Annotated in this window: 50 protein-coding genes (1 of these 50 running past the window's edge); 12 read left to right on the top strand and 38 right to left on the bottom strand. The window is 61.7% G+C overall.

What is annotated here, in order from left to right; translation table 11 throughout:
• Nucleotides 1-322: the beginning of an SDR family NAD(P)-dependent oxidoreductase gene (locus tag OHD62_RS21630; RefSeq protein WP_263786939.1), read on the bottom strand. 461 nt of this gene lie to the left of the window's left edge; only the first 322 of its 783 coding nucleotides appear in the window; its start codon is at nt 320-322; the stop codon falls past the left edge of the window.
• A 427-nt stretch (nt 323-749) separates the two neighbouring features.
• Here OHD62_RS21630 and OHD62_RS21625 point away from each other — a divergent pair, with 427 nt between their 5' ends.
• The 3 genes from OHD62_RS21625 to OHD62_RS21615 are packed head-to-tail and all read left to right on the top strand — an operon-like array spanning nt 750 to nt 4,274.
• Nucleotides 750-1,679 carry a sugar ABC transporter substrate-binding protein gene (locus OHD62_RS21625; RefSeq protein ID WP_263786937.1) on the top strand — a complete coding sequence of 310 codons (930 nt, stop codon included), beginning with the start codon at nt 750-752 and terminating at the stop codon, nt 1,677-1,679.
• 37 nt (nt 1,680-1,716) lie between these two features.
• On the top strand, nt 1,717-3,264 hold the full coding sequence (locus OHD62_RS21620; protein WP_263786935.1) for a sugar ABC transporter ATP-binding protein: 1,548 nt from the start codon (nt 1,717-1,719) through the stop codon (nt 3,262-3,264).
• Nucleotides 3,261-4,274 carry an ABC transporter permease gene (locus tag OHD62_RS21615; RefSeq protein ID WP_263786934.1) on the top strand — a complete coding sequence of 338 codons (1,014 nt, stop codon included), beginning with the start codon at nt 3,261-3,263 and terminating at the stop codon, nt 4,272-4,274. Before OHD62_RS21620 ends, OHD62_RS21615 begins: the two co-directional genes overlap by 4 nt.
• A 113-nt stretch (nt 4,275-4,387) precedes the next feature.
• Here the strand turns inward: OHD62_RS21615 and OHD62_RS21610 are convergent, their stop codons facing one another.
• Nucleotides 4,388-5,440, bottom strand: coding sequence for a LysR family transcriptional regulator (locus OHD62_RS21610; protein WP_263786932.1), 1,053 nt, complete (start codon nt 5,438-5,440; stop codon nt 4,388-4,390).
• An 89-nt stretch (nt 5,441-5,529) separates the two neighbouring features.
• Between OHD62_RS21610 and OHD62_RS21605 the strand changes: the two genes are divergently transcribed.
• The 4 genes from OHD62_RS21605 to OHD62_RS21590 are packed head-to-tail and all read left to right on the top strand — an operon-like array spanning nt 5,530 to nt 9,037.
• Nucleotides 5,530-6,423 carry an NAD(P)-dependent oxidoreductase gene (locus tag OHD62_RS21605; protein WP_263786930.1) on the top strand — a complete coding sequence of 298 codons (894 nt, stop codon included), beginning with the start codon at nt 5,530-5,532 and terminating at the stop codon, nt 6,421-6,423.
• A 26-nt stretch (nt 6,424-6,449) separates the two neighbouring features.
• Nucleotides 6,450-7,871 carry an MmgE/PrpD family protein gene (locus tag OHD62_RS21600; RefSeq protein ID WP_263786929.1) on the top strand — a complete coding sequence of 474 codons (1,422 nt, stop codon included), beginning with the start codon at nt 6,450-6,452 and terminating at the stop codon, nt 7,869-7,871.
• 26 nt (nt 7,872-7,897) lie between these two features.
• The gene (locus tag OHD62_RS21595) at nt 7,898-8,284 is read left to right on the top strand and encodes a carboxymuconolactone decarboxylase family protein (protein ID WP_263786927.1); all 387 of its coding nucleotides are present in this window, start codon (nt 7,898-7,900) and stop codon (nt 8,282-8,284) included.
• Between the two features lie 15 nt (nt 8,285-8,299).
• Entirely contained in the window at nt 8,300-9,037 is a 738-nt protein-coding gene (locus tag OHD62_RS21590) for an SDR family oxidoreductase (protein WP_263786925.1), read from the top strand.
• A gap of 63 nt (nt 9,038-9,100) precedes the next feature.
• Here OHD62_RS21590 and OHD62_RS21585 read toward each other — a convergent pair whose 3' ends face one another.
• Genes OHD62_RS21585 through OHD62_RS21565 form a run of 5 tightly spaced genes read right to left on the bottom strand, consistent with a single transcriptional unit; the run spans nt 9,101 to nt 15,869 of the window.
• A complete protein-coding gene (locus OHD62_RS21585; protein WP_263786923.1) occupies nt 9,101-10,594 on the bottom strand; it encodes a sugar ABC transporter ATP-binding protein in 1,494 nt (497 codons plus the stop codon).
• Nucleotides 10,591-11,706: a strictosidine synthase gene (locus tag OHD62_RS21580; RefSeq protein WP_263786921.1), complete on the bottom strand. Its 1,116-nt coding sequence runs from the start codon at nt 11,704-11,706 to the stop codon at nt 10,591-10,593. The genes OHD62_RS21585 and OHD62_RS21580 overlap by 4 nt, the downstream gene beginning before the upstream one ends.
• The gene (locus OHD62_RS21575; RefSeq protein ID WP_263786920.1) at nt 11,703-13,823 is read right to left on the bottom strand and encodes an ABC transporter permease; all 2,121 of its coding nucleotides are present in this window, start codon (nt 13,821-13,823) and stop codon (nt 11,703-11,705) included. Before OHD62_RS21575 ends, OHD62_RS21580 begins: the two co-directional genes overlap by 4 nt.
• A gap of 28 nt (nt 13,824-13,851) precedes the next feature.
• A complete protein-coding gene (locus OHD62_RS21570; RefSeq protein ID WP_263786917.1) occupies nt 13,852-14,856 on the bottom strand; it encodes a sugar ABC transporter substrate-binding protein in 1,005 nt (334 codons plus the stop codon).
• Nucleotides 14,857-14,891: 35 nt separating this feature from the next.
• Nucleotides 14,892-15,869, bottom strand: a complete 978-nt coding sequence (locus OHD62_RS21565; RefSeq protein ID WP_263786916.1) for an ABC transporter permease — start codon at nt 15,867-15,869, stop codon at nt 14,892-14,894.
• 304 nt (nt 15,870-16,173) lie between these two features.
• Between OHD62_RS21565 and OHD62_RS21560 the strand changes: the two genes are divergently transcribed.
• On the top strand, nt 16,174-17,394 hold the full coding sequence (locus tag OHD62_RS21560) for a PQQ-dependent sugar dehydrogenase (protein WP_412177408.1): 1,221 nt from the start codon (nt 16,174-16,176) through the stop codon (nt 17,392-17,394).
• 325 nt (nt 17,395-17,719) lie between these two features.
• Here the strand turns inward: OHD62_RS21560 and OHD62_RS21555 are convergent, their stop codons facing one another.
• The 18 genes from OHD62_RS21555 to OHD62_RS21470 form a co-directional block, all read right to left on the bottom strand.
• Nucleotides 17,720-18,532: a hypothetical protein gene (locus tag OHD62_RS21555; protein WP_263786912.1), complete on the bottom strand. Its 813-nt coding sequence runs from the start codon at nt 18,530-18,532 to the stop codon at nt 17,720-17,722.
• A 304-nt stretch (nt 18,533-18,836) separates the two neighbouring features.
• Nucleotides 18,837-19,343, bottom strand: a complete 507-nt coding sequence (locus tag OHD62_RS21550; RefSeq protein WP_263786910.1) for a hypothetical protein — start codon at nt 19,341-19,343, stop codon at nt 18,837-18,839.
• A 585-nt stretch (nt 19,344-19,928) separates the two neighbouring features.
• Nucleotides 19,929-20,255, bottom strand: coding sequence for a hypothetical protein (locus OHD62_RS21545; RefSeq protein WP_263786909.1), 327 nt, complete (start codon nt 20,253-20,255; stop codon nt 19,929-19,931).
• 104 nt (nt 20,256-20,359) lie between these two features.
• Nucleotides 20,360-24,754 carry a BTAD domain-containing putative transcriptional regulator gene (locus OHD62_RS21540; RefSeq protein ID WP_263786906.1) on the bottom strand — a complete coding sequence of 1,465 codons (4,395 nt, stop codon included), beginning with the start codon at nt 24,752-24,754 and terminating at the stop codon, nt 20,360-20,362.
• Between the two features lie 181 nt (nt 24,755-24,935).
• Nucleotides 24,936-26,783, bottom strand: a complete 1,848-nt coding sequence (locus OHD62_RS21535) for an ABC transporter ATP-binding protein (protein WP_263786905.1) — start codon at nt 26,781-26,783, stop codon at nt 24,936-24,938.
• A complete protein-coding gene (locus tag OHD62_RS21530) occupies nt 26,780-27,622 on the bottom strand; it encodes an ABC transporter permease (RefSeq protein ID WP_263786903.1) in 843 nt (280 codons plus the stop codon). The genes OHD62_RS21535 and OHD62_RS21530 overlap by 4 nt, the downstream gene beginning before the upstream one ends.
• Nucleotides 27,619-28,584 carry an ABC transporter permease gene (locus OHD62_RS21525; RefSeq protein ID WP_263786901.1) on the bottom strand — a complete coding sequence of 322 codons (966 nt, stop codon included), beginning with the start codon at nt 28,582-28,584 and terminating at the stop codon, nt 27,619-27,621. The genes OHD62_RS21530 and OHD62_RS21525 overlap by 4 nt, the downstream gene beginning before the upstream one ends.
• Nucleotides 28,581-30,512, bottom strand: coding sequence for an alpha/beta hydrolase family protein (locus OHD62_RS21520; RefSeq protein ID WP_263786899.1), 1,932 nt, complete (start codon nt 30,510-30,512; stop codon nt 28,581-28,583). Before OHD62_RS21520 ends, OHD62_RS21525 begins: the two co-directional genes overlap by 4 nt.
• Before the next feature lie 106 nt (nt 30,513-30,618).
• Entirely contained in the window at nt 30,619-32,220 is a 1,602-nt protein-coding gene (locus tag OHD62_RS21515; RefSeq protein WP_263786897.1) for an ABC transporter substrate-binding protein, read from the bottom strand.
• Nucleotides 32,221-32,761: 541 nt separating this feature from the next.
• Nucleotides 32,762-34,606: a mechanosensitive ion channel family protein gene (locus OHD62_RS21510; protein ID WP_263786896.1), complete on the bottom strand. Its 1,845-nt coding sequence runs from the start codon at nt 34,604-34,606 to the stop codon at nt 32,762-32,764.
• Nucleotides 34,570-34,773 carry a hypothetical protein gene (locus tag OHD62_RS21505; protein ID WP_263786894.1) on the bottom strand — a complete coding sequence of 68 codons (204 nt, stop codon included), beginning with the start codon at nt 34,771-34,773 and terminating at the stop codon, nt 34,570-34,572. The genes OHD62_RS21510 and OHD62_RS21505 overlap by 37 nt, the downstream gene beginning before the upstream one ends.
• 158 nt (nt 34,774-34,931) lie before the next feature.
• On the bottom strand, nt 34,932-35,942 hold the full coding sequence (locus OHD62_RS21500; RefSeq protein ID WP_263788502.1) for a DUF4105 domain-containing protein: 1,011 nt from the start codon (nt 35,940-35,942) through the stop codon (nt 34,932-34,934).
• A gap of 153 nt (nt 35,943-36,095) precedes the next feature.
• Complete coding sequence (locus OHD62_RS21495) at nt 36,096-37,343, bottom strand: alpha/beta hydrolase (RefSeq protein WP_412177418.1); 1,248 nt, start codon at nt 37,341-37,343, stop codon at nt 36,096-36,098.
• A 279-nt stretch (nt 37,344-37,622) separates the two neighbouring features.
• Nucleotides 37,623-37,886, bottom strand: a complete 264-nt coding sequence (locus OHD62_RS21490; protein ID WP_263786892.1) for a hypothetical protein — start codon at nt 37,884-37,886, stop codon at nt 37,623-37,625.
• 261 nt (nt 37,887-38,147) lie between these two features.
• Nucleotides 38,148-39,104: a DUF2950 domain-containing protein gene (locus OHD62_RS21485; RefSeq protein ID WP_412177407.1), complete on the bottom strand. Its 957-nt coding sequence runs from the start codon at nt 39,102-39,104 to the stop codon at nt 38,148-38,150.
• Between the two features lie 24 nt (nt 39,105-39,128).
• Nucleotides 39,129-40,469 (bottom strand): DUF3300 domain-containing protein, encoded by a 1,341-nt coding sequence (locus tag OHD62_RS21480; RefSeq protein WP_263788496.1) that lies wholly within the window; start codon nt 40,467-40,469, stop codon nt 39,129-39,131.
• Between the two features lie 390 nt (nt 40,470-40,859).
• Nucleotides 40,860-41,894 carry a DUF2955 domain-containing protein gene (locus OHD62_RS21475; RefSeq protein WP_263786890.1) on the bottom strand — a complete coding sequence of 345 codons (1,035 nt, stop codon included), beginning with the start codon at nt 41,892-41,894 and terminating at the stop codon, nt 40,860-40,862.
• Nucleotides 41,884-43,008, bottom strand: a complete 1,125-nt coding sequence (locus OHD62_RS21470; protein WP_412177406.1) for an HlyD family secretion protein — start codon at nt 43,006-43,008, stop codon at nt 41,884-41,886. The genes OHD62_RS21475 and OHD62_RS21470 overlap by 11 nt, the downstream gene beginning before the upstream one ends.
• Before the next feature lie 277 nt (nt 43,009-43,285).
• On the opposite strand from OHD62_RS21470, the gene OHD62_RS21465 reads away from it, so the two are divergent.
• Together OHD62_RS21465 and OHD62_RS21460 are read left to right on the top strand one after the other, a co-directional pair.
• Nucleotides 43,286-43,933, top strand: a complete 648-nt coding sequence (locus tag OHD62_RS21465; RefSeq protein ID WP_263786889.1) for a MarC family protein — start codon at nt 43,286-43,288, stop codon at nt 43,931-43,933.
• A gap of 21 nt (nt 43,934-43,954) precedes the next feature.
• Nucleotides 43,955-45,244: a hypothetical protein gene (locus OHD62_RS21460; protein WP_263786887.1), complete on the top strand. Its 1,290-nt coding sequence runs from the start codon at nt 43,955-43,957 to the stop codon at nt 45,242-45,244.
• Nucleotides 45,245-45,461: 217 nt separating this feature from the next.
• Here OHD62_RS21460 and OHD62_RS21455 read toward each other — a convergent pair whose 3' ends face one another.
• Both OHD62_RS21455 and OHD62_RS21450 read right to left on the bottom strand, forming a co-directional pair.
• The gene (locus OHD62_RS21455) at nt 45,462-46,250 is read right to left on the bottom strand and encodes an SDR family oxidoreductase (RefSeq protein ID WP_263786885.1); all 789 of its coding nucleotides are present in this window, start codon (nt 46,248-46,250) and stop codon (nt 45,462-45,464) included.
• Nucleotides 46,247-46,576, bottom strand: a complete 330-nt coding sequence (locus tag OHD62_RS21450; protein WP_263786883.1) for a nuclear transport factor 2 family protein — start codon at nt 46,574-46,576, stop codon at nt 46,247-46,249. The genes OHD62_RS21455 and OHD62_RS21450 overlap by 4 nt, the downstream gene beginning before the upstream one ends.
• A 129-nt stretch (nt 46,577-46,705) precedes the next feature.
• Here OHD62_RS21450 and OHD62_RS21445 point away from each other — a divergent pair, with 129 nt between their 5' ends.
• Together OHD62_RS21445 and OHD62_RS21440 are read left to right on the top strand one after the other, a co-directional pair.
• On the top strand, nt 46,706-47,662 hold the full coding sequence (locus OHD62_RS21445; RefSeq protein ID WP_263786881.1) for a LysR family transcriptional regulator: 957 nt from the start codon (nt 46,706-46,708) through the stop codon (nt 47,660-47,662).
• Between the two features lie 159 nt (nt 47,663-47,821).
• Nucleotides 47,822-48,583, top strand: coding sequence for an IS5 family transposase (locus OHD62_RS21440; protein ID WP_263786879.1), 762 nt, complete (start codon nt 47,822-47,824; stop codon nt 48,581-48,583).
• A gap of 80 nt (nt 48,584-48,663) precedes the next feature.
• Here OHD62_RS21440 and OHD62_RS21435 read toward each other — a convergent pair whose 3' ends face one another.
• The 11 genes from OHD62_RS21435 to OHD62_RS21385 form a co-directional block, all read right to left on the bottom strand.
• A complete protein-coding gene (locus OHD62_RS21435; protein WP_263786877.1) occupies nt 48,664-48,888 on the bottom strand; it encodes a potassium channel family protein in 225 nt (74 codons plus the stop codon).
• On the bottom strand, nt 48,863-49,081 hold the full coding sequence (locus tag OHD62_RS21430; RefSeq protein ID WP_263786874.1) for a hypothetical protein: 219 nt from the start codon (nt 49,079-49,081) through the stop codon (nt 48,863-48,865). Before OHD62_RS21430 ends, OHD62_RS21435 begins: the two co-directional genes overlap by 26 nt.
• A gap of 133 nt (nt 49,082-49,214) precedes the next feature.
• Nucleotides 49,215-49,874, bottom strand: a complete 660-nt coding sequence (locus OHD62_RS21425; protein WP_263786872.1) for a L,D-transpeptidase — start codon at nt 49,872-49,874, stop codon at nt 49,215-49,217.
• A gap of 68 nt (nt 49,875-49,942) precedes the next feature.
• Nucleotides 49,943-50,911, bottom strand: coding sequence for a glycine betaine ABC transporter substrate-binding protein (locus tag OHD62_RS21420; protein WP_263786871.1), 969 nt, complete (start codon nt 50,909-50,911; stop codon nt 49,943-49,945).
• Between the two features lie 380 nt (nt 50,912-51,291).
• The gene (locus OHD62_RS21415) at nt 51,292-51,786 is read right to left on the bottom strand and encodes a BA14K family protein (RefSeq protein WP_263786869.1); all 495 of its coding nucleotides are present in this window, start codon (nt 51,784-51,786) and stop codon (nt 51,292-51,294) included.
• Between the two features lie 243 nt (nt 51,787-52,029).
• On the bottom strand, nt 52,030-52,449 hold the full coding sequence (locus OHD62_RS21410) for a hypothetical protein (protein ID WP_263786866.1): 420 nt from the start codon (nt 52,447-52,449) through the stop codon (nt 52,030-52,032).
• A 57-nt stretch (nt 52,450-52,506) separates the two neighbouring features.
• Nucleotides 52,507-53,478: a formylglycine-generating enzyme family protein gene (locus OHD62_RS21405; RefSeq protein ID WP_412177405.1), complete on the bottom strand. Its 972-nt coding sequence runs from the start codon at nt 53,476-53,478 to the stop codon at nt 52,507-52,509.
• Nucleotides 53,479-53,522: 44 nt separating this feature from the next.
• Entirely contained in the window at nt 53,523-54,530 is a 1,008-nt protein-coding gene (locus OHD62_RS21400; protein WP_263786864.1) for an HAD family hydrolase, read from the bottom strand.
• 56 nt (nt 54,531-54,586) lie between these two features.
• Nucleotides 54,587-55,180 (bottom strand): hypothetical protein, encoded by a 594-nt coding sequence (locus OHD62_RS21395; protein WP_263786863.1) that lies wholly within the window; start codon nt 55,178-55,180, stop codon nt 54,587-54,589.
• A gap of 72 nt (nt 55,181-55,252) precedes the next feature.
• Nucleotides 55,253-56,860 (bottom strand): arylsulfatase, encoded by a 1,608-nt coding sequence (locus tag OHD62_RS21390; RefSeq protein WP_263788490.1) that lies wholly within the window; start codon nt 56,858-56,860, stop codon nt 55,253-55,255.
• A gap of 141 nt (nt 56,861-57,001) precedes the next feature.
• The gene (locus OHD62_RS21385) at nt 57,002-57,670 is read right to left on the bottom strand and encodes a DUF2092 domain-containing protein (RefSeq protein ID WP_412177404.1); all 669 of its coding nucleotides are present in this window, start codon (nt 57,668-57,670) and stop codon (nt 57,002-57,004) included.
• Nucleotide 57,671 lies beyond the last annotated feature (1 nt).

The raw sequence follows: 57,671 nt of genomic DNA, 5'->3' as shown, positions 1-57,671 counted from the left end.
CGTCGAGTTCGTGCACGGGCGCCGTCTTGCCGGGCACGCCCGCATTGTTGAACGCGACGTCGATCCTGCCGAAGCGATCGAAAGCTTTCTGGTGCAGCGCGGCCATCGCCTTGCTGTCGCGCACATCGGTCTCCATGAACTCGATCTCGACGCCCAGCGGCTTCACCTCCTCCTTGAGGCTGTTGCCGGCATCAGCGCCGATGCCGGCGACAAAAAGATTTGCCCCCGCCTGAGCGAAGGCCAGCGCCGTGGCGCGGCCAATGCCGGTCGTTCCACCGATCAAGATGACGTTCTTGCCGGAAAAATCATATTTCACTTGCATGGTTGGTCCTCCCTATGGCCCGCGGCCTCAAGACATTCGCGACAAAAATCACTCGCGCCGTGGCTATCCATAGCCTTGACGTGATACCGCTAACAAGAGGAAATAGGGCAAGATGCGCGCAAGATAGCGGCGCTTGTTCGATTTTAGGCCAAAAACGAATTCTTCGGACAAGGCAAGCCGCCTATTGCCGCCCTTCAGAATGTAATTTATGATACCGGTATCAAATATGACTGGTCCGAACGACTAAGTGAACGGCACAACCTGATCTGCGGGGGCCAAACGGACTTGGAGAGGCACACCGCTTCGAGGCTTGGCCGGAGGAGCAGGTCTTTGGACGCGAGGAGCAAACGAAGACCGCTGAAATCTCGTGAAAGGAAGGCGCCGGCCCCATCGTGGGGACGGTCGACAGGGAGAGAGGATTTTAAAAATGTACAAACTGCTGCTTGCCGCATTGACGGCCGGCGCCATGATGGTTGCCACCGTCGTTCAGGCGAAGACGCTTGGCGTCGTTGCACTTCTGGCCAATGATGCCCTCAATATAGCCGTCATTGGCGGCGCGACCGAAGCCGCCAAGGCTGCGGGCTGGGATGTCAAGGTAACTGATACCCAGGCGAGCGCCGACCAGGCCAACGCCGCAATGAATTCTTTCGCCGCGCAACACGTCGACGCGATCTTCGTGCTTGCCTTTGCCAGCAGCTCCATTGGCTCCGGTCTTGCCGCGGCGCGCGACGCGGGCATTCCCGTCGCCACCTGGGGCGGCGAGATCGTTCCCGGCATCGTGGTGACGACGAGCGGTCGCCAGGTCGGCGACGACTCGGTGAAGTTCCTGATCGACAAGGTTGGCGAAAAGGCCGACGTTCTGGCGATGACTTTCCACCCTGGGAAGCTCTGCATCGATCGCGGCATCGCCTTCGACGAAGGCGTCAAGGGCAAGTCCGACGTCAAGGTGGATTACAGCGAAGTGACGGCGCCCGGACAGGTCCAGTTCGGCAACGCCACCGCCGCGGCCTGGCTCACCGCCCATCCCGCCGGCGGCGACAAGCCGCTTGCGATCTGGGCCTGCTGGGACGAGCCGATGCAGGGAGCCGTCGCTGCAATGCGCCAGGCCGGCCGCACCGACGTCACCACGGTCTCGATCAACGGCAGCCCGCAAGCACTGCAACTGGTCAAGGAAGGCGATCTGACGGCCACCGTCTGGCAGCCGGCCTACCAGGAAGGCAAGGAGGTCTTCCAGGCCATCCTCGACTCGATCAAGGCCGGCGCCTCCTGGCAGCCGAAGGACATCCAGATCCCCGGGATCGTGGTCACCAAGGACAATGTCGACAAGTTCATGGCCGAACATCCCAATGGAATGTGAGACCGATCTGAAACGCCTGGCGGAGCGGCGGCGCTAGATGCCGCCCGCCGCTTCGGCTGGGCCGTGGATGCGCATTCGCGGCCTGACCAAATCCTTCGCCGGAGAACTCGCTCTCGACCACGCCGATCTCGACATCGAGCGCGGCAAGGTGCATGGCCTGGTCGGCGCCAACGGCGCCGGCAAGTCCACCTTGATCCGCTGTCTTGCCGGGGTAACGGTGGCTGACGAGGGCAGCGTAACCATCGCCGGCGAAGACCTGCAAAAAGGATCGCCGAGAGCTTCGGAACAGGCCGGGCTTGCCTTCATACACCAGGAATTGAATCTGATCCCGCATTTCAACGCGCTGCAGAACATGCTGCTCGGCGCACCCAAGGTCACCCGTTTCGGAATAATCGACTGGCAGCGTTCCGGCGTCGCCGCCCGCGCCGCTGCCGAGCGTGTCGGCATCCGCTTTCCTCTCGAGACGAAGGTCTCCGAACTCTCGGTGGCCCAGCGCTGGCTCGTCATGATCAGCAAGGCGCTCGTGGGCGAAGCCAGCATGATCGCGATGGACGAGCCGACGGCCTCGCTCTCGGGTCCGGAGAGCGAGCAGCTCTTCGCCATCATCCGCGATCTCTCCGCCCAGGGCGTCGCCATACTCTACGTCTCGCATCGGCTCGAAGAGGTGCTCCAGCTCTGCGATAGGATCACGGTGTTGCGCGACGGCCGCATCGTCGATGGCGCCGAGCGCGGAGCGCTCAACAAGAAGGGCCTGGTCAGAGCCATCATCGGCCATGACATGCGCCCGCCGGACGCGCGCGCCCGCTTCGCCACCGACCGCAGCCGGCAGCCGATCTTCTCCGTCCGCGACATCGCCTGGAAGAGCGCGGTGAAGGGCGTGAGTTTCGATCTCTACAAGGGCGAGGTTCTGGCGCTCGGCGGCCTTGTCGGCGCGGGACGGACCGAACTTGCCCATCTCGTGGCCGGGGTTGCCCGGCCGGATGCCGGCCATTTCGAGCTCGACGGCAAACGGCTCGATATCGCCAACGAGGCTGAGGCGGTCCGGGCCGGGATAGCACTGGTGCCGGAGGAACGCCGCTCGCAAGGCGTGATGCTGCAGCAGTCGGTGGGCTTCAACATCAACATATCCACCTTGAAGAAGCTGCGCGCCATTCCGGGGCTCCCGTTCGTTTCCGACACCAAGGCCCGGCGGCAGGCGGAGGGCCTCGTGGCCCAGTTGGGCATCAAGACGCCCAGCGTCGAGGCCAGGATCGGCGGTCTCTCAGGCGGCAACCAGCAAAAGGCACTGATCGCCCGCTGGCTCAACGCCGGAACCAGGCTCCTCATTCTCGACGAGCCGTCGCGAGGTGTCGATGTCGGCGCGCGTGAAGAGATCCATGACGCGATCCGGGCGCTCGCCCGATCCGGCGTCGGCATCCTGGTGATCTCGTCGGATGTCGAGGAACTCACGCTGCTGGCGGATCGTGTCCTCGTCATGCGCGAAGGCCGCGTCACCGGCGAACTGACCGGCGCCGATATCGCCGAAGCGCGGATCATCGAACTCAGCTACCACGATCCCAATGACGAAGAAGGAGACATCGCATGATGGCCCAGGTCGGAACCGCGGCGAAGGATGCGCCACAGCTCCGCAAGTCCTCGTGGAAGCGGACCGCGCTGATCTGGCTCTCCCGCTACGGCACGATCGTCGGGCTCTTGCTGATGGTGATCTTCTTCTCGGCGAACGCGCCAGGAATCTTCCTGTCCCGCGCCAATTTCCTCAACATCCTCAGCCAGGCATCCCTGACCGCGATCATCGCCTCCGGGCTGACCTATACGCTCGTTGTCGGCGAGTTCGACCTCAGCATCGGCTATGTGGCGAGCTTCGTCGGCCTGATCGTCACCGGATTGATGGCTTACCAGGGTTTTCCGATCTGGCTCAGCATTGTCTGCGCCCTGCTGCTCGGCGCCGCGATCGGCGCCTTGAACGGCGTGCTGGTGACCAAGGTGAGGATCAATGCCGTCATCTCCACGCTGGGCATCGGCACCATGCTGACGGGGATAGGCTTCACTTACAGTTCTTTCCCCATCGCCACCGGAATCCCGCGTGCCTTCACCGACATTTCGCTCGGCCGCCTCGTCTTTGGCCTGCCCAATCCGGTGATCATCATGGTGATCGTGCTGATTGCGCTCTGGGTCATCCTGAACAAGACCGACATCGGCCAGAAGATGCAGGCTGTCGGCGGCAATCTGGAGGCGGCGAGGCTCTCGGGCATCCGGGTGGACCGCATCAAGATCTTTGCCTTTGCCACTGCCGGCTTCTGCGCCGCATTGACGGGAACGCTGCTGTCCTCCCTGCTCGGCAGCGGCACGCTGGCAGCGGCCGACGGCTATCTCCTGGACGCCTTCGCCGCCGTCTTCCTGGGTTCCGCCACGCTCAAGGAAGGTGAATTCCACATAACCGGGACGCTGGTCGGCGTGCTCATCCTCGCGGTCGGCTTCAACGGGCTCAGCATCTTCGGCGCGCCCACCCATTTTCAGCCGATCTTCAAGGGCGGGATCCTCGTGCTCGCGGTTGGGATGTCGGCGCTTGCCCGGCGTTATGCCGCCTCGGTGTGACCGAGGAGCCGGCACCAAACCCTTCGAGGATGCAGCTAGCTGCTGGCTGAGATATCTGTTGAGTATCGACATGCATGACGGGCGATCGATAACCAGGAGGGCGCAGCCCGCTCCTAAGGCTTCGGGTCCCAGAGTCCCATTTTGCGCAAGGCGCGCACCTCCTCCCTTATGAGGGTCGTCAGCGCCCGGATGACCGTGGTGGTTGGCCGCTGAGTAGACGTCGCGAGCAGCAGCTCTCTTTCTATCGACGGGTTCTGGATACGCCAGTACTTGATCCTGCCTTCCGCTACCAGATTGTGGCAACTCGAATAGGACAGGATCGTATACCCCATACCGGCCTCGACGAGGCGCAACGTCGAAGGCATCGCCTCGACCTCGACCTCGATCCTGGGTTCGATGCCAGCCGAGCCGAAGATCTGATCGAGCAACACTCGCAGTCCGTGCGGTCGCGCGGGAAGGATCATGGGGATTCGTGAAACGACCTCGGCATCGACCGGTCCGGGGCCGAGCTGGCTGGGGTCGTTCTTCGCGCCGAGCAGAAAGAGTTCGTCGCGCAGGATCGGTTCCGCCAGCAGATTGTTCATGCGAGGCGCGTTGTAGAGCACCGCGACATCGATCTTTCCCATCACGAGCCATTCGAGAAGGTGGCCGCTGAAACCCTCGACGACGCGCATGCTCACCTGCGGGAACTGCTCGTGGAAATGCTGGACAAGCGGCGAGGTAAGGACGACGCCGACCGATGGCGGCATTCCGAGAGCAATCGTTCCACGCGGATTCGATCGCAAGGCCCCGAGCTCCGTTGAGGCTCGCGAGGCCTGTTCCAGGATTGCCGACGCGTAGTCCCGCAGAAGCTTGCCTGCTTCGGTCAGGACGATGCCGCGGCCATTCCGATAGAGAAGCGCGATCCCGACGCTCTCCTCCAGCGCCTTGATCTGCCTGCTGAGCACCGGCTGGCTGACCGACAGCGCAACGGCGGCCCGCGAGAAGCTGCCGAATTCCGCCACTGCCGTGAACAGCTGGAGCTGCCGTAAGTCAAACATGAACATTGCCTCGTCGCAAAATGCGGAACAGAGAATTTCCGTTGGCATGCAACGAATGCCGGAGTTTGGGGTACATCGAAGCCGTTGACAAGCGCGCGTCGGGCCCGCGGCAAAGCTGTTATGCACGTCGCGAGCCTTATCGCGCGGGCAGCAATTGGCCTAATCTCACCCAGTCCAAAACTGCCCGAATTCAATAGATTTGAGAGGAAAAGTCGTTGCAGCGTCAAACGCTTGGGTTCATCGGCCTCGGCCGCATGGGCGCGCCGATGGTGTGCCGCCTGATCGAGGCCGGCCACCATCTGGTCGTCTACGATACGCGGCCGGACGCGGCGAAGGAGCTGCCCGCAGAATACACGAAATTTGTCGCATCTCCCAAGGCGGTCGCCGATGAAGCCGACATCGTATTCTGCAGCCTGCCGACGCCTCCCGTCGTCAAGGAGGTCGTGCTGGGTGCGAATGGAATCGCGACCGGCGCGAAGGTCAGGATCATTGTCGATGTGTCCACCACCGGACCAAGCATGGCAAAGACCATCTCGGAGGCTCTGACCAGCAAAGGCATTGCTTGGGTGGACGCACCGATATCGGGTGGGATCGCAGGCGCGCGCAACGGCACGCTGGCCGTGATGGTCTCCTGCCCCAAGCAGATCTACGAGGAAATCGAACCTGTCCTGGCCAATTTCGGTCGCAGGTTTTATTGCGGAGAAACGCCGGGAAGCGCTCAGGTTGCAAAGCTCGGAAACAACATGATCGCCGCCGGCGTCATTTTGCTGTCGGCAGAGGCGCTCGCAATGGGCGTCAAGGCCGGCTTGGATCCCACGGTGATGTGCGACATCATCAACGCTTCGAGCGGGCGAAACAGCGCGACGCAGGACAAGTTCCCCCGCGCCGTCCTGCCGGGAACCTTCGATTTCGGCTTCTCCACTGCCTTGTCCTACAAGGACGTGCGCATGTGTGTTGATGAAAGCGAGAATTTGGGCGTGCCCATGGTTGGCGGCTCGCTGGTGCGGCAGATGCTGGCCGCCACCAACGCCCGCTTCGGGCCGGATTCGGATTTCACCTCGATGGTCCGCATCATCGAGGAATGGGCCGGCGTGGAGATACGCGCCTAGGGTCGGCCTTTGTGGGAGAGCAGTCTATGACCACGCGCTCGATGGAACTGGCAGATGCCTTGGCGAACCTTCCTGCGTCGGTTTTCAGTCCGGCCGTCGCCACCAAGGCCAAGCTGTGCCTGCTCGATTTTCTCGGCTGCGCATTTGAGGCTTCAGCATTGGAGCCCAGCCGACAGGCGGTCGCCGCCGTGGCGGCAGCGCCTGGCGGCCATATGATTGGCGAAAGCGCAACGGCAACACCAGCGGACGCCGCTTTCGTCAATGCCGTGAAGGGCCACGGCCTCGTCAGGGAAGACATGCATGCCGCATCGGTGTGCCATCACGGCGTGGTCGTCTGGCCGCTGCTTCTTGCTTTGGCCGAGACAGAGACTGTTTCCGGCATGGGCCTGATCCGGTCGGCGGTGGTCGCCTATGAGGTCGGCGGACGTCTTGGAAGGATGCTGATCGATCCGGCGATGTCGTCACTGTTCCGACCAACAGGACTGGTCGCTCCTGTCGGGTCAGCATGCGGCGGCGCCTGGATGCTGAAGCTCGACCGACAGCAAGTGGCCGCGGCGATTGCCTTGGCGGCGAACACCGCGTCCGGGCTGAACCAATGGCCGCACAGCGGCGGTTCCGACATGTTCTTCCATCCCGGCTTTGCCGCGCGCAATGCCTGGATGGCGGTTCGACTGGCCGAGGCCGGAGCCTTTGGCAGTCCTGACATACTTGAAGGCCGGTCGGGATACTTTGCGGCGCTGGCGCGGCGGCCGATGCCCGGACCGATCGAACTCTTCCCCGATGGAGAGGCGGATATTCTCAACGTCTATCACAAGGCGGCACCTGCCTGTAATTTCGCCCAGACAGCCTGCCAGACGGCATTGAAGCTTGTCGAAATGATTGGCTCGGATGCCGCGCCGGTCGAGCGCATCCGCATAAGCGTGCCCGCCGCGGCTGCCGCATATCCGGGTTGCGACCGAACAGGACCGTTCGACAGAACCCTGCAGGCGAAAATGAGCATTCCCTTTGGTGTGGGGGCCGTGTTTGCACATGGCCGGCTGGCCGAGGACATCTACAGCGATCTCGCTCATGCCGAAACGCTGCGCCTGATCGGCGCCAGCGAACTGGTTGCCAGCCCGGATCTGACCGCGCTGTTCCCCGGCCAGCAGGGCGCGGCGATCGATGTGACGCTCGGCGACGGCCGCCAGCTCTCGATGGGCCTGCCCGATGTCGTGCCTGCCACCGAGGCGGAGGTGCGTGAGCGCTTCCGATCGGCGGCCGCGGCCATCCTTGGCGTTGCCGCGGCCGAAGCCATCGAAGAATTCGTCGACAGGCTGGACAGCAAGAAGGATGCCGGCCGGCTCCTGTCGCTTTGCGCGGCAAAGGGAGCGGCCAAAAGGCAAGCGACGCGAACGCCCCAACAAGGGGCCGGCAAAGCTACGCGTCCATTGTCCAGTCAAGTTTCGTAAGATCCCAAAGCAGGAGCAAATTTCATATGTCCAAAGATGTCTTCGAGCGTGGCCTGGCGATCCGCAAGGATGTGCTGGGCAAGGAGTTTGTCGAAAAATCGTTCGCTGCGGCAGACGACTTCAACCGCCCCATGCAGGAGCTGGTGACGGAGTATTGCTGGGGCGCGGTCTGGGGCCGCGAAGACCTGCCGCGCAAGACGCGCTCGATGCTGAATCTCGCCATGCTCAGTTGCCTCAACAGGCCCCACGAGCTCAAGATGCATATCAAAGGCGCTTTGCGGAATGGCGTCAGCCGCGAGGAGATCCGCGAAATTTTCCTGCAGGTGGCGATCTATGCCGGCGTGCCTGCTGGCGTGGATTCCTTCCGCATCGGACGCGAAGCTTTCGCCGAACTCGATGCCGCCAAGGCCTGATCGGGACGACCCGACATGACGGATCGGCAAAGGATCGCCTTCGTCACTGGTGCCGCGAGCGGCATCGGGCGCGCGGTTTGCGTGAGCCTGCATGACAAGGGCTGCCGCATCGTGCTGGCGGATCGCCAGGAGGACCACCTCACCGCTCTGGCTGGCGATCTCGGCGCCAAAGTCTTTCCGCTCCCGCTGGATATCACCGACGGCGCCGCCGTCGCCAACTGCCTCGACCGCCTGCCGCCGGAATTCCGCGACATCGATATACTGGTGAACAATGCCGGTCACGACATCGGCGGGCGCACCCGATTCGACATCGGATCGGCCGACGACTGGTCGGCGATCATCGACACCAATTTGATCGGCCTCATGCGCGTGACGCGGGCGATCCTGCCTGGAATGATCGCACGCGGCCGCGGCGACATCGTCAACATGAGCTCCATCAGTGCGCTGCGCCTGGTGCCGGACCAGGCGCCCTATTCCGCCAGCAAGGCCGGCGTGCACATGCTGAGCGATATCATCCGCGGCGAACTGGCGGAGACACCCATACGCGTGATCGAGATCCTGCCGGGGCTTACCCGCACCAACATCGTCACGTCCCGCCACCGCGGCGACGAGGAGGCATCCAGAAAATACTTCGAGAAGTTCGGCATGGCGCTCGACCCCGAGGACATCGCCCGCTGCGTCTCATTCGCGCTGGATCAGCCGCCCCACGTCCAGATCGCGCAGATGTTCGTCCTGCCGACGAACAGGTGGTAGCCGGGGCGGTCCGTTTTCGCCACGATTTCCGGTTCCGTCCTTGCCGCTCCAACCACGGCAGGCTCAGTGGACCGCCGCATACATGATCCCGCTTTCGGTCGCCTCGGCGATGTCCATCTCCTCGACGATCCGTCCCTGCCTCGCAACGAGAATCCGGTCCGACAGCGACATGATTTCAGGCAGGTAGGACGAGATCACCACCACGGCCATGCCGCTGTCGGCAAGCTCGTTGATGAAGTTGTGAATCTCCACGATGGTGCCGACGTCGACCCCGCGTGTCGGTTCGTCGAGGATGACCAGCTTGGGCTTCTGGATCAGCGCCTTGGACAGAACCACCTTCTGCTGGTTGCCGCCCGAGAGTTCGATGACGCGGGCATCGGCATCGATCGCCTTGACCCCCAGCCGCTTCGTCCATTCGGTGGCGAGTTGCCGCCCTTGCCGCGGCGCGACCAGTGTCAGCGGATTATTACCCTTGGCGAGTTGTCCAAGCTGGATGTTGCCGGCGATCGTCATGGTTTCGAAAAAGCCTTCGATCTTGCGATCCTCGGTGACATAGACGATGCCGTCGCGCATAGCCGGTCGCGGCGTGCGATAGCGAACGGGCCTGTCTTCGAAGCGCACCGTGCCGCCATGGAAGTAATCGCGCTTCAGCACGCCGGCGACGATCTTCATCGTCTCGGTGCGTCCCGCGCCGACAAGGCCGAACATCCCCGTCACCTGTCCGGCAAACACGGAGAACGATGTGTTGCGCACCGTATTGCCCATCGACAGGTTTTCGACGCTGAGGATCTTTCTGCCCATGGGGCGCGCAACACGCGTCTGGCCGGAATAGAGCTCGCCCGACAGGCTGCGGCCGACCATCGCCTGCACGATCCTGTCGCGATCGAACTTGCTCGTTTCGTCGGTCACGACCACTTTGGCGTCGCGCATCACCGTGATGCGATCCGACAGTTGCAACGCCTCTTCGAGCGCATGACTGATGAAGATGATTGCAATGCCCTCCTCCTTCAGGCGGCGGGCAAGGTTGAAGAAGTGGAACTTCTCCTCGGGCGTCAGCGTCGCGGTCGGTTCGTCGAAGATGATGAGCCGCGCATTGTGGTGAACAGCGCGCGCGATCTCGACCATCTGCTTCTTGCCGGCCCCCAGAAAGGAGACCTGCGCGGTGGGATCGACGTAGAAATTGAGCGACAGCAAGTAGCGCTGCGCTTGGATATTCAATCCGCGCAGCCGGTTGAACAGCTTCTCGTCTCCAAGATAGATGTTCTGCGCCACCGACATCGACGGCACCAGATTGGTTTCCTGGAAGACCATCGCTATGCCACGGTTCAGCGCGTCTGACGGCGAATTGAGGGTGACCGACTGGCCGTCGAGCAGCATCTCGCCGGAACTGGGCTGGTACACGCCGGCGAGCACCTTCATGAGCGTCGACTTTCCCGCGCCGTTCTCGCCGAGAATGGCGTGTATCTCGCCGGGACGGATCTCGAAATCGACGTTCGAGATCGCCAGAACGCCGCGAAAGTCCTTGGAGACGCCGCGTAATTGAATGAGTGGTGTCATCTCGCGGCGTGCCCCGCCAGTTCGTCGATCGCCACGATCTTTCCCGATCCCCTTGCACCGATCAGAAGCCGGCCATCGGCTTCGCACATCGACGTCACGCCGTGCACATCGCCATCGGCACGGCTTTGATAGTTTCGCAACATGGACATGGTCTCATCGCAGCGCACGACGAGGCCCGCCGACCAGGTCGGCGACCACGGCTTCAGCATATTGAGCTTCTTGCGCGCGCCGCCCTGTATGGGCTCGAGGAAGCTCCGTCCGGTGACGAGAGAGGGAGCGATCCAATATTCGGGATCGATCGTCTCGATCATGCGTCTGCGATACTCGTCCTCCTTCAGGACGAACTCGACAAGCGGGTTGCGCGGCGCAAACATCGCCAGCCAGAAGCCGCCTTCCGCTGCCGGTGCGATGCGCCCGGGATAGGCGGGGAGCGAACCGAGGGCGATCTGTTGGCGTGAGCCGTCGAGGCCCATCGAAAGGACACGGTGGCGCCAGGCCTCCGAGACAAAGACGCGATCTCTCGACACGACTATCCCTGATGGGAACGCGAGCCCCGACGCGATTGAAACGGTACTGCCTGCGCCAAGGTCGACACGCCAGACCGACCCTGCGGCCGCCTTCGTCATCAGATCGTGTTTCCACCGGTGCGCGGGATTAAGGGCCGATCCTACCGCGACGAACAAGGTGGACGGGTCGGCGAAAGCCATCGCCGTGATGCACTCCAAATTGAGCCCTTCAGGCCTGATCATTTCCGCGGATGCGCCGCCCGGTCGGTCGATGCGGATGCCCTCTCCCTCGACGGCGACTGCCAGCAGCTCCCCGGCCGCGGCCATGCTGGTCGCGGGTTTGCCCACGCTGCGCGTTCCGGTGATTGAAAGCGCCTGCCCGCTATTGCCGGCCGCCGGCGCCAGCGTGTGGATCTCATGACCGACCGAGCAGACGATCTGTTGCCCACAAAGCACCAGATTGTCGACATCGGCGAGATCCAGCAGCAGCGGCGCCGCGTCGAGCTTCCCATTCGGCCGCAGCGGGCCGTCCATCGGCGGCACCGTGCTGCCTGTGAGATCGAAGCCGCGGAAGTTCGCCCAGGCGCGCTTGATGGCGCCGATCATGGGCGCAGGCCCCAATAGGCATCCTGCGCGCACCAGTCGGGATCCGCGTCCGGCAGTCTGTAGCGGCCTATGCGGTTGTTCGAAACGCCGCCCAGATAAAGCCATCCCCTGTGCTCGCGCATCGAGGTGATCATCGGGTGGTTGCGGCCGCCGAGATCCCACAGATTGTCGAGGATCTCTCCCTTCTCGTTGAACTTCACCACGCAGCCGGTGTTTATGTTCGGATAGAGCCACTGATCCGGCGCAACGCGGCGGGCCATGCGCTTGCGGAAGCCGGGCATGCGCATCGCAAGGTCGAGCGCCGGCCCGCGCATGCCGAGCAGCGCCAGCCAGTAGTTGCCGTCCGAGGCCCGGTTGATGTTGTCGGGATAGCCGGGAAGACTGGAGATGACGCGTTCGGTCTTGCCCTTCTTCGGTCCGTCGAACCAGTATCTGCTGATGGAACAGGTCCAGCTCTCCGCGAACATGAAAGACTGCCCGTCGGGACACATGGTGACGCCGTTGGCGAAGACCAGCTTGGGAATCTCGGTGTGCGTCTTGCCGGTGCGCGGATCATAACAGATCATGCGTCCGCTCGGCCGGCTTTCCAGCGCGTCGGTCGCCCAGTCTTCCTGCTCGTAACGGATCGTCGCCTCGCTGAAATAGACGCGGCCATCGGGCGCTACGTCGACGTCATCGGCTAGACGAAGCCGTGAATCGTCCACGACCGAGGTCCAGCTTCTGTTCGTCTCGTCGGTGAGTTTGGTGACGGTCTTGTCGGGCGCAACCTGAAACAGACCCATGCCGCCGATGCAGACGAGCAGGTTTCCGGTGCGGTCGAACGCCATGCCGAGCGGATGGCCGCCAATATGCGCGAACACCTCGGAGCGTTTGTGGTCGGGGCCGAAGAACCGGACGATGTCGCCGTGCCTTGTGCCGCAATACAGATTGTCGTCACGGTCGAGGATGACGTCCTCAGGCCCCTCGATCTCGCCAAGCCCGATGATTTCCACGGAACGCAAACGGTCGTTCAGCACATAGGGCGAGCCAGGTGCGTCGACCTTCGGAGCGGGCGGCAGGGAAAGATAGGCAGGCGAGACATAGACCTTGGCGAGAATGCGGTGGCGGTGCTTCTGCCAGCGCATATCGACAAAGACCGCGAACAGCAGGATCGCGCCGAGGATGGTCGAGGTGATCGGGCCGCTGATGCCGAGATTGATCAGGCCGTTGGTGAGCATCAGCACCAGCAGGCTGCCGATGATCGCCTTCGCCACCGAACCCCGGCCGCCGCCGATCGCCGTTCCGCCGAGGACGGCCGCGGTGAGCGCCTGCACTTCGAGCCCGACGCCGGTATCGGACCCTGTACTGCCCAGCCGGGCGGCGAACAGGAAGCCGGCCAGCGCGCACATCGTGCTGGAGGCGACATAGGTGAGGAACACCATGAAGCGCACATCGATGCCGGCGTTGAAAGCCGAACGTCGTGCCCCGCCCACGGCGGTAAGCCGCCAGCCGGGACGCATGCGCGACAGGACGAGGTGCCAGGCAAGAGCGATCACCAGCGTGATCACCAGCGAGGTCGGAACGCCGAGCACAGTGCCTTCGCCGATGAACAGCCAGAGGTCGGACATGGAAAAGCCCACCATCATCGAGGTGGACATCTTCACGAAGACGATCTCATAGATCGAGCGGAAGATGATCAGGCTGACCAGCGTGGTCAGGAAGGCGCGCAGGCGCAAATATCCGACCAGGACGCCGTTGATGGCGCCGCAACCCATGCCCATGACCAGGACGCCGGCCAGCACGACCGGAACCGGCAGTTCATAGACGTTCACGCCGATCAGCGAGAACAGCACCGCGAGCGAGAAGACGGAAGCGACCGAAAGGTCGATGCCGCCTGAGATCATCACGACCGTCAGCGCAAGCACCACGAGCCCGAATTCCGCGAACTGCCGGGCGAGGTCGGAAAGGCTCGACAGGGACAGAAAGTCCGGAATGATCGAGCCCAGCACCACGATCGTGAGCAGGAGGGCGGAAAACGGAATCGCATTGTCGATCCAACGCTTCGACAGAAGCTCCCCGATCAGGTGATCGGGGAGATAACGCGAACGCAGATAGGCGAAGGTGTCGCTGCTGGCCATGATGATCCTGGGTGCTCGTACGGCCGGCCTACTTCAGCTGGTCCAGCTGCCAGCAGGTACGCGGACCGATATTGTCCTTCGTCAGCAGCGTCAGCGGCGTGTAGTAGGAGGTCTTGCTCTCTCCGGCCTTGGCCGGCGTCAGCAGCGTCTGCACGATCTGCTGGTTGATCGCATTGCCCTGGAGCGGGACATCGTAGCTGATGATCAGGTCGAGCAACCCCTTGGTGATGTTGTCGCAACCGATCTGGTTGCCGCCGCCGGAGGTCACGACGTAGATGTCGTCGGCCTTGCCGGCCGCCTGGATTGCGGCGCCAGCGCCAACATCCTGGTTGTCCCAATTGCCGACGACGCCACAGAGATCGGGGTGCTGCTGCAATACCGTCTCCATGATCGCGCGCGCCTTGGCGGGGTCGTACTGGGCGGCCTGCTCCGACACGACCTTGATCGACGGATCCTTGGCGAAAGTCTGCTTATAGGCATAAAGCTCGTAGAGGTCCGAGGCAGCCGTGGGCTGGCCACGGATGATGGCGACCTTGCCGGACTTGCCGGAGCCGGCTCCGCACTGCTTCACCAGCGCGTCCGCCTCGATGTAGCCGACGCGCGACCAGTCGGCGCCGACATAGGCATCGGTCGGGACCACGGATTCGAGATTGAGCTGGATCACCTTGATGCCGGCGTCCATGGCGCGCTTCAGCAACCGGGCGTAGGACTGCACATCGGGATTGTGCGCGATGATGAGGTCGGGCTTTTCGGCGATCAGCGCGGTCAAGGCGCGGGTGCCCGCATCCGTGCTCCAGTTCGGATCGCGGATTTCGAGCGTATAGCCGAGATCGGCCGCCTGCTTGCGCATGATCGCGGCCCATCCCTCCGTCAGGTCGAAACCCATCGCCAGGGGGATGAAAACGACGCGCTTTCCCTTCAGGCCGTCATAGAATGGATTGCGCGATGGGTTGTCGAGGCCGTCATCGGCATGGGCGGCGCCGGCGAGTCCGAGGGCCATCAGCCCTGCCGCCAGAATGTTGCGAATCTTCATGGTTTCCTCCCGTTGAATTGCAAACAAGATGTGGTTCAGATGTCCCCTTGGCTCTGCTGCGAGGTCTGCTCGTCCCTGGGGTTGATGAAACTGTCCACCATGATCGCGAGCAGAAGGATCAGGCTCTTGATCAGGTTTTGCGCAGTGTAGGTGATGTCGAGGATGGTCATGCCGTTGAGCAGCACGCCGACGAGCAGCGTTCCGACCAGCACGTTGCGCACGCCGCCGCGGCCGCCGCTCAGGCTGATTCCGCCCAGCACCACGACAAGCAGGACATCGTAGATCATGGTCGAGTTGTAGACGCGCGTGCTCATCCCGGAGACGGCCGCCGCCATGACGACACCGGCGAGGAAGGCGATCAGCGAACTCACGACGTACTGCGCCACGATCAGCGGCCGCAGCGGCAAACCGGTGATGCGGGCCGCCAGCGGATTGTCGCCTGCCGCATAAACAAACCGGCCGAAACGGGTGCGCAGCAAAAGCAACGCAATCAGCGCCGCAAGCACGGCAAAGGCGATGATTGGCATCGGCAGGCCGAACAACAAACCGCGGCCGAGAAAGTCGAACCAGTCGACGCCGACCGGAGTGTTCTGCACGTCGATCTGAAACAGGAAGGCGCGCCCGGAGCCATAGGCCACAAGGCCCATGGCAAGCGTCGTGAAGATCGCCGGGATGTCGGCGTAGGCGACGAGAATGCCGCTCGCCAGGCCGATGGCAAGGGCGAGCAGGACGCCATACACAAGCGCGGTGTCGAACGGCGTGCCGGTCTGCGCCATGGACAAAACCCACGACAGCGAGACCACCATCGTCGCCACCATTGCGAGGTCTATTCCCCGACCGATCACCACCAGCCCCATGCCGAGGCCGAGGATGCCGAGGATCGAGACGCTGCGCACCAGCGCTATTAGGTTGCCGGCGGTCAGGAAATTGTTGAGCGTGACCGCGAATACCGCGAACATCGCAACGGCCAGTGCGAACACCACGCCTTCTTGCGACAATCGCGCTTTCCCCATTTTTCGGACCTCCCAGACCGGCCGATGTCGACCCGCGGACGCGGACCGGCGCGATCGGCATCGAGCTGAACGAACATCCCTTTTTTGGAGAACCCTAGACAGACCCGTTCGTGGAATATCAGTTATGTTGGCAACCGGCTCTATCGCGAAGAACGGCTGAGCGTGCACCGAGTGCGACAGAGGGTTTTTCACTCGACGGCCCGCAGGAACGCCAGAGGCTCGCAAGTGTTACCGAATGGTTCGGATCGTTTATGATCCCGCCGATGCCCACCCAGTGCTAGCAAAGCTGCAGAGGAACAATCTCATGCGAAACATAAGTCAGGCATTTCTAACTAGGCAAAGCTGGTCTTCCGCTTCTCGTGCCGCTATTGCATCTATCGTCCTCGCAGCGGCCGGGAACGCCTCCGCGCAGGATTTCAACTTGGCGCCGCCCAACGCAGCAGACCAGCAGCCGGCGTTCGAAGGTCAGACGCGCGCTCCGGTAATCAACGACGGCACCCAGTTGATAAGCACTGTGGTCGCGGAGGGCCTTGAGAACCCTTGGGGCATGGCGGAGTTGCCGGACGGTGGATGGCTTGTTACGGAACGCCCTGGACGCATGCGCCTTCTGCGTCTCGACGGGACAATATCTGAGCCGATCCGGGGGGTACCTGAGGTCGTGGCGCAGGGCCAAGGCGGGCTCCTCGATGTGGCCGTTCGCGATGACTTCAACGAGTCTCGACGGGTCTGGTGGAGTTTCTCGCAGCCCCGTGGCGCCGAGGGTAATGCGACGGCTGTCGCGACCGGAGTTCTGTCAGCCGATGGCGCGGCTCTGAGCGGCGTCCGGGTCGTCTTTCAACAGCAGCCGGCATGGCGATCGAACTACCATTTCGGATCGCGCCTTGTCTTCGACCGCGACGGCGCATTGTTTGTTACAACCGGTGAACGAGGCCAGCCGCAGTTGGCTCAAGACGTCGGCACGCATCTTGGTAAGGTCATCAGGATCAATCCGGATGGAGGCGCGGCTCCTGGCAATCCCCAGATCGAAGGCGCCCTGCCGGAAATCTGGTCCTTCGGTCACAGGAACGTTCAGGCTGCGACACTTGGACCGGATGGCGCGCTGTGGACGATCGAGCATGGTCCGCGTGGGGGCGACGAACTTAACCGTCCCCAGCCAGGTAAGAATTATGGCTGGCCCATCATTACCTATGGTGAAGCTTATAGCGGAGCGCCAATCGGCGAAGGGATCACAGCCCGGGATGGCATGGAGCAGCCCATCTATTACTGGGATCCGGTAATCGCGCCGAGCGGCATGGTCTTCTACGATGGGAGCATGTTCCCCGAGTGGCGAGGAAGCATCCTCGTCGGCGGGCTGTCCAGCCTATCGCTTGTGCGCCTAACGCTCTCCGCTGACCGCGTCACTGGCGAAGCTCGCTATTTGGAAGGAGCTGGTCGCATTCGCGACGTTGCTGTAGCGCGGGACGGTTCGATATTGCTTCTAACTGACGACGGCGGACAAGTTCTTCGCCTGACACGCGGGAACTAACTCAGGTAGCTTGCAAAGATGGTATCATTCTCATGTGGTTTGGCGGAGCAAGCAGGCCGGACTGAGCTATTTTAATGGTTGGTGGGGCCCGCCCAAAACAGAGGCATATAACTGACTCAGGCGTATCTGTTCTTCGGTGCGGGTAAAGAGACTCCCGGCGAGCGGCGCGGCCCCTTCATCTCCCCCAACTGGCTTTAGTGCTATGACGGGCACCATCTGCGGCAAGGTGTGCAAAGCCAAAAAATTTCCTAAACAAAATCAAAAGTTATGGTAGGCCCAGTGGATATGCCAAGAACATTGATTTCATTGAGTTTTCGTAGGCCAATCAGAAGTATTCCCGTATCGTTCCGTATGGTTCCGCGCGCCAAGGTCGCGGACGGATATCGTGGTCGATGGTATTGAAGCTGCCTTCACTGTTGTCAACAGCTACGCGCTTGGCGAAATCATAACAATGGCCATGGATGTAAACGTTGTGCGCATATTTGTCGTGGAGATCGAAACAACTGATAACTCCGGTACCAATGTTGCCTGCGGCACCTGGAGCATAAGGGCAGCCCCCTAGACCGCCGGCGGAACTATCGAACGTAGCGATACCCAAATCCAATGCGACGTCCACATTCGCACGAACTCGCCCGGAAGTGTCATGGAAGTGGCAGGCAACCATCGATGCTGGAACCCGGTGGAGTACGCGTTCCAGCATAACACCTACGCGCTCCGGCAATCCCCGGCCGATCGTATCCGCTACCGAGATCTCATGGCACCCCAAGTCCATCAGTTGCGAAGAAACCATTGCGACTGCGTCGGGTGTGATTTCGCCCTCATAAGGACAATCGACGGCACAAGAGACGTAGCCGCGAACTGGAATGCCATGCGACCTAGCGAGCCTGATCACCGGCACGAATCGGTCCAGGCTTTCGGCTATGGTGCAATTGATGTTTCTGGACGCGAAGGTTTCTGAGGCACTGGTAAAGACGGCCAACTCGTCAGCGCCTGCGGAGACGTTGGCATGCGCATCCAGGACCAGGAGACGCGCAATTTCTTCGCCTGCGCCGGTTTTGCCGTCGATAACGCCACAGATCGTCGAAGCCAGCGCCGGCCGCCCCAATGTCCGCGTCAATCTCGCGTTGGACCGGGACACGATTGTGTCGCTGGTAACCGATGTCCCGGTCCAGCTTGACGGAACGCGTGTTCCCGAACGCGCATGGTGCCCAGCGCCTCGATCATCTCGTCGCGGTCCAAGCCGATACCGTTGTCTTCGGCAATTAGCCGACGACTGTCCTCATCCGGCGCCAGCAGAACGCGGCTCGCTGGATCAGCGCCCAATAAGCTCGCGCAGAAAGACGTCCTTATCGGTCATACGAGGAGGCAGTATCGAGACGCAAACACTGGCCGAACGCGCAGTCTACAACTGGCCACTTTGCGATCGGCCAGATGCTCTTTGATCATTGCCTGGCGAACACGCCTGTGTAGGTCTGGCCGGCAAGCGTAAGGGTTGCGGCCAAGGTTCCGTCGGGCAGTATCGTAAAGCTCGCGTCCGCGCCGTTCGGGAGGCGCCCAAGCTTCATTATGTTCCCCACAATTTTTCCAGCGCCCGCAGCCTCACCTGGATTGTTGTCGCCCAAATTTCCCCACGCATAAGTGACAGTTACCTTTCCGTTCGAGGAAATCGTCTGCACAGCAAGTTTGGCTTCATAAATCCCATCCAATCGTCCAGCCCACATGCCCGAGAATCTAGCGTACTTTGCTGGGATGCCCTTCGCGGGCAGAGTAATTGTTACGGATTGATCCATGATTGCTGAACCAGGAGGGGTAGCGGCAGGATCCGAGGCAGGTTGGAGAATGGCACCAGAACTTACCGCAGGTTCGAGCGCAGCAGATTGCGACGCTTCAGGAGCCGATTGGCATCCGACTAGGGCAAGTGTCGCAAAGCCCAGCATCGTGTTCCGCATCAAATTCTCCCCACCTTTCCCTGTATAGACAGAGCCAGCAATGCCGCCTCGCTGAACTTGCCACGCGCCATTGCATTGAGTCGAGATTTCCAGATTCCATCTCATGTCGAAGTGTCGCCAGATCCTCGAACCATTCTTCCCCATGAAGGTTGAGGGCCAAGTAGCCATGCGGAAGCGGATGCGGCCACCCGATCTTGCGCCAGGCAGCGAAAAATAGCTTGGGCAAGGTTCGCTTAGGCTTGCCCTCGTACTCGAGGTTCTTCTGAAACCGCTCCCGCTACGAAGCCGCAAACGAGGCGGAGTGCCTCTCGGCAAACATTGCCAGAACCATTGCCGCTCCCGGCTCGTTGAAATCAAGGGCATGAATATTGGGGCCTGAAGGTAAGCCGGCCACCCGTCCACCTGTCACGAGCCAAAATCTGGCCGCGACGGTCGTGGCGGAGAAGGACCGTCAGCGGGATTAGCAAACGAATAGTCCAGACTGCAGACCTCTTCAATCAGCCTAAATTAGGCAATGCCGTACGTCGAGGAACCCGAGGCATTCCTCGAGCGCATAGAGACGTTTCTACGGATGATTGACGAGGATCAGCTCGCCGTGCTTGCCAACTTGAGTTCGACGGGCTCAGACCAGAGAAAGCCTCTGCGCTGCTGTCCGTCGATGAGGAAGGCTCCGATCGCAGCAGCCATTGCGGCACCGTTGACGAAGTCGACCGCTTCCGTGCCCTCGCGGTTATTGAGTTGCATCTCCCAGCGCGCCGCGGGAGTACCCTTACCCGTGACCGTGACCATACCGCCGTGTCCTGTTGCCATTCCGGATACATGCTCAGGCCCCATGGCTTGCGCGATGGCGTCATCCGTCGACGCGTCTTGTCGCTGTAGAACCCAGACGCACAAAGAGATGATATGGGTCACCGATGGATCCAGCGGGCCGCCGGCCGTGACGACCTGGGCACTCGTTACATTCAGCGATGCATCAAAGTTTCCGCCAGGCACATTACACCGTCCAATCCGAGCCGCTAGGACTCTCTAATTCCCGCGAATAGCGAAACGTCGAAAAGGGATCTGATCTTCCTGACAGCGACGAGATTGCCCTTTTTCTCGTGGAGATGCAATCCCTCGGCGGCGGCTGCCGCGGCCTCTTGTTCGTGTCCGGCGCCCTGGAGAATGTGAGCCAGGTCGACGAGCGTGTCTCCGTGGTGGACGAGGAAGTCGGTCCGCTCCGCCAGCGACACGGCTTCTCGAGCGAGCGTCTCGGCCTCTGCCAGCCGGCTGCGCCTCGCCAGGATCCGCGCCCGGACGCCCCGCCAGAGAACCTGCGTCAGCAGGTCGCCGGTCGTGCTCAGGCTGGCGCTGAGTTGCGCAAGTTCCTCGGCTTCGTCATCCCGTTCCTGATCAAAGACAGCTCGCGCGAGGAACGCGGCCGTTGTCGAAAGGAAGGCCTGCTCGCCCATCCGCGTCAGGGCGTCAAAGCCCACTCGAAGGCTGGTCTCGGCAGCCGCAGGGTCACCCGCCAGCATTTCCATCACCGCTTCGTTGTGCGACGTCGCCGCGTTCAGGGTTAGACCTAGGTCGTCAAACACGGCATTGCTGGCGGCCATCAGCGAGCGGGCCAGCTCGAAATTCCCGTTCATCGCATGCAGTCCGCCGAGATGACGAAGGGCCAGAGCCTCGGATTCGAGATGACCGCTGACCTCGCTCCGGATCTTCTCGCAGCGGGGGATGCCTTCGAGGACGGGCGTGGGACCGAACCAGAGCGACGACGCGATCCAGGTAAGGATTTCGGATCGCGCATGGTCGTCACCGGCGAGGCTGGCGTGGGTCGCCGCCAGCTCCCAGGCCTTAGCCGCGTCCGCGGCGCGCGCGTCATTCCAATGCAGCCAAGCCTCGAGCCGGCGGGCGCTGCAGAGGCCGGAGTGGTCGTCGCAGCGGTCGAACACGGGAATCACCTGTTGCACCGCCCGTTCGGCCTCCTCGGTACCTCCTTCGGTAGCGTGCAGGAGCTGCAGGAATTGCTGCTGCACCAGCGCGCGCGAATCGGCGCATTCGTCCTGGGCCGCAGCGGCCAACTGCCTCGCCTCCGCCAGGACGATGTCGGCATCGGGCAGCCTACCGACCTCGATCAGTGCCGCCCCGAGGTCCAGGAGCAGTGCGGCTCGCCTCGGTTCATCGAGAGCAAGTAGATCCCTCGCCCGCTCGAACAGGCCGATCGCCGCCGGAAGGTCGCCACGCCCTAGAGCCCGCCGGCCGGCGGCCTCGAGCCGCTCGGCAGCGCCGCTTGCGAGGGAAGCCGCGTGGGCGTCGACGGCCCTGAACGCGGTCCGATAGCGGTACGCCTGCTCGAGGTGGTACCCGGCGATCTCCTCATACTCACGCACACGCTCGCCCGCCTTTTGCTCGAGCCAGGAGGCAAACCGCTCATGCATCTCCGCACGAATCTGCTGCGGGAGCGACTCATAGGCAGCTTCGCGGATCAAGTGATGTCTGAAGCGGTACGCCTCGCCATCGGCAAGGATCGAGCGGTCTGGCCGGATCAGATCGCGGCGAACGAGCTTCGCGAGACTGTCTTCGACAGAGTAATCGCGCAACTCCGGCGCGAGTGCGCCGATCGCGCTGCGGTGAAATACTGTGCCCTCGACCGACGCACGTTCCAAAAGCTCGCGCTCCTCGACGGGCAAGCTTTCGAGCCGCGCGGCGAGGAGCGAGTTGATCGTCTGCGGGACCCGGAGAACGGATACGTCGTCGGTGCCGACCCACCGGCCGTCATCCGCGAGGTGTTTGTCGTCGACCACCATCGCCAGCAGTTCCTCGGCGAAGAGTGCGTTGCCGCCAGCGGCCTTTGCGATCCACGTCTCGACGGCGGCAGGGAGCGGCACGCCGAGCCTGTTCGCAATCAGCCGTCGGCAGTCGCTATTGCTCAACGGCTCCAGCAGCATCGATGTTGCGTTGAGCTTGCCGGCGCCCCAGCGGGGATAGGTGTCGAGCATCTCCGGACGCGCCGTGCAGATCAGCAAGATCGGCGCGTCGCGCGAAAGCTCGGCGATGTGATCGACGAGCTCGATGAACGTCGGCTCGGCCCACTGAAGGTCGTCGAAGACGACAACGAGCGGGCGACGATGCGCACGCGTCTCGAAGAGCTTTCGTACCGCCCAGAATGTCTCTTCCCCGGTGATCGCGGGGGTGCCGCCGAGCCCGAGCGCTTCCGAGATCAACTCGGCGATCCGGGCGGCCTTTTCTTGGCCGGATAGCAACTCCGCGAGCGCAGCGGTGGACAGCTCAGTGTCGGCGGACCCTTCGACGCGGACAACCTCCCGCATGACTTCGCCCAGCGGCCAGTATGTGATGCCCTCGCCGTACGAGAGGCAGCGGCCGCGCAGCACCGTTGCGTGGGCGCCGACCTCGCTGACGAACTCCTGCACAAGTCGCGACTTGCCGACTCCGGCCGAGCCCAGCACTGTCAGCAGATGACAAGCTCGAGTCCCATGGACGTTTGCGAACACGCTTCGAAATGAGCTAAGCTCCTGTTTGCGGTCGACCAGCGGCGTGTCGAACCGGCGGACGCGCCCGGGGACACGCGCCAGGACTTCGACGAGTTGTAGAGCCTGGACGGTCTCACCCCTCTTCACCTCGCGATCGGAGATCGGCTCCACCACGACTGCATCCCGGACGAGCCGGTACGTCGCTTCGCTGATCAGGATCTCACCCGTCTCAGCGGCCTCTTCGAGGCGCTTGGTGACATTCACCGCCTCTCCCGTCACGAACCGGTGGCCCTCACCGGGATCGCCTGCAATCACCTCGCCGCTGTTGACCCCTATGCGGCTCGTGAGCCGGACGCCGTAGATGCCCTCGAGATCCTCATTGAGCATCGCGAGCGACGCACGCATCTCGGCGGCGGCCCTCACCCCACGCAGCGCATCGTCCTCACGCACGAACGGAACGCCGAAAACTGCCATCACGGCGTCGCCGATGAATTTCTCGACGATGCCGCCGTGGCGCTCGACCACGGACCTCATCGCTACGAAGAAACGTTCCTGGATACGGCGTAGCGGCTCCGCGTCGAGCTCACGGCTCAGCCGCGTCCACTCGACCACGTCGGTGAAGAGGACGGTGACCGTCTTTCGCACCTCGGGAACGGGGCCGGCCGTTCGCCGTGACGCGAGCGCTCCGGCAAGCACGTAGGAACCGTTTAGCTTCTGCAACTCGAATGCACCGGCGGTTGACGCTGCAGCGCGCCAGCCGACGACGACGTCGCCGGGCCGCGCCAGATAGACAAGTCGTGCGGCCGCTGTGACCGGTGCACCCATCGCAAACGAGCCCGGCCGGCCGAGGATCACCTCGCCGCTCTCGATTCCCATCCGCAGCGAAAGCGTCTCGCCGAACGCGTGCGTCAGCCGGTTGCGCGTCGCGAGAGCGGCGCTGACCGCCCTAATTGCGTGATCGTCCTGCATTGCGAACGTCGCCAGCAGCGCGCCGACGAGACGCTTGTCGACCTCTCCTCCTGCTGCCTCGATCTCGGCCGCGGCTTCGTCGTGGAGACGGTCGAACAATGCCGCCGTCCGCTCCTGATCCTCGTCCGCCTCGTTCGTCGTGGCAAGCGCGGCAAACAGCACCGTCACGCGCCGTCGTTCGGGCGGGGGCTGCGCGGCCTGCGGCTCGGCGGGACCAGACGCGACCGGATGCAGCCTCGGCGGCGCGTCGAGCTCCTCGTCGTGATTGACGATCTGTCTCTCGAGCTGCTGGAGGGAGGCGCTGGGCTCGAGCCCGAGCTTGTCGAGCATGGCGCGTGCGTCACGGTACGCCTCCAGCGCGTCCGCCTGTCGTCCCGATCGGTAGAGCGTGAGCATCAGCTGGCCGCGCAAGCGCTCGCGGTGGGGGTGCTCGGCGATCAACACCTCAAGCTCGCCGATCAGGTCGGCGTGGCGGCCAAGCGCCAGGTTCACCTCGATCCGGTCTTCGAGCGCCTCGACGCGCAGGTCGTCGAGGCGGCCGCCTTCGATCTGCGCGAATGGCTCGCCGACAAACTCCGCCAGCGCCGGCCCGCGCCAGAGCTTCAACGCCTCGTCCAGGTGTTGCGACGCACGTACGGGATCGGCTTGCCGCGCCTCCGCGACGAGTCGCTCGAAGCGGAAGAGGTCGACGCTCTCCGGCTCGACTTCGAGCAGGTAGCCGGACGGCAGTGTGCGCAACGTTTCCGGCGGGAGCAAATTCCGTAGCCGCGAAACGTACACCTCGACGCTGGTTACCGCCTCCGGCGGCTTGTCTCCCCAGAGATCGTCGATCAACCGCTCGCGCGAGACGACCCGGTTTGCGTTCAGGAGCAGCAGGGTCAGCAGCGCCCGCTGCTTCGCCCCGGCGAGCAGCAGCAACCGGTCGCCGTCGCGGACCTCCAGGGGACCGAGCACCCGGTACTCCATTACCGCCTTCCTGCAAACACCCCGATAGGTCTTTTGTAGCGCACGACCCCACCACCGGGCAATCGATCACACCCGGCGATCGGAGTAGGGTGAAAACGACGACCCGCAGAACGGCCTTGCTCACGACCGTCCTGATCTTTGCGTTCTCCACTGGCCGTAAGGGACGGCGCACGCGGAGGCGTCACGGCGCACGCTGGTTGGCCGAGCGGGGGATCGATTCAATGAGGCGACGCGTATAGGGGTGCTGCGGGTCGCCGATGACCCGCTCCGTCGGGCCCTCCTCGACGATCTCACCGAGATAGAGAACATAGATGCGGTCGGCGATCTGGCGGACGACAGCAAGGTCGTGCGTGATGAAGAGATATGCCAGCCCGTGCTCAGCCTGCAGGCGCTTGAAGAGATTGAGCACCTGCGCCTGCACCGAGACGTCGAGGGCCGATACCGGTTCGTCGCAGACGAGGACCGCCGGTTTGACGGCAAGTGCGCGCGCGATGGCGACCCGTTGACGCTCACCGCCGGAGAGCGACGCCGGACGGCGCGTGGCGTACGCGGCGGACAAGCCGACATCCGCCAGCAGCGCCGCGATCCGATCAGGCGTCGCCGGGCTGGTTGCGCCCGCGGAGGCCCCGAGCGCCTCGCTCAGCGCCTGGCCGACGCTGTGCCTCGGATTGAGTGTCGAATACGGATCCTGAAAGATCATCTGGATTGTCCGGCGTACGCGGGCGCGGTCGGCTTTCGCCATGGCGTCAAAATCCGCTGCCGCGATGCCGTCGATGCTGATGTCACCAGCTGTCGGTGTTTCGAGGCCGACGAGGCAGCGCCCGAGCGTGGTCTTGCCCGAGCCGGATTCGCCGACGAGACCGACGCTTTCACCCGGCATGATGCGCAGCGATATGTCCTTTACCGCGCGGATCGGGCGGCCCCGCGCCCCGACGAACGTCTTGACGAGCGCGTCGACGCGGACGAGTGCCCCTTCGGTTGGGTCCGGGCGCAGCGTCATCGGTGCCGCTGACAGCGCCGCCGTGCGCAGCGCATCGAGCTCGCCCTGAATCTCGTCCTGGCGAACGCATGCGGTGAACCGGCTCGCATCGCGGGCCACCAGCGGCGGCTTGCCGGCGCGGCAGATCTGCTTTGCCCAATCGCAGCGGTCGGCGAAACCGCAGCTGTCGACCACATCGGCCGCGCGCGCCACGGAGCCCCGGATTGCGACAAGCCGTGGCACGCGAATATCAGCCGGCGGTTCCGACAGCAGAAGTCCCAGGGTGTAAGGATGAAACGGCTGGCGCTCGACGGCGGCGGCGTCGCCGACTTCGAGCAACGAGCCGGCGTAGAGCACATAGATGCGCTCGCAGGTCGAGAATGCGAGCCGCAGGTTGTGGGTAATGAGGATGAGGCTCATATGGCGCTCGCGCTGGACACGCCGCAGCAGCCTGATGATCTCCGCCTGGGTCGTTACGTCGAGCGCCGTCGAGGGCTCGTCGGCGATGAGCAGCTCCGGGTCGCGAGCAAGGGCGGCGGCAAGTGCCACGCGCTGGCACATGCCGCCCGACAGCTGGAATGGCATGCGGCGGGCTACATCCTCGTCGACGATGCCGACTTCCGCGAGGCGGCGTTTCACCTCTGCCGCGCGCGCAGCGCGCGAGGCGAATTCGGGTCGACCGCGCAACATCTCGTTGATGTGGTCGCCGCATCGCATGAGCGGATTGAGCATCGTAAACGGATCCTGCATAAGCATCGACACGCGAAACCCGCGGATCTTGCGGAGTTCCCTCTCGGCAAGCCGCAACAAGGGGATGCCGTCGAGCGTGACAGCGCCTGTGGCATTTATACCCGGCGGCAATATGCCGGCGATCGCTCGCGCGGTGAGCGTTTTCCCGGACCCCGATTCGCCGACGATCGCAATGGTCTCGCCCCGCTCGACTGCGATGTTCAAGGGGGCTGTGATGGGCACCGCGCCGTGTGAGATCACCAGCCCCTCGACGTTGAGGAGCGGACCCTCCTGACCCGCGCCCACCACGGCCGTGTTCACTTTGCAAACCGCGCGAACAGCCAATCGCCGATGAGGTTCATGCTGACCGCGGTAAGGATGATCATTCCCGCGGGCAGGAGCAGCGCAACCGGATTGGAGAAGAGGATATTGCGGTTCTCGAACAGCATCCGACCCCAGTCGGGAGTCCCGGGTTCAACGCCAAGGCCAAGGAACGACAGCCCGGCGAGATTGACCAGCGCGAAGGCGAAGTCGAGGACAACATACGCCAGGATGATCGGCAGCACGTTGGGGAGGATGTGGACGAACAGGATACGCGTCTTCGAAATGCCGAGCGTGCGTGCGGCGTCGATATAGGGAAGCGGCCGCTGCTCAAGGACCGCACTCCGCACAATGCGCGTATCGGGGGCCGTGAAAAGGACGATCAGAACGAAGACGGCGGTCCAGTATCCGCCGCCTACCACGCCGACGACGACGATAGCCACGAGCGGTCCCGGCAGCGCAAACATGAAATCCACCCAGCGCATAATCGCCGAATCGACCAGGCCGCCGAGATAGCCCGAGAGAAGGCCAAGCAGGGTCGCGATCGCGAACGCTCCGGCGGCGACGACGACCGGGCCGACCAAGGCCGTCCTCGCGCCGTAGATCACTCGTGACAGGACATCGCGGCCGAGAAGGTCCGTCCCGGCAAGGTGGGCGGCGGAAGGTAGCGTATCGCCGATCCCAAGACGCTGCAGGAAAGGCGAATAGGGAGCGATGCCCTCCCCAAGGACGGCGCAGATCACCACCCCCGTGATAATCAGCGCGGCAATGAGAATGACGATCGGCAGGCGCCGCGGCAGCTTCGTCTTTCGCGTCTCGGTGATGGTTGGGGCGCTCATGACTCAACTCTGCCGAAGCGGATGCGCGGGTCGATCAGCATGTAGATCACGTCGATCGCCAGGTTGACCAGCACGACGAAGACAGAGAAGAGCAGTGTGGTGCCTTGGATCGTCGGGATGTCGCGCTTCTGGACCGCATCAACCGTCAAGGCGCCGAGACCTGGCAAGGAAAAGGTGACCTCGACGTAAATCGCGCCGGCGACGATCCCGACGACGATGAGCCCTGCGGCCGTTACCACGGGAATGAGGGCGTTCCTGAGCACGTAGGCGAACGTGATGCGCCGCGAACTCAGCCCCCGCGCCCGCGCAAAGGTGACGTAGTCCTGGTCCAGTTCCTCGATCATCGCCGCGCGCGTGATCTTGATGACGATGGCCATGACCGAGATCGCAAGCGCAAGCGCGGGAAGCGTCAGGTGCCAGGCACGGTCGAGGAATCCGGTCCCCGGACCGAAGATCGGGAACAAGTGCAGCAAGGCGCCGAAGACATACAGAAGGAAAATGCCGGTGACGAAGGCCGGTGAACTGATGCCGAAGACCCCGAACATGACCACCGCCCGGTCGAGCCGCGTGCCGTGGCGGAAAGCGGCGACCGCTCCAAGCAGGACGCCAAGGCCGAGAACGAGAACGGTGCTCATCAAGCTCAGGAAGATGGTGACGCCGAGCCGATCCGCGATGGTGCTCGTCACCGCCCGATTGCCCTGGATGGAGACACCCAGATCGCCTTGGGCCACCTGCCACAGCCATTTGAAGTATTGTACGAGGAATGGATCGTCCAAGTGATAGCGCTCGCGGATGGCGGCGAGCGTTGCCGGGTCTGACGCGCGCGCGCCGAGTAGGGAGCGCACCGGATCGCCGGGCGCGATATGGACCAGCGCGAAGACGCCGAAGGAGATCACGAGTAAGAGTGGGATCGCCACTGCGAACCGCCGCATGACGAAGACGACGACGCTCGAGCCCGTCACCGGGGCGACCCGAGATAGCGGTCGAACCAGCCAATCGTGCGGCGCCATGCGTCGAGCTGATGATCGCGTTCGCGCAGGCCATGGCCTTCGCGTGGATAAACGACCAGCTCGGATTCGACGCCGCGCTCAAGGAGCGCAGCATATAATTCCTGCGCCTGGCCGAGCGGAGTGCATCGGTCCCCCTCGCCATGGATCATCAATGTCGGCGTCGTGGGGTTGTCGAGCCGCGTGATCGCCGAACGGTCCATCGCAATCCGGCGATAGCGCTCCTCAGACAGCGGCCCGCCGTTGATGAAAGCATGGAAGTCGTGGTTGCAGGAATAGTGGCTGGAGAGTTGGTTGGCGATGCCGGAGACCATCACCGCGGCCTTGAACCGGTTGGTCGTCGCGACCGCCCAGGCCGTAAGATAGCCGCCGTAGCTGACGCCGGTGACGCCGAGCCGGTCGGGGTCGCTAATACCCGCTGCGACGCATTTGTCGAGGCCGATGAGGATATCTTGGAACTCGGCCCCCGCCGGGTCACCGATATTCAGCATGCCGAATGCCCTCCCCCAGCCAACACTGCCACGGTAGTTGGGAAGGAAGACGGCATAACCGGCCGTCGCGAATGGCAGCGCGTCACCCGGATTGTAGGCGTGCCTGACCGCCCAGCTCGGGCCGCCGTGGATGTCCACGATGGTCGGCCTCGGCCCCTTGGCGCCGTCGCGTGGCAGCAGGACCAGCCCCTCCAGTTCAACACCACCTGCCCCTTTCCAGGCAATGGCGCGGACCTCAGGGTAGGCATTGAAGTCCCTAGCTACGTCACCGTTCAGATTGGAGACCGCCGACCACGCGGAAGCCTTCGCGCCGGACTTGAATACGATTTCAGGCGGCGCCCCATCGCTCTCGCGCACCGCTGCGAAACCCTTCCTGTCGGGCGCGGTCGTTATGCTGGCGCTGAAGCTGTTCGTGCCGATGATCGCATCCTCCTGCGTCATCCATTCGACGCTGCCGTCGAGGCGTGTGACACCATAGACGGAGCCGAGCCGCGACCAGCCGGTGAACCAGAGGCTGTCGTCGTCACGCCACTTCATCGACGTAATGCCCGACATACCGCTCGGGGTGACGGTGACGATCTCGCCTGTGGCGATGTCGAGGATGCTGATTTCGCTGGCGACGAGGCCTCGGTCGCTCGACCACCCATCGAGGAAGGCGACGCGCTTGCCGCTCGGGTCGACCGCGGGGGCCAGGAGCTGCCAGCGCGAGCGGTGCAGGATCGTCGCGGCACGTGTCGCAAGATCGATCCTAGCCAGTTCGGCGTGATACCAGCCGCGCTCGCTGGGGTCGGCGGAGACGATCGCAAGGGCGGCATCATCGCCGAGAAGTTCGAATTCCCAGACGCTGACCTCGGGTGGTCCGACCTCGACCGTCGATCCGTCGCCTATCCCGACGCGGAACAGGCGGCGGCGCGCATTGGCCGGGCTCGTCACCGCGGGATCCTCGGGCTCTCCCCAGGTCAGGCGCTGTGCACCATTGGTCGCGCCGCCGTCGAGGCCGCGATCCGCGGCCATGACGATCAGGCTCCTGCCGTCGGCTGCCCACCGCATGTCCTCGATGGTGCCGGGGACGTCCCCTATTGGCCGCTCGCCGCGATCGTCCTTCAGATACAGCGACATTTTTCCTTGCAAAGCGCGATCGGAAACAAACGCCAGCATACCGTCGACCGGCGACAGATGCGGCAGGCCATCGCCGCCCGGCCCATCGGTGAGCTGCACCGCTTCTGCTCCATCCAGGGAAAAGCGCCAGACGCGACTCTGCGGGGATTGCCGTGGCTCATGCGTGGCGGGACGAACAGCGGCAACGACCGCCGTGCCATCGCGGGTGAAGGAGATATCCGAAGGAAAGCGCAGCTGATGAAGTCGTGCGAGACTCGCTTCGAAAAAGTCCATCTGCCGACACCTTCAGCAATTCTCGGGGTGACGCATGAGCGCACGAGCGCCGGTCGATGCGACGAAAACGATGAGAACGGCCATGACCCAGCGGCCCAGCGCTCCCTTACTTCAGGCTAAAACCCCGGATCGCCCACGGGATATTGTACCAGAAGGCAGTGTAGCCGGTGAGCTTGTACTTGTTGTTGATCGCCATCGCCGAGGCAGGCCAGAAGATCGGCACGAGCGCAACGTCCTCGTTGGCGATCTTGAACACGCCCTTCAGCGCGTCGGCGCGCGCCTTCGGGTCGGCCTGCTCGTTGGCGGTCTTCAGGAACGCATCGACTTCGGCATTCTTGAAGTTCGAGGCGTTCATGCCATCCTTCGCTGCCGTCGCACTCGAGAAGAATAGGTAGGGATAGTTGGCCGCATCGGCGAAGTCCGGATAATACGCCATGATCTGCATGCCAAGATTCTCGTGCCTAAAGTACTGCGCGAGCCACGTGTTGTTGTCGATCTCCTGAATGCTTGCGCGGATACCGATCTGCTTCAGGTTCTCCACCACCGATTGCATGATGTTGACCATGTAGGGATCGGCGGTCGGTGCGGGGATGGTCACATCAAAGCCGTTCGGATGGCTGGATTGAGCCAGCTCTGCCTTCGCCTTCGCCAGGTCAAACGTGTAGCTCGGCAAGGTAGCATAGAAGGCGCGAACCTCGTCGGGAGGCAGAACTCCCGACCACATCTCGGGCGGGTTCAATGCCGTCGCCGCCTCGCCATTTCCCTTGAGGAGCGCCTTGACCAGACCGTCCCGGTCCACGGCATAGGCAACGGCACGACGCACATGGATATCGTCGAACGGCGGCGCCGAATGGTCGAGAGTCAGCGAGAACATGCCGAGCGACGGCGCGGTGACGATGTCGACGTTGCCTAGCGCCTTCCACTGGTCGACGTCGGATATGGCGAGGTCGAAGGTACCGTCAATGTCGCCGTTCTGCATGGCGAGAAGCCGGGCCTGCCGGTCTGGAATCGACTGGAGGGTGATCCGCTTGACCACTGGTTTCGGCCCCCAGTAGTCGTCGCGCGCTTCCAGGACGACATGGTCTGTCGGGACGAATTCAACAAGCTTGTAGGGGCCGGTTCCCAGCGGCAGGACCTCGGGCGTTCCGATGCTCTTGTCTGCGAGCTGTTCCTTCTTGAAGACGAAACCCGCCATGTGGGCGGCCGTATAGGCGAACTGGACGTTCGGCGCCTTCAATGTGACGGTTACCTCATCCGGAGCCGTCGCCTTGACGGTCGCAACCGAACTGTAGAAGGAGGCGAGTTGCGAACCGGAATCCGGGCGCATGTGGTACTCGAAGGTGGCGACGACATCGTCAGCCGTGAGCGGACTTCCGTCGCCGAATTTGACGCCGCTGCGCAGGTGATACTTGATCGTCGTCGAATCGACCTGCTCCCACTTGTCGGCCGATGCGGGCTTAAGAGCGAGATCGTCGCCGAAGGCTAGCGGTCCTTCCTGGACGAGCGACATGATCGCACCCGAATAGGTCGACCAGGCATGCGGAACCAAGAGTGTGTCGGGGATGCTGGGTAGCGCCCAGGTGATCGATTCGATCTGCTCTTCTGCCTTTGCCGAAGGTGCTGTCGCCAATGCCCCAGTGATTACGAAGGCGGCGGTGAGAGCCACCCCGTTGATCATGACGCTACGTCGAGTGAACCCCTTTGCCATTTGCTCCCCCGTTTCTGGAATAGAGACGCACAGGCTGACTAACTTGTCTTGTATTGTATTGTACGCAATTAATCGACTGTATCGCAAGTCAATGAAACCTCCTATGCGACCGGAGGGAAACGCGGTGAAATGGCCCCGTATATGGAGCGCCGTCAGTCCGGGCTTCAGTCCTCCGGCTTCCTCGCTGACCTTATCGCGTTTATCACCTCTCCAAGAACAACCGACAAAACCTGAATATCAACGGTCCCTGGATAGGTATCTAAGCGACCGATCCCGGATGATGCAGAAAAACAAAAAAATATATAAATCAATTAGTTAATGGCATGCCCGGAGGGTGTAACAAGAACTTTGATTTCATTGGCTTTTTCGTGGGTAAGATTCAGAACTATTCTCGTATCGTTCCGCATGGTCTCGCACAGCCGCCACGAACTCGAACTCAATTGTCACCTTCCCAAACAGCTAGGTATCGAGCCGCTTGGTCCCACCACCAGTGCACAAACTTGCCAATTGACTACGTCGTAGCCGTGACTATCCGGAATGCTCAGGCTGCTCCGGGATTAGATGTCAGTGGCTTTGGGACGGCCTTAATGCCGTGTTCCTGAAATGCCTGGTGCACGGCGATCAAAGCGGCGCGGCGGATCATGAAGTTTCTGCCCGCTTTCGCCTTGAATTTGGCCCGGATGACCAGCGTGCCATCCTCAACCTCGGCAATTCCCTGGCTCTTGAACGGCTCGAGCAGATCTCCAGCAAGTTCCGGGTTGGCCGAAATATCCTGGCCGATCTTCTTGAAAATCTTGCGGACTTTTTCGACATCGGTGTTGAATGCAACGCGAAAGACCAGTTTCTCGATCATCCAGTCGCGGCTGAAATTCTGGATCTTGCCAATCTCACCATAGGGAATAGTCGCCAAGGCACCGCGCTGATGGCGCAGGGAAACCGACCGGACCGAGATCTTTTCCACGGTCCCCTTGGCGCCTGACGTTTCGATGTATTCGCCGAAGCGGAATGCATCGTCGATCAGGAAAAACAGCCCGGAGACCACGTCCTTCACCAGCGTCTGCGAGCCGAAGCCGATGGCCAGCCCGAACACGCTCAAGCCGGCGATCAGCGGCCAGACATTGACCCCGATCGACACCAGGATCGAGAGCAGCGCCAAGGCCAGAATGCTCGATTTGCCGACCGCGCTGATCAGAGGCACCAGCGTGCCCAGCCGTGAACGCGGCGCACCCAGCGCCTCCTCGTCACCACCTACGGCGGGCAACTCCGCGCGCAAGGCGCGAGCCGTCGCTGTGCCGACCACGTTCCACAGAAACGCCGCCACCAACATGATCAGCGCCACACCGGATGCGCCCTTGGCGACCTCTCGCAGATCTATGCCGAACCCGGCAGCCAGCGGTGTCGCCCATAGCGTTCCCAGCATGGCAATCATGATAGCCACGACGGTGAAGCGGGCGGTCTGTCGCCCCGCCGCTGCCAAGATCGAGATGTCAGGAGACTCCAATCCGCGCTGCGCCCAGTTCCCGATCATTGCGTCGAGATGCGGCGCGGCGAGAAACACCAACCCGGTCAGCAGAACGGCCGACCCACGAAGCGATGCTCCCAGGGTCAGCGCGGCCTGAGTGCTGAGAAAGGTGATTATCAGGAACGCGATCACGATTCCCGGCCACATTTTGGCGAGACGGGTGCGCCAGCGGCTTCTGGGGCGCGGACCGGCGACGGCGGCTGCCATGGTGCGTCTGTGCCGCCATACCGCCCATGCAACCAGAAGGTAGATCGGAATTCCCAAGCCTGTTCGCAGCAGATCCCCCAAGGCCGGCCCGACGCTCCAGAGCCGCAACGTCGCGATCAGCGTGACGCCGATGATCGCCAAGCCAATGGCAAGCGAGAGGTCGTGCACGAGCGCCGCCATATGGACGGAGCGCTCTGTAAACTCGGTTCGCCGCGATGCCATCAAGAGTGATCTGACGGCGGCGAGGATGATGAGGCCGAGCACGGTCACCACCGTCCAAAGGCGAAGGGTTTGCAAAGGCACGCCAGAACCGGCCAGCAGCCGCGCAGCAATGAAACCGACCACCAGCGCCACCACAGTAGCAGCCACGCCCGCGAAGAATCTGCGCCATGCACTGCTTTTGGCACTCGCCTTCTTGAACAGCCGGGCGAGCAGGATGAACACGCCCGCGACGAGCGCGACAACCAACACAATCTCGAACAGGAGCCCAAGGAGAGATGTTCCCCCGGCCGCAAGCGAGGCCCTCAGGCTTCCAAGCTCGACGGGAACGTCGGTCAGAGCGGCAAACCGCGCGAACAGTCCGGAGACGAAACGCTCGGCGAACTGTTCGAAGCCTGAAATCAAAGAAGTAACGTCCGTTTCCGCTGTCGTGTCCACGATTTCCCCCTCCAGCGCCCCGCAAGCCAGTTGCGGCGGTCGCTCGCCGCTGTCTCGCTATCCAGCGCCCAACCGTCGAACAATTCAAGCTTTTCTGCCCGGCCCTTTGCCATCATACCAACGATCAGCGTGGCAAGTTCCGAGAATTCAACATGATCCGCGGCCATCGGCTCAATCCCCGCCCCCTGGAGCGAAAGGCGGTCTTCAGGCCGCCTGGTTTGCTGACGCTGCGAGGAGACTTCCTGGCATCGGACGCGGCACTTGGCCGGAAGAGCAAAACCTTGCAGGCCAAGAGGATCCGGGCATCCGCGAGGCCGCTCCCAGATCAATAGCCAAGGAGGGGAGACGGCACACCAACCCGGATCAATCTCGAAAAATCCGGCGAAAGGCCCGACTTCCGCGCACGGTCGTCTATGTGGGCCAACTCCCTCAAAGTCGACAATGGCAAGCGGGTGTCGAGTGCACCCCGTGCATAGGCATAGTCGGGAAGATAGCCGTTGACGATGAGGCGCCAGTCGAAAGGAACGGTGTCGCCGACCGCTCGCATCATCTTGACAATCGTGGTCGTGCAGTTCGTCGTGATCGAATTGTAAAACTCCGGAGTCGTGGAAAGAGCATTCGCGTCCGACAGGTACTCGAGCAGAAGTGCCCGGGCCGCATCCGGCGACGCTTTCAGGCGATAGATCTGGACGTCCTCTCCGCGAACATTTGACCTGACGCCGACGACGTCTCGCTCGTCGGCTGCGATAATGACCAGGGGATTGCTCTTGAACAGGTCAGCTATGGGCGAAAACTCGCCACCGCTACGACGCCGCACCTCGATGGACCAGGCAAGATAGTCACCACCTGCGAAGCCAAAGCTCAAGATGACATGGGCCATTTTCGGTCCAGCCCAATAGGACATGAAGAGGTCGACGGTCTGAAGGTTGGACAGGTCATAGGTCCGCGTCGTCCAGCGTTCGGTGAAATCGGTGTCGCTGCGCCATTCAAAGTCGCGCACGTCTTTGAGCGTCAACAGATTTCCGTCGCGGGTGCCGGTTACCTGACGAGCAACATCCGGCGCCCAGTCGGCGTCGCCCAAAGGCTTGATGGTGCTCCACCAAACCAGAACCGCAGCAAACGCGGCGAGAAACAGTACCAACGCCCTGATGTAAAAACGACTGAAGAGCGCGATGACGGTGGCGAGACCGAACAAGATGAAAAGGGCGCAGGCCACAGCCCGACCAAGCTCTCCCGCAGGCAGGCGATACCACATGGCAAATCCGGCCCAGGCGGTTAAAACTGCAATGGCAAGCGAAAGGATAATGGCGAGCGAGATCCGAGCGGTGCGACGCATCATTCCTCCTTCCAGCCATGCGGGACCGAAGGGGCGTCGCTTTGGGTGCGGCCGGGCTCGCTCGTTGCCATCTGAATGCCCTCACGGAACGTTCGAAGCAACTTCGAGATTGGGCATCAGTAAGCCTCGTTGCCGCCCTGGCCCGGAATCGCTCTACTTGCAGTCATTGGAAGTCGCGCGCAACGTACAACCCTTATTGGCGTTGTTGGCCTGGCTGCTTGGAGAGCCGGTTAAATTCTCGACCTGATTGCCATAGTTTTCCCTGGTGTTCTGATCGATCGCCGCCACAGGTGCCGAAATCACCAACCCTGCAGCACTGCCGGCCGCCGCCGCCGCGCCGGTCGTCGCTTGCACGATCGTGTCGCCGAGGCCTATCCTGTTGTCGGTCAACGCTTGGCCGCCGGCTATTCGCGCCCCGATCAGTTGCACGATCTGCGGTGACGACGCGAACTTGCCGTGATGCAAACGATCTCCGGATTTGACTTTCGTCAGATCGATGACGGTTATATTGTTGCTCGCGAGTTCTTCCTTGTATGGAGCCTGTTCCGGGTCAATCGACCCGAGTCGGGGGATATTGCCCCAGACCCGTCGCGAAATTTTGAGCGCGCGATCGTCCTGCGAGACAAAGAGGGTGAACTGCGGGTGCTGTTTGCCCATGTCGGCAATCTGCGTGCGAAACACGTCGACATCGACGTCAGGCGCAGCCAGCATGACGTTTTTGAACTTCGCCGGGAGGCCGCCATTGCGGATGGCCATCTGGCGCAAGCCTTCCAACGCAAGCCAGTTGCCCATCGAATGGGCGAGGATCGACACCTCCTTGATGTCAGGATCGCGTGCAAGATACTGGAACAGCAATTCGAGGGCATTTCGTGTGTAGTTGGTGCTTTCACGATCATAGCCATAGGCTAGCGCGCTGCCTCGGGAGGGCCATGTGACCAGGATCGGGACGCTGTCTGTGCCCGTATCCTTCGCGATCTGCGCAAAACGATAAAGCGAGTCCTCGAAGCGATTGTTGAAGCCATGGATGAAGACCAGAACGCTGCGGTCCGGGCTCTTCCTGACAGAGGCGCTAAGCCACCCCTTCGCGGTCTCCGGCGTTATTTCCTCGGCTCTTACAACCGCGAAATCGGTTGCCGGGTTCGACGGCAGCTTCTTGGGCCAGGCGACCTCGCCGACCTTGCGGACCGATGCCGGAGGGATCGACACCGTAATTTCCGCGAACGAGGGAGCCAGTCCGCGCTCGCCCGTATACATTTCGGCCGGATTGATAGATCGACTGCGGGTCGTCGCCACCAGCATCTCCACCTTGCTGGAGGAAGGGGAGGTATCGGCCACCGGCAACAAGACATTCGTCGGGCGGGACGCGCAGCCGAAAAGCAGGCCGACCAATGCAAGTGCCAGCAATGCATTGGTGGTACGCCCGACTTTTAATTTGCTTATAACGCCGGTGCTCAAAACGCCCCCCCAAGTGTGCAACCTCAACAAGGTGGTTAGTACCGCCCTGTCGCCAACCGATCAGTCGATACAGATTGCCACGATAGTGGCCCCCGAGGACTGATGGGCATGCCGCTCCACACTGCCAAATGAAGTATCGGAATCCTCTGTTTTGCGCAACTGCCGGCATGTGTCGTAACGATTCGCCTCGGAGCGGTAAGGTTAAAATGCCTCATGCCGCCGACTTTACTTGATGCGGGCGATGCCACCCGAAATCTCGATCGTTTCCGACCCCGTCAGGGGTTCGAGGTCGCCATTGGGCCAGGTGACGAAACAACCGTTCGGGCAGAATTCCGCGGCTTCGCCGGCGTGCAGCGCCAGCTTCGTCTTGACGCCGCCTTGTGTCACGATCAGCGTGCGTATCTCGCTGTCCTTGTTGACCACGCTGGCTGCCGAAGCCGAACCACCCACGGCAAGAATAGCAATGGCGACGACGAGCGACTTCCACATTTTACAATATCAGTGTTTCCACACCGCCTCTGTTGCTTTTCGCAAGACTTTCTCGCCCGTTGCAATGAGCGATACCCCGCCGCGCTTATGCCGCTCATTCCTCCGCCGACGATCAGCACGTCGCACTCGACCGGTTTAGCGGCGGGCAATATTGGAACTGTTTGACCAGTAGGTTGTGAACCACCAGTTCTGGTTGATCATGAAATGGCCTCTGGCGGCTAGGTTGGAACTGGCGGCAGGTAGTACGGTTTCAAATTGAAGCTAGTCACCTGTCAGCTGCCATTTGTCACCGGGATTGAATTGCTTTATCGCGCCAGCCACAGCCTCCGTTTTCGGGCCGAGGTCGGCCTCGTAGACAATGCCTTGCTGATTGACCGCAAAGGTTTTGACGCCCGTTTCCGCATATTTTACAGGCCAGGCCAGAAGCGCGAAACCGGCGATCATGTTGCCGTTGATGACATAGTCGTAAGCGCCGCCGGCGATATTTTTGCCCTGACCATTCAGGATGCGGAAGCGATAACCAAAATAGCCATCGCCCTTCTTCGCCTTGTCCAGAGCGGCCTCATTGATGAAATCGCCTGCCGGGCTAACGCCATTGGTCTCGTCGGACGGCCAATATAGCCCGTTGGCCTGGCCCTCGTCGCTGATCAGCTTCTGGGCGTACTCCAGCACGCCATCGCCATCGCGGTCTTCCGCGGCGTAATCACGTTGAGCGTCCAGGTAGGCGCGGACCGTTTCGATTGCCGCGATCTCATTTTCGCCGACGCGCCGGTTGATGATCTCTTCGATGCCGGCATAGGTATCGAAAGCCCATTTGCCGTCCTTGCCCTTGGTGATAGGAAATGGCAGCGTCCACAGCTTGTCACCAATGTCGAGTTCCTTGCGGTCGCCAAGATCGCGCACAATCAGCGTCTTGGCAGCGCCTTGCCGGATCTGCGCGTAGGTATCCATCACGCCTTCGCTTGTCCGCAGCTTTGCGGCATCCAGCCCCAGCAGTCCGGCCAGTCCATCAAAATCATCCTTCGCCAGGACCGATTTGAACGCATCCACAGCCGCTGAGGGATCATCGAAAAGCGGCGGATCTTTCTTGGCCACGTAGTCCGAGAGGCTCTGCACCTCCTGCGCGCTGGCAAAATCTGCGGAACCCGCGCCAATGCTCAACATCATTCCGGCACCGAGCAGCGAACGTAGAACAAGACTGCGGACGCACGTTTTCATGGTCGGTTTCCTCTCGCCAAAGTTCTAACGCCTGCGGCCGCCACCGCTGCCGCGCCTGACCATCTTGTTGCCGCCACCGCCGCTCCGAATTCCGCCGCCCATGCTCCTCGCACCGCGGTTGGAGGCAATCTGCTGACGTTTTCCGGAGCTGACGTTGCCAAGACCCGAAGGACTCCTCGGTCTGTTGTCCACTCTCATTGCCGGCTTCGGCTTACCAACCGAGCGATTGATCTTCCCGGACGCCTTGACCGCGGAACGGTCATTTTTTCGCACCGAAGCAGGCTTTTTACTGGTTGGCTTTTTGAAATCCGGCTTTGACGCCGGGGGCCGGTTTTTCAAACCCTCTCTGATTTCGCGTTGGCGGACGTCCTTCACCTTGCCGGATTTTCCGGCCAGCGTACTCATCCGGTCCCTTTTGAGATCGGACGCCTTGTTGCGCATATTGTTGCGATCGTCCGATTTGACCCGGTCGCGGATGCTCGTTTTGTCGAAGTTGGCGAATTGGTTCCTGTCGAATTTTAATTTCGAACGGTCGACATTTTTCCAGTCGACGTCGTTGAAATTGACCTTGCCGTTTATGTTGTTGAAGCAATTGTTGCAGTCGATATCGATATCGTTGCCGTTCCAGCGGCCGCCCCAAACACCCCAGTCATTCCAATCCACTGCCGCTGCCCAAACGGCGCCAGTCACGAAAGCCGCGAAATAGGGAGCAGTGGGATAATAGTAGCTTGGGTAAGGGTCTGGATAATAGGAGATCGGAGCAACCGGATAGTCGGTGGCATAGAGCATTTCCGGCTCATACCGCGGAACATAGATCGTGTCCGCGCTGACGGACCGGATGACGACATTGTCGTTCTCCTCGACAACCCTGATCTTGTCGTCAGTCTTGATCACGCCTTTGGCGACAGCCTTGTCGCGCAACTGCTGGATGGCGATCAGCACGTCCTTTTGCTGATATGTCAGTGCGTCGCCAAGGGTCTGAGTCCAATCCAGATCATCACCCATCATCTTGACGATCTCGGGATAGTTGAGCAGCGAGATGACGCTGCCGTCCCAGCTTTCCTTCGGTTTCAGGCTTGCCTTCTTGGCGACCTGATCCAAAAAGCGGCTCGCCTCCACGATCTGCAGTGGATACAGCGCCGCTTCGGAAATTACCGCGACAAGTTCATCGGGGTAGAGCGCAATCCGCGCTACCAGGATTTCGAGTTCATCCTCGTCGAGCGGTTCGGGAGCTTGGGCTGCCGCTGCGCTATCAGTAGCAGCGGCCTGATCCTGAGCAACCGTGAAAGAGATCTGACCGGAGCACATCAACATCGCGATCACGGCCACGGCGCCAGCATGCCAGCGCGGAAACTGGATCTGCATTGTCATCCTCCCGGGTTGTGTCCCCCGGTTGTCAGCGACGTCGTCGCCAAGTCCAGGGCGGTTGATGCAACGTTGGCGCATTACCTGCCGGCGCGGAAGGTAAGTAACTGTATGCTACGTGCACAATCGGGAGACCTTGCCAGCGGAGCAGTCGACGTCGAGGCCATCTTCGGATCAAATGTCCGCGTCAAATAATGGCGTTCGAGGGCGGCGAGGATGACCGGCTGGATCCGAACCAGGAGATCTCCTTGGGCGTCGAAGGAGGCATCCTGACCGGCGACTTCGACCCGATCGGCCAGGCCTTTGCTCGGCTGCTTCGGCGGAACGGAACACAGCAAAAGGAGACCAGGAGGAACGAAAAGACATACGGGCCGAGCGGTCACGAGCACTTCATGACAGCACCCTGTCTTCAGCGCTGCGCCTCTGTCCTGGCCAAAGCAACGCCGCCATGAAGATCGTATAGGCGACGGCCACCAGTATGTAGTTGACTCGCGTGGCAAAAGATTCGGCTGCCGATCCCGGCAACGGCGAGACGCCCGTTCCGAACAGGATGAGGAAGATTGTAAGCGCGCCCGCGTAGAGCTTGGCGGCAGGGTTGCTCAGCGCGGCGCGGCCGCCAAACACCAGGCCGGCAAGCAGCACCAGGACAAACAGCGAGGGGGTGGTGGGGCGAACCTGCAGCAATGCGAACGCAAAGGATGCAGCCACGCCTCCGAGGAGATTGACCATGACGAGGCCGAAGGCCGCCCTTGCGCTTGCGCTGACGTCGAGCTGCGACAATAGCGATGCGACTGTGATCGGAATGACGATCGCCGTGGCGAGGCCGTCCCGCGTCAGGCAAGCGAGCATGGCGATCAGCAGAATGATGGCATTGGCGGCGGCATAGCGCGCAGCGCGAGGGTTTGCCGCAGGAGCCGGGGCCTGAACATCGGCGCTGCCTCGGTCGGGTATGACCGCATGGGCAATCCACATCAGGATCGCTCCATTGACCACGCCCTGTACAAGGATCGACAGGATGGAATCGCCGAGATCGCGGTTGAGCACGGTCAGCAGCGGCACCATCACGGCGACCACCAGGACAAGAAAGATCGCGCCGCCGCCCTTGCCGTTCGCCTGCAGGTAGAAACAGACGAAATAGACGAGCCCGAGCAGCAGCAGCAAGACTGGTGGCCGGTCGCCTGTCAGTACCGCGACGGCCTGCAGAAGCGCGCCTGCGACAACAATGAGAATCGCCATTCCCAGGGCCTGTTTCAGCTGCAGCGGGCGGGAACTGGAGATCAGGAACTGCGCCGCGAACAATGGTCCCAGAAAGGGGATGATCGCCCCCGACAGAACCGACCACGTGAAGCCGACGGCTACAGCCAGCGCGATGCGCAGACCCTTGCGCTTGGCATTGGCATGCGCAAGCTCGCCATCAACTGACATAGGTCAGGACCGACAACACGCGCATCCAGATGCGGCCGATCGCGTTGGTCACCGGATTGTCGCCGGTATAGATCACCACGTTCGCCTGCGAGCCGTAGCGCACGCCCTTGGGCCTGCCCTCGTCGAGGATCAGGCGGACCGGAAAGCTCTGTGGCGTTCTCACCCATCCGCTTTCGGTGGAGATCTTCGGCAGCCCGGTCTTGGGGTCGACACTTCCCTGGGCTACGCCCATCCCGACGCTCTCGACCGTCGCGCTGAAAACCTGGCCGGGCAAGAGATCGAACAAGACGTCCGCGTGGTTGCCGGCTGCGACGTTCTCGAGGCTGTTCTCCTTGAACGCCGCGGTGATCCACACCGTGCCGACGTCGATGAAGGTCATGGCGCTTTGGCCGGCGCCGACAACGCCTCCGACGGAAAGCTGCAGGTTGGTGACGACGCCCTCGGCCGGCGCCAGGACCGTGGTGCGTAAGAGATCGAGCTGCGCGCGTTCAAGCGCGGCCAGCGACTCCTTCAGCTGAGGATTGTCGGCGCCGGCTGGCCCAAGCTCTTCCTGCGCCTGCTTGAGGTCCGCTTCAGCGGCGACGACCGAGGCATTTGCCTGGTCCACCGCCGCCTTAGCCTCGTCGTACTTCGCCTTGGCATAGACGCCGCGCTTGACCAACTCCATGGCCCGGTTTGCCTGCTCCTGGACGTTGTCGCGGATCGCCCTTGCTTCCACGAGGCGTGCCTGGACGGCATCGACGGAGGCGGTCGAAGCGCCGATCGTCTGGCCTACCCGAGCAAGCCGAGCCTCAGCCTCTGCTACGGCCAGCTCGTATTGCTGCGGATCGATGCGAAACAGCATCTGGCCAGGCTTCACGCCGCTGTTGTCAGCCACGCCCACTTCGATGACGCGGCCGGTGACCTCCGGCGCGATGCCGACGACATAGGCGCTGACCGTCGCCTGCGATGAAGAAGGCGTGCGCCTTTCCATGAAGACAGCTATCACGAACAGCAGGCAAGCCAGCAGCAGCACGCCAAGCGCGACCCGGCGCAGCGGGTTGCCCTTCATCGCAGGCGTATCCGGCCTGTCAGCGGCGTTGTCTTGAGAGGTCCCGGTTGCGTCGGATGCCATGGCATCTTCTCCCAGTCAGACTAATATCGCGCCATGGGCGAATGCTTGCTTGATTGTCATCTTCGGCCCAGAAAACCTCGCAAGGATAACCTGCGGCGAAGGAAAGAGCTAAGCGACCCCTCATCGTATCCACACTATACACAGTCTTCAGATGGTTCCAGTCAACCGGGGGTAAGTTACATGTTGGAGCTGCCGGATTTTCGGATTTGCTAGACAATCCGTTTCGGATAACCGACAATTCCTCACCAGCGTGTTGTCGAGATCGGGGGACCTTCCGATGGATTTCGCAGTCATTGATGCCGCTCTCGTGACAAAACTTCTCCTGCTCCTGCTGATTGGCATGGGACCGAAGATCGCGCTGGTGCCATTTCTGGAAAAGACCCAGAAGTTCGACGCCGAAACCAAGGTCAAGATTGGCCGCCAGATGGTTTTGGCGGCTCTTGTCACGGCTCTGATCCTTCTTGCCACCGGCGCTCTGCTGATGCGACTGCTGCATATCACTGGCGGCGCGGTTGCGGTCGCTGGCGGCATTATCCTGGCGCTCCTCGCGATCAAGATGGCGTCTGGACCGACCGAAAAGCACGGGGAGGATTCGGGCCTGCCGGAGGACCCGGAAAAGATCGCGATTTTTCCCCTTGCCATTCCCTACTTGCTCAACCCCGTCGGCATCACGGTCATTATCATCGCCTCCGACGAAGTCGTCTCGGTTGCAAGTGCGGCGCTCGTTGTGGGGCTCATCCTGCTCGTCGCCGCATTTGACTACCTGGTGTTCACCAACATCGACGCGCTGGCGAAGCGAATGAAGCCGGCCAGTCTTATCGTCTCGGAGGTTGTCTTCGGCATTCTCCTGACCGCGGTTGCCGTCCAACTGGTCGTTAGCGGATTGGTCAAACTTGGGATCATCACCGCGAGCGTCGCACACTGATTTCGTGCTCGCCATCCTGCCATGAATCATACCGCCACTACCGTTGCTGACACGCACCAGAAGGCGCTGGAGGTCAATCTCGATGCGACGAGTTTCGGCTCGTTCGCCGAGATCGGCGCGGGTCAGGAAGTGGCGCGATGGTTTCTGCGCGTCGGCGCCGCGTCGGGCACAGTGGCCAAGACCGTCTCAGCCTACGACAAGGAAGTGAGTGACGACCTTTACGGCTCCGGGACACGTTACGTGTCCAGACCGCGGCTTGAGACGATGCTTGATTGTGAATGGAAATCCCTCGTGCAACAGATCGGTGATGCGCGCGGCAAAGACACGCGCTTGTTCGCTTTCGCCGATACCATCGCCGCCCGCAACTTTGCGGGCACCAACGATTGCCACGGCTGGATCGGCGTCCGCTTTCAGGATCACCCGCGGGCTGAGGCCAGCGACATTCTGCTGCACGTAAACCTTCGCGATAATGCCAACCTGCTTCAGCAGGAGGCGGTGGGCATTCTGGGTGTGAACCTGCTGCATGCGCTGCTGAATGAGCGGGCAGCCCCCGGTGATTTGCCGGCGAGGATGTTCGACAATCTTGCAAATGATCGCCTCGAAATTGATCAGATCGTGATGCGAGGCCACGCGTTCGCGGGTTGCCGGATGGACGAATTGCACACAGCCTTGGCACGCGACGGCCGGGCTCAGGCGGTGACGCTGGACAGTGACGGTGTGGCCGTCGCCGCCAACGAATTTCTCTATAAGAAGTCTGTGGCCATCGTACCGTTGGCGAACGACCCGCGCGACGATCTTTCGCCGGAAGCGATTGTGGCGTGCCTGGAAACACTCCGCCGCGAGGTCGCTGGGAATCCTGAGGTGAAGGACGTCATCGATGTGCGCCTGATGGTCGTCGATTCTGATGCTCCGCTGCCTGCAATGGGCAAGGGCGCGGCGATGATGACGCGGCATCGCCAGTTGTACCGTGCCACCGCATTTGCGCGTCGATATACGCAGGCGCCGTTGCGTTTTGCCATACCGCTGCCTGCGTTAATACGGATTTTCGACGATGTGAGATACCAACACCTGGAAGGCCGCCTGCTCGAGGGTATCGCGCGGCTTTTCGGCTCCAACGTGCGTGTACTGGCCTATCCATGCCCTCGCGAGAAGTTGCTTCCCCTGCTCGAAACTGAGCTGGGGCGCGGATGGGAGGTTGACGGTAGCCGGCAATGGATAACTGCCGATCAGTTGCTCCCCGCACCCCCTCTACGGCATCTTTATGAATATCTGCTGGCCAGTGGCTTCCTCGTGGCGATGCCTGGCAACTAGGCCGTGTACCCATAAACCCGGCGGCGTGATGCGACTAAAGCAATGTCTGCTCTGCCCCTATAGCGACCGACTTCGGGCGGTAGCGCAATATGTCGCGATGGGCCAGAGCAGCGGACATTCGCTCTAAGGCCGGCGAGCAGACGTTGGGACAATCCGGCCATGGCATGCGTCTGTCCACGCATGGCCGGATCGGCCAAGCGTGGACGTGTCCGTGTGATCAGACAGTCGGGACAGTGCCGCCGTCGACGACGAGTTCCGAACCATGGATCGAAGAGGCGCGATCCGAGGCCAGGAAGGCGATGGCTTCGGCGACCTCGAATGGTTCGGCTCCGCGCCCGATGGCAATGCCGCCAAGGCCGTCCAGGACGAGCTGGCGCGCGTCCTCTAGCGTGCCGCCGTTGGCGGCTTGGATACGTTCCAAAAACACCCCGGTCCCCTCGGTCATGATCCAGCCGGGGGACACAGCGTTGACCCGCACGCCCTTCGGCCCCAGTTCCTTGGAAATGGACTTGCTGTAGGTCCGAAGCGCGGCCTTGGCGGCGGCGTACGCGGTGGTTGCCTCGGGAAGCGGCAGGACGGACTGGATGGAGGTGACGTGCACCACCGCGCCGGCGCCCCGCGCGATCATCTGCGGGATCAGGAGACGATCAAGACGGACCGTGGCCAGCAGGTTCAAGTTCAGTTCGGATAGCCAGTAGTCATCGGTCAGGGCGACGAAGCCGCCGCCTGGCGTGGTCGAGCCGCCGAGCACATGGGCGAGAATGTCGACGCCCCCCAGACGCTCGAGCGCCGCCTTGGCCAAGGCTTCGCCGCCCTCGGCCGTCGTCAGGTCCGCCTGGACGAACTCGACGCCATCGATGGGATCTAGGGCTCTGCGGGCGGAGGTGATCACCCGGGCGCCGCCGGCCAGGAAGCGGTCAACGGTAGCGCGGCCCAGACCCTTGGTGCCGCCGCTGATGAGCACGCGCTTTCCCGCGAACTCGATCGGATCAGCTTTGATGGTCATGCCGTGATCTCCAGAGCTTTGATGGCGTCATTTTCGAGCGTGAAGCGGTAGGTGAAGCGGATCGGGCTCCCCTTGAAGTCGCCATGGGCCGGCCCTTCGACGACGACCTGATCGTCCTCGTGCCGGACGGTGTCCGGTGCGAAAATCGCCTTCACCGCCACCACTTCGTCCTCAAAAAGACGCCTCAGTTCAGCGTGTCCTTGAAGAACGGCGCCGTTGTCGCGAAGGACGGCGTCGGCTGCGAAGGGTGCCAGCATGCCATCGACGTCCAGGCGGGCGTTGGCAGCCACATATGCGGCGATGGGGATTGGAAGTTCGAGCAACATTATTTTTGTCCTCCTTGCTTGCGGTCGCAGCCGCGGCGGCTGCAAGTGCGCTTACCAGTCAAGATAGCGATAGACAGAGTCCACGATAATGAGGATAATTCGGGATGTTTCATCACGAAGAACGGGACAATGGCGCAGAGTAGCCTGACGGAATTGGACGCTGTTCTCATGGTCGCCCATCGAGGCAAGTTCCGCACGGCTGCGCTTGAGCTCGGGGTTTCGACGACTGCGCTCAGCAATGCGGTCGGAAAGCTGGAGCGCACGCTCGGCGTACGGCTCTTCAACCGGACGACGCGAAGCGTCTCCTTGACGGAGGCAGGCCAGCAGTTCGTCGCTCAAGTCGCTCCCGCCGTGCGTGACATTCATGAGGCGATGGAGGTTGCGCGGTCTCAACAGGCCACGCCTTCGGGCACACTGCGCATCAACGCCTTTCCGACAGCCGCGCGGGAGATTTTCTCTTGGCTCGTCCTACCGTTTCTCCAAGTGCACCCTCAGGTCCATATCGACATCGTCACGGAGGGTCGCCTGGTGGACATTGTGGCGGGCGGCTTCGACCTCGGCGTCCGTAGCTCAGACCTTGTGCCAGTCGACATGATCGCACTCCCATTGGGGGTCGCGCGGCGCAATGTTGTGGTGGGCACACCGAGCTATTTGAAAGCGCACGGGACGCCCGTGATCCCGCAGGATCTCGCCGAGCATTCCTGTCTCCGCGTCCGGCTTCCCAATGGCGCAATCTACCGCTGGCCGTTCGAGAAGGACGGACAATCTGTCCAAATCGACGTTGAGGGCGCCGTCACCCTCGACGAAGCGAGCCTCGCACGCACCGCGGCCCTCGCCTCCGTCGGTCTCACCCTAGCGATGGAATCCGACGTACGAGACGACATCGAGGCAGGCCGCCTTGTGCGCGTGCTTGAGGATTGGATGCCCGCTTTGGCGCCCTTGAGCCTCTACTATCCGAGCCGGCGCAATCCGACCGCCGCGTTCAAGGCCTTCGTCGACTTCGTGCGACGGCAAAGTGGAGCCAGCATTACCCTGACGCCGTCCATAGCTTCGGAAGCGCCAGTAACGGACATTGGACCGCTGTAAATTCAACGTCCGTTATGGGTCATTTTCGGCGCACTTGGCAGAGATTGGGGACTGGTTGATGTCCGCTCCTGTCCGTAAGCGCCGTACCAAGAGCGGGCTAGGAGCGTTGCGTTTGGCCGGACCGCCGTGATTCAAACTCCCGAACTGGAGGCTCGAATCATGCGCTACGAACTCACCGACCATGAATGGACCGCCATCAAGCCGATGCTGCCGAACAAGCCGCGTGGCGTTCCTCGGGTGAACGACAGACGGGTCCTGAATGGCATCTTCTGGGTCCTCCGATCAGGAGCACCCTGGCGTGATCTGCCAACGGCGTTTGGCCCATACACCACTTGCTACAACCGCTTCGTTAGGTGGCGGCGGGCCGGTGTTTGGGGCCGCATCATAGAAGCGGTTGCCACTGCCCATGATGGCGATGTCAAGATGATCGACACCTCCATTGTCCGCGTGCATCAGCATGGAGCCTGCATCACAAGGAACCAGCGCCAGTCGATGGGAAGGTCCCGCGGCGGCTTGACCAGCAAAATCCATGCGGTGGTCGATGGCAATGGTTTGCCGGTACGGCTGGCGCTGAGCCCGGATGAGGCCCATGACGTTCGACTCGCCGGAAAACTGCTGTCTCGTTTGAAATCCGGGTCAATGCTGCTTGCCGACCGTGGCTATGATGCGGACTGGATCAGGAAGCTTGCCATGAAGAAGGGCGCGTGGGCCAACATCCCGCCGAAAAGCAATCGCAGCGATCCGATCTGCTTCAGCCCCTATCTCTATCGGGCTCGTAACCACGTCGAGCGGTTCTTCAACAGGATCAAACAATATCGTCGGGTGGTGACACGCTACGATAGGCTCGCCGCTAACTACCTCGCCTTCGTTCAACTCGCGTCAATCAGGCTATGGCTGCGCCTTAATGAGTCCGCGTCCTAGCAGCGTCAGAGGTGGTTTTCGATTTATGAGGACACGTCCCACAGCCTCGGCCGCTTCAGCGCGGCTCGGCATGAAGAATTTCAACCTGCATCCTGCGCGCGGGCCGGATGCGCCGCGGACCACTTAGCCGTGGCATGCTGGACAGCGGCGATGAACAGGGCCGTGGTAACCCCGAACATCATCAGCCCGTTGGCGGCCTGAAGCGGCGCAAGTCGCCGCATGCGGCCGCTGAGAACCACGTCGCCATAACCAAGCGAGGTGAAGGTGACGCTGAGCGGATCAGACAGGCTCGACGGATTTGACATTGCCTTCGGTATCCACAAGGCAGCTTGTCTTCTTGCCGCCGGCATCGAGCTCGACCTGATAGGTTTTGGAATCGATCTTGCTCGAGGAAACCGGAAGGATCTTGGCGCTGTCGACGCCGCTCGCCTTGGCGACCGCATTGGCGCAAAGAAGCTGAAGATCCGCTGGAGCCGTTTCGACCTGGGTCCTCGACATCTGCTCCGGAGCCGGCGGCGGCGTGCTGACGCACGCGCTCAAGCTCTGCACCATGGATCCAAGAGCTACGGCCAGGATCGATCTTCTCACTGCACGTTTTGCCGACATTGCTTGTCCCTCTCCGAATGCCGCCTCACACGCCCTTGTAAAGGGCCGCCCCCTGCATGAGAACGATGACCTTGGCGCCAACCTTGACGCGCGACGCGAGGTCGGTGATGTCGTCGTTCCTCATCCTGATACACCCTGACGACACGTCGAGCCCGATCGTCCAGGGCTCCGGCGTGCCGTGTATCCGATAGATCGTGTCCTGATCGCGCTCATAGAGATAGAGCGCCCTGGCGCCGAGCGGATTGTCGGGCCCTCCCGGCATGCCTCCCGCATGTTTGACCGCGTTCGGATCACGGGCGAGCATTTCGGCCGGAGGCGTCCAGGTCGGCCATTCCGCCATGCGGCCGACGCGCACGATACCAGCCCATCCAAACCCTTCCCGACCGACGCCGATGCCGTAGCGCATGGCCTTCTGGCCTGATTGCACAAGATAGAGAAAATGCTTGTTGCCATCGATGATGATCGTACCGGGCACCTCGGCGGTGCGGAACTTGACCATCTGCGGCCGAAATGCCTCGGGCACCTCCTTGTGAGCGGCGTAGTATTTTCGCGCTTTCTTCTTGTCGTAATCGACCCACTTGTGGGTCTGCGGATCGAATACCTGCGTTTGAGCGGCATACGCCAGTGTCGCGCCGATCGCGGTCATGACAAGCGCCGCGCCAAGAACCAGGCGGCGACCAGCCATTCCGCGATCATTGCTTTTCGAAGTGACGGAACGGTTTGCGAGCAAAAGAGTCATGTTCGTCCCTGCCCCTATTTCGACCAGGCGTTCAGCCGGTCTTGATGATTTGCAACCCAGGTCTGCGCGTACTTGGCGGGATCCTGCCGGTCGACCTGCAATGCGTAGCTCATCTCGGTGACCTCCTCTGGTGTGAAGTCGATATGGGAGAGGAAGGCCGCCACTTTCGGCAGGCGTTTCGCCGTGGAGGACGCGAAGCCGATGTAGAAATGCGATGCGTCCCACGCCACCGGTGCCTCCGATTTCGACAGCCAGTCAGGGTCGTCGCTCGGCATCACGATGTGCCATTTGGCGGGATCGTATTTCGGCTCGGTCAATTCGACGATATCATGGAGTTCGAAAATGTGGTGCGGACTGTAGCAATAGAAAGCGATCGGTTGCCCGGTTGCCGCGGCCGCGTCGACCGCAGCCATCGCCATATCTTCCGGCATTTGAAGGAGCGTCATCGTTTTTTCATAGCCGTAGCTCTTGGCCCGGATCTTCTCGATGCTCGTCGACGACCAGCCCAGCGCGCCAATCCACATTTCGCCCTTGCCGTCGCCGTCGGTATCGAACACGGACGCCTTTTTCGGATCCGCCAGATCTGAAATGTCCTTGACGCCATATTTGTCCGCCGTCTCGCGCGTGACACAGATGCCTTGCGTCGCCGGCACACCCTTGGAACTGAGGTCAACGGTCTTGCGCCCGTCGACGTATTTCTTGACGAGTGAATCGAAATTGGGAAGCCAGATTTCCGGATAGACGTCGACCTCACCGGTATCCATTCCGGCGAATGCGGTCATGGTGCCCATCTCGCGCACGTCGGCGTCGAGTTGGAGTTTCTGCTTGATGCCGTATTTGATGATATTGGCGGCCGCCTGGCCCGACGGCCAGTTCGGCATTGCGATGAGGAGATCCGCCGCAGGCGCCTGGCCATGTACCGCCAGCACCGTCAACGCTGCTAGCGACACTTTCAGCAGATGCTGCCGAAATCGACTGTCCATCTTCTCCCCCTTGCGTCGAGACTGAATGAACCGCGGCGGCAACGAGAGGACTCCCGATCTGCCGCGGCAAGCACCAGCCTGTGAAACCAACCATCATCATGACGGCAAACTGCGGAACCGGCGCACCGCCGTCAAGACCGCTTGTCTGCCAGCCGGCGTCCCATCCCGTTGATTGGTCGTGTTGTCCCCGAGCCTACCGGACCGAACCGGCGGCGGAACGTAAGTTACGTGGAAGGGAGGGTAACTTTCTGACTGCGAGGCCGTTCGAAGGAGCGGTCGGACCTCCGCTGGGATGGCCATGAAAGGCTGGGCTCGCATCGGCGGCTTGTCGACCACATAGAAAATCGGCCCAAGCGCACCCTGCCCGACGACGACGATCGCTAGTAGCAATTACCGGAATCGGCTTCCCTGGGTGAGCATGGGCGATAGGACCTGTTCGAGTGATACCCATCGCCGTAGTACCGGTCGCCATAATACGGGTCGCGGTAGTACGGATCGCCGTAATAGCGTCCGCTGTAATAGGGCCTGCCGTAGTAGGGCCTGCCGTAGTAGGGTCCGCCGTAATACGGATCGCCGTAGAAGCCGCTTCGGTAATACCCGCCGTAGTAGCCGTTGTTGTTGGCGATCATACTGCCGAGCAGCGCTCCGGCGACAAATGCGCCGGCGGGGAACCAAAAGTCGTTGTGCCGGTGGTATCCCGGACGATAGTGGCGGTAGCCGCGATAACCCCTGTACCAGCCATCCTGAATCTGGAAGACATCGGACTGCGCGCCTTGTTCCCTGGGCACGAAGATCGGTGCGGCATCAACTGGAACAGTGCTCGTAAGTGCAAAAGCTGCGACCAGGGAGGTCGCTATGCCTGACAGGAACCTCATGATCACGTCCTCGCTGGTGGCAATGTTTACCGTATGCGAAACGTCGTCATTAACTGCATGAAACGCCGTCGATCCAAGATTGTTCCTGAGACATACAAATTGTCAGAAGTCTCCCAAACGTTTGACAGGCAGGCAAGGCCGCCGACCATCGGCATGCTTGTAACAGACCGAATTTGGCCAGCCTGAATTATCTGCTGCGGCCCGGCGCCGAGGAATGGTCCTCTCTTGCCCTGCCCAACCGTTCTATTTCGAGCGAATAGCAAAACAGACTGAACAGAACCAACAGGACCTCCAACAACTTGACTGCTCCCTGAATGAAAGAAGGGAATTGATCGAGTTCCGGTACGTGGCGGAAAAGAAGACCGAAAACAAAGCGCCTCCAAAGAAGAAACTGACTCGGCTGGCAAACGGGAACAGGTGCCTCACCAAGGCATTGCGAAACGGTGCGGGGATCGCAACCCAGCGAAACCTGACCCAGTAACAGGCCTGCAGAACCGGCGCACCACAAGCCACTGCGGCCTGCTGATAGGGGCTGATGTCCTGTGGTTCTCCCAATTGGGTGATTACTTGCCGGAAGATCGGGAAAATCGTGTAAAATAGGAACATAGCGGCAGCAGTCTCAATGACCATCAAGATGACGTAGCGGATGTTGTTGCTGGTCATGCTGCACTGTCCTCGACGCCCATCCGGGACGCAACGGGATACGGCGAGCTGTCAGTTTCAGCGAACAATACAGCGGAAACCCAAATGGCTTGTTGACGTGTCTACGGGCTGCGCCATGCGCGCGGCTGGTCGGTAGCGCCGGCAATAGTTGGGAGCGCAAAGATGCGACCCACCCTTCATCACCTTGCGTGGGATCTTGATCGCCGGCTGTCTTGGATCGAGACTGTCCTCCCGTTTGGCGCCCCGGGGGTTATCCACCGTGCAGCATGGGCTGTCGATCCGGCCATGCTCCTGGTACCAGTCGGTCGTCCATTGCCAGACATTGCCGGCCATGTCGTGGAGACCGTAGCCGTTGGCGGGGAACGACCCGACCGGCGCTGTATACTCGAATCCATCTTCGAGCGTGTTGCGGTAAGGGAACTCGCCCTGCCATATGTTGGCCATGTGCATGCCGTCCGGCGTCAACTCGTCGCCCCAGGCGAACTCGGCGCCAGCGAGCCCGCCGCGCGCCGCGAACTCCCACTCGGCCTCGGTCGGCAATTCCTTACCGGCCCATTTTGCATAGGCCTCGGCATCCTCGTAGGCCACATGGACGACCGGGTGGTCGGCAAGCTTCTTGATCGAACTCGCCGGGCCGCGCGGATGACGCCAGTTGGCACCGCTCACATAGACCCACCAATTGTAGTGGTCGCGAAGATCGACCCGTTGTTTGGCCTTGATGAACACCGCAGATGAAGGCGCAAGCTTGTCGGGCTGCCAGCCGGGATAATCATCCGGGTTCGCCGGCAGCTCGGCCACCGTCACATGTCCGGTTTCCTCGACGAAGCGCGCGAAGTCGCGGTTGGTGACGGTGCAAATGTCCATCCAGAAGCCGCCCACCGTCACTCGGTGCGCCGGTGCCTCTTCCGGATAATGCTTGTCGGAACCCATGAGGAACCCGCCGCCGGGAATCCAAACCATCCGGTCGTGGGGCGAACCGACCGGCGTAGAGCCGGCGAGCGTTCGTTCGGTGTCGGCAAGTTTTGTCATGGCTTTATCGTGTCGTCCTTGATGCAATGCCCTGTTGAGGCCACTCAGGGTTCGAACGAAAACACTTTAGCCCAATCGGCCTTCATATCGACAACCGTCCAACCGCCATCAGCGGCCGCGTCGAGGCCCTTGTCGAGGCGGCCGATGCTCGACTGCCGATCGTAGGCCCATTCCCGCTCCGCGTCGGTGTGGTGGACATAGAGACAGAAGTGCGGTCCGGGACCAGAACAGGTCCACTGCAGCATCTGCAGATCGCCGTCGGAATTGCCGAACGCCGCGATGGGCCGCCGGCCGATATGCTGGTGGATGCCGACGGGCTTGCCGGCCTTGTCGTCGATGAAGTTGATTTCCGGCAGCCGCATGATCACCGGGATGCCGCCGTGCATTTCGAAACTGGTCTTGCCGCTGCTGCCGACGACCTGCTCGGGCGGTATGCCATAGACCTTCTCCGTCCACGGACGCATGAAATCGATGCCGCCGCCCGAGACGATGAAGGTCTTGAACCCGTTGGCCCGCAGATAGGTCAGGAGCTCCAGCATCGGCTGATAAATCATCTCCGTGTAGGGCCGGCCGGTCTTCGGGTGCTTGGCGCTTGCCATCCAGTCGAGAACGATCTGATCAAACTCGTCCGTGGTCATGCCGGAATGCGTGGCCATGACGATTTCCATGATCGCCGGTTCGCCGCCAGCGAGCGCGGCTTTCACGTCGCCCTTCAGCAACGAGGCAAAGGGCTCTTTGTCCTTCCACTCCGGATGCTGAGGCGCCAGCGCCTTCACGCGGTCGAGGGCGAACAAGAGTTGAAAATACATTGGCTGCTCCGCCCAGAGCGCGCCGTCGTTGTCGAAAACGGCGATGCGTTCGGCGATCGGCACGAAATCCGCCGAACCTTCCGCAGTCACGCGTTCGACGAAGGCGACAATGGACTGCTTGGCCTGGCCGTCATTCCAAGATGGAAGCTGATCGGCGTTCTGCGCGGTGGCAGAGGCAGCGACCCCCAATGACAGGAGGATGGACAAAAGGTAGCGCTTCGCGGCGCAAGTAAGATTGGTCATAGCTTGATGTCTCCTCCAGGTCAGCGCCCCTCGGGAGCGCCATCATCAAAAAGCGGCTACCGGGAAAGGTGATCGCTCGGGTTCGTTGGGCCTGACTCTCTCGCGGCAGCTGCCAAACCGGCTGACTGAGGTCCGTCGCGGTGTTCGAACAGCAGCGTCCAAAGCCTGCCTTCCCCAAGCACGACGTTGAGTTCCCTGGACGCCAAGTAGGGGATCAATATCAGCAGCATGATCAGGCTTGTCGCAAGCGTCTGCGGCAGCTTGTATCCTCCGAATTCAGCGAGGGAGGCGGCGCTTGTTCGCCCGTGAACCAGCCCGACGATGACTTCCTCAACGACCGAGAGGACGAGAAGCAGGATCAGATATAACAGGGCCTTGTAGGCTATGACGTAGACGATCCTGCTTCGACGCCGGTCGCCCAATCGGATCATGTGTCCAAGCATTATGAACTTCGCCAGGATCAGTGCCTTGATGGCCGCCAGCCCTGATGGCAGATAGCTGATGCCCTCCTGGCCCAGGATCGCTACCTTGTAGAGAATGAGCGCACCAAAGCAGACGAATAGATACAACGACAGGAGCGCGTACTCGCGCAGCTCGTTCTTTGCCCTCTGAGCAATGGTCTCGGTCGAAGGATTGTTCGCGACTGCCATTGATCTGCTTCCGAGTTGGCTTGGAGGCCGCGCCTGCCGACAGTGCGAGCGCGGCCTATTCAGAGCGAAGACTCAGTTTCTGCCACCCTCCTGCAATTTCGCCAGGACCTGATCGAGCGAGAAGCTGCCGGGCTTCTGCCGCGGCGGAAACTCAACATAGGTTTGGAGGTGTTTGGCGACATAAGCCTGCGCCGGCACGAGCGCGAAGGCGTGCTCGACGCGCCATCTGTCGTATTCCCCGGCGTCCGTCTGCGCCCGTTCGAACGGGTCGCCCTTGATGTCGAAGAGCTTCGGGAACCGCAGCGGAATCAGCGGGTTCTCCCACACGGCAAGCCCCTCCTCGCGCTGCTCGAGGAAGACCATCTTCCAGCGTTCGTAACGCAAGCCGGCGAGGTTGCCGTCATCCGTCCAGTAGAAATATTCCCGGCGCTTGCCTTCGCCTTCGCCGGCCAACACGTCGCGTTGGTCGTAGCCATCCAGATGCACTTTGAAGCTCTTGCCGGCGGCATCGTACCCGGTCAGCAGTTTTTCTACGACGTTTGGTTCGCCGGCGGCGGCGACCAGCGTTGGCACGAAGTCTTCATGTGACGTTATGTGGTTGATTTCGGTTCCGGGCTTAATGACGCCCGGCCAGCGCATCATGCAGGGCACGCGGTAGCCGCCTTCCCAGTTCGTGTTCTTCTCGCCTTTGAAGGGCGTGGTGCCGCCGTCCGGCCACGAGAAAACCTCCGCACCATTGTCGGTCGTCCAAAGGACGATGGTGTTGTCGGCGATGCCGAGGTCATCGAGCTTGCCCAGAAGCTGACCGACCATGCCGTCCATCTCCACCATGGCGTCCGCATAGATGCCCAAGCCGGTCTTGCCCTTCGAGGCCTCCTTGAGAAAGGTGTAGATGTGGGTGCGGGTCGAGTTAAACCAGCAGAAGAACGGCTTCCCATCCTGGCTCGATCGCTCGATGAAGTTGAGCGCGCTGCCGAGGAACTCTTCGTCCACGGTTTCCATGCGCTTCTTCGTCAGTGGGCCGGTATCCTCGATCTCCTGTTTGCCCACCCGTCCGAAGCGCGGATCCTCGGTAGGATCGTCGGTTGCACTGGCCTTGCATTTCATCACTCCGCGCGGACCGAACTTGGCCTTGAATTCGGGGTTTTTCGGGTAGTCAGGATGCTCCGGTTCGTCTTCGGCGTTAAGGTGATAGAGATTTCCGAAGAATTCGTCGAAGCCGTGAACGGTTGGCAGGTGCTCGTTTCGATCGCCGAGATGGTTCTTGCCGAATTGCCCGGTAACATAGCCCTGCGGCTTGAGCAGTTCCGCGAGTGTCGGATCCTTCTCCGACAGCCCTTCTTTGGCCCCGGGCAGACCGACCTTCAGGAGGCCGGTGCGGAAGCAGGATTGGCCGGTAATGAATGCGGCGCGGCCTGCGGTGCAGGATTGCTGGGCGTAGTGATCTGTGAAGATTGCGCCCTCTTTGGCAATCCGGTCTATGTTCGGTGTGCGGTAGCCCATCATGCCCCTGTTATAGGCGCTGATGTTCCAGTAGCCGACGTCGTCGCCGAAGATGACGAGGATGTTTGGCTGTTTCGCGGTGTCTTGCGCTTGCGCCGGGCTGGTTGACGCGACTGGCGCCAGGGTTGCTGCTGCAAACAGCGAGACGCCACTCAACAGAAGGTCTCGGCGTCGCATCGACAATGCCGTCTGGCTTTCATGATCGGTCGAGCTGGGTTGCTTTTGCTTGTCACTCATCTCAAGTTCCTCCCTTGGTGTGCTTCTATTTTCAATGATCCCAGTTTGTCGGCGAGATTGACCCTTCCGCAGCAGTTCGCGTTAGCCGGCAGGCGCGTACCAGGTGGCGTCGATCTGAGGCGCGACGTTCCAGTTCGCGAACCTAACCGTGTATTGCGGCGCTCCGGTCACCCACTTGGTGGTGATGACGTATTTCATCGGCAGCCGCCGTTCGCCCTGCTCGATCCATATCTGCCAGTCAACGGCGTCGCCGCGAAATGCCAGATGATCGCCCTTGATCCCGGAAATATAGGCCGTGTCTACCACCGAACCCTCGTGGACTTCCGTCATCAACGCGGCATAGGGATCGGCCGACAACAGATCGGCACCGGCGGCGTCCATCCCGGTGGCCATGCGAACCTCTTCATCGATCGTCGGTCCCGGGCTCGCAAGCTGGGCATAAACGTTCAGCGCCTTGCCATAGACCGAAACAGTCTTGCCATCGAAACTGATTTCCGCATCGGCATAGGGACCCTTGCGGGTAATGAAGAGCTTGCCGGGGCGAGAGATGGTTGCCGTGCCCGAGGCGCTGAACTGGATCTTCTGTCCGGCATTGTCGACGATCGCGATCAGATAGTCCCGGCTGAACTCGATCTGCTTCGCAGAGCGCCACTCGGCAAGGACCGCATCCCTGACCGTCTCGAAGGGCTTCAGCACGGTCGCCGTGTGCTGCGTGACGAGCACCAGATGAAAGCCATAGCCGGATTTCACC

The sequence above is a fragment of the Mesorhizobium sp. YC-39 genome (genome assembly GCF_025753795.1).
Taxonomy (GTDB): domain Bacteria; phylum Pseudomonadota; class Alphaproteobacteria; order Rhizobiales; family Rhizobiaceae; genus Mesorhizobium.
The sequence above is the reverse complement of the archived record's forward strand: the minus strand, read 5'-3'. Positions and strand labels throughout refer to the sequence as shown.

What these genes read in the sequence shown, in the direction of transcription:
- OHD62_RS21625 (WP_263786937.1), top strand. Translation starts at nt 750, where the DNA reads ATGTACAAACTGCTGCTTGCCGCATTGACGGCCGGCGCCATGATGGTT.
- OHD62_RS21620 (WP_263786935.1), top strand. Translation starts at nt 1,717, where the DNA reads ATGCCGCCCGCCGCTTCGGCTGGGCCGTGGATGCGCATTCGCGGCCTG.
- OHD62_RS21615 (WP_263786934.1), top strand. Translation starts at nt 3,261, where the DNA reads ATGATGGCCCAGGTCGGAACCGCGGCGAAGGATGCGCCACAGCTCCGC.
- OHD62_RS21600 (WP_263786929.1), top strand. Translation starts at nt 6,450, where the DNA reads ATGACCACGCGCTCGATGGAACTGGCAGATGCCTTGGCGAACCTTCCT.
- OHD62_RS21595 (WP_263786927.1), top strand. Translation starts at nt 7,898, where the DNA reads ATGTCCAAAGATGTCTTCGAGCGTGGCCTGGCGATCCGCAAGGATGTG.
- OHD62_RS21590 (WP_263786925.1), top strand. Translation starts at nt 8,300, where the DNA reads ATGACGGATCGGCAAAGGATCGCCTTCGTCACTGGTGCCGCGAGCGGC.
- OHD62_RS21585 (WP_263786923.1), bottom strand. Translation starts at nt 10,594, where the DNA reads ATGACACCACTCATTCAATTACGCGGCGTCTCCAAGGACTTTCGCGGC.
- OHD62_RS21580 (WP_263786921.1), bottom strand. Translation starts at nt 11,706, where the DNA reads ATGATCGGCGCCATCAAGCGCGCCTGGGCGAACTTCCGCGGCTTCGAT.
- OHD62_RS21575 (WP_263786920.1), bottom strand. Translation starts at nt 13,823, where the DNA reads ATGGCCAGCAGCGACACCTTCGCCTATCTGCGTTCGCGTTATCTCCCC.
- OHD62_RS21570 (WP_263786917.1), bottom strand. Translation starts at nt 14,856, where the DNA reads ATGAAGATTCGCAACATTCTGGCGGCAGGGCTGATGGCCCTCGGACTC.
- OHD62_RS21565 (WP_263786916.1), bottom strand. Translation starts at nt 15,869, where the DNA reads ATGGGGAAAGCGCGATTGTCGCAAGAAGGCGTGGTGTTCGCACTGGCC.
- OHD62_RS21560 (WP_412177408.1), top strand. Translation starts at nt 16,174, where the DNA reads ATGCGAAACATAAGTCAGGCATTTCTAACTAGGCAAAGCTGGTCTTCC.
- OHD62_RS21550 (WP_263786910.1), bottom strand. Translation starts at nt 19,343, where the DNA reads ATGCGGAACACGATGCTGGGCTTTGCGACACTTGCCCTAGTCGGATGC.
- OHD62_RS21540 (WP_263786906.1), bottom strand. Translation starts at nt 24,754, where the DNA reads ATGGAGTACCGGGTGCTCGGTCCCCTGGAGGTCCGCGACGGCGACCGG.
- OHD62_RS21530 (WP_263786903.1), bottom strand. Translation starts at nt 27,622, where the DNA reads ATGAGCGCCCCAACCATCACCGAGACGCGAAAGACGAAGCTGCCGCGG.
- OHD62_RS21520 (WP_263786899.1), bottom strand. Translation starts at nt 30,512, where the DNA reads ATGGACTTTTTCGAAGCGAGTCTCGCACGACTTCATCAGCTGCGCTTT.
- OHD62_RS21515 (WP_263786897.1), bottom strand. Translation starts at nt 32,220, where the DNA reads ATGGCAAAGGGGTTCACTCGACGTAGCGTCATGATCAACGGGGTGGCT.
- OHD62_RS21505 (WP_263786894.1), bottom strand. Translation starts at nt 34,773, where the DNA reads ATGGCCGCGGATCATGTTGAATTCTCGGAACTTGCCACGCTGATCGTT.
- OHD62_RS21500 (WP_263788502.1), bottom strand. Translation starts at nt 35,942, where the DNA reads ATGCGTCGCACCGCTCGGATCTCGCTCGCCATTATCCTTTCGCTTGCC.
- OHD62_RS21490 (WP_263786892.1), bottom strand. Translation starts at nt 37,886, where the DNA reads ATGTGGAAGTCGCTCGTCGTCGCCATTGCTATTCTTGCCGTGGGTGGT.
- OHD62_RS21485 (WP_412177407.1), bottom strand. Translation starts at nt 39,104, where the DNA reads ATGAAAACGTGCGTCCGCAGTCTTGTTCTACGTTCGCTGCTCGGTGCC.
- OHD62_RS21480 (WP_263788496.1), bottom strand. Translation starts at nt 40,469, where the DNA reads ATGCAGATCCAGTTTCCGCGCTGGCATGCTGGCGCCGTGGCCGTGATC.
- OHD62_RS21475 (WP_263786890.1), bottom strand. Translation starts at nt 41,894, where the DNA reads ATGTCAGTTGATGGCGAGCTTGCGCATGCCAATGCCAAGCGCAAGGGT.
- OHD62_RS21470 (WP_412177406.1), bottom strand. Translation starts at nt 43,008, where the DNA reads ATGGCATCCGACGCAACCGGGACCTCTCAAGACAACGCCGCTGACAGG.
- OHD62_RS21465 (WP_263786889.1), top strand. Translation starts at nt 43,286, where the DNA reads ATGGATTTCGCAGTCATTGATGCCGCTCTCGTGACAAAACTTCTCCTG.
- OHD62_RS21460 (WP_263786887.1), top strand. Translation starts at nt 43,955, where the DNA reads ATGAATCATACCGCCACTACCGTTGCTGACACGCACCAGAAGGCGCTG.
- OHD62_RS21455 (WP_263786885.1), bottom strand. Translation starts at nt 46,250, where the DNA reads ATGACCATCAAAGCTGATCCGATCGAGTTCGCGGGAAAGCGCGTGCTC.
- OHD62_RS21450 (WP_263786883.1), bottom strand. Translation starts at nt 46,576, where the DNA reads ATGTTGCTCGAACTTCCAATCCCCATCGCCGCATATGTGGCTGCCAAC.
- OHD62_RS21445 (WP_263786881.1), top strand. Translation starts at nt 46,706, where the DNA reads ATGGCGCAGAGTAGCCTGACGGAATTGGACGCTGTTCTCATGGTCGCC.
- OHD62_RS21440 (WP_263786879.1), top strand. Translation starts at nt 47,822, where the DNA reads ATGCGCTACGAACTCACCGACCATGAATGGACCGCCATCAAGCCGATG.
- OHD62_RS21435 (WP_263786877.1), bottom strand. Translation starts at nt 48,888, where the DNA reads ATGTCAAATCCGTCGAGCCTGTCTGATCCGCTCAGCGTCACCTTCACC.
- OHD62_RS21430 (WP_263786874.1), bottom strand. Translation starts at nt 49,081, where the DNA reads ATGTCGAGGACCCAGGTCGAAACGGCTCCAGCGGATCTTCAGCTTCTT.
- OHD62_RS21425 (WP_263786872.1), bottom strand. Translation starts at nt 49,874, where the DNA reads ATGGCTGGTCGCCGCCTGGTTCTTGGCGCGGCGCTTGTCATGACCGCG.
- OHD62_RS21420 (WP_263786871.1), bottom strand. Translation starts at nt 50,911, where the DNA reads ATGGACAGTCGATTTCGGCAGCATCTGCTGAAAGTGTCGCTAGCAGCG.
- OHD62_RS21415 (WP_263786869.1), bottom strand. Translation starts at nt 51,786, where the DNA reads ATGAGGTTCCTGTCAGGCATAGCGACCTCCCTGGTCGCAGCTTTTGCA.
- OHD62_RS21410 (WP_263786866.1), bottom strand. Translation starts at nt 52,449, where the DNA reads ATGACCAGCAACAACATCCGCTACGTCATCTTGATGGTCATTGAGACT.
- OHD62_RS21405 (WP_412177405.1), bottom strand. Translation starts at nt 53,478, where the DNA reads ATGACAAAACTTGCCGACACCGAACGAACGCTCGCCGGCTCTACGCCG.
- OHD62_RS21400 (WP_263786864.1), bottom strand. Translation starts at nt 54,530, where the DNA reads ATGACCAATCTTACTTGCGCCGCGAAGCGCTACCTTTTGTCCATCCTC.
- OHD62_RS21395 (WP_263786863.1), bottom strand. Translation starts at nt 55,180, where the DNA reads ATGGCAGTCGCGAACAATCCTTCGACCGAGACCATTGCTCAGAGGGCA.
- OHD62_RS21390 (WP_263788490.1), bottom strand. Translation starts at nt 56,860, where the DNA reads ATGCGACGCCGAGACCTTCTGTTGAGTGGCGTCTCGCTGTTTGCAGCA.